Origin of the sequence: Streptomyces sp. NPDC007905 (assembly GCF_042959345.1) — a bacterium.
Classification (GTDB): domain Bacteria; phylum Actinomycetota; class Actinomycetes; order Streptomycetales; family Streptomycetaceae; genus Streptomyces.
The window spans coordinates 57,540-111,062 of sequence record NZ_JBIBKS010000026.1 but is presented as its reverse complement, the minus strand read 5'-3'; the positions used below and the strand labels follow the sequence as shown (position 1 = coordinate 111,062).

The following is a 53,523-nucleotide window of genomic DNA, read 5'->3' as shown; positions in this document are numbered from 1 at the left end:
CGCTGTTGCATGACCCCGAGCCCGGGCAGCGTGGCTCGCGCCCCTGCGTCGACCCCTGGTGAAGAACCGACCCTCGGGCCGAGTTGCCGAGAGCCACGCTGTTGCATGACCCCGAGCCCGGGCAGCGTGGCTCGCGCCCCTGCGTCGACCCCTGGTGAAGAACCGACCCTCGGGCCGAGTTGCCGAGAGCCCACCGCCGGCTGCTGGTAGGTGAACGGAACCGACGTGCCGTGCGACTCCTCGACCGCCAACCGGTAGAACATGCCCAGCACACCATGTGCTGGTTCCAGGTCACCGCCCCGAGGCGCTGCTTGAGATCGCCACTGGCGCGATCCACCGCATACGTGCTGAGCAGGGCCTTCACTCGATCTCGGGTGTCGAAGATCTCCACCCCATGCAGCTGGGCAGACACGAACCAATTCCGCAAGATCCGCGCGTACGTACCCCAAGACGAAGGTGCCGGGCAGTTCTCCGTCGGCCGCAACCGATGCACTCATTCGCGGCCGCGGTGGCCCGCAGCCCATGCCTCGTCTTCGAAGAGCAGGTCGTCATCGACGAGGAAGGCCATTCCCTCGGGGATCACCGGCTTCGCCGGCAGTCCCCAGGACTACAACCAGTTCAGTGGCCTTGGGGGGCTCGCGCCGCCGGCCAGCTCACCGCCGGCCAGGCGCCGGCCCGAATGCCGCGGTCTGCAAGCCGTCTGACGGCGGCCGGGCCCGTCTTTGGCAGGAAGCGGATGGACCGCAGGTCACCGGGTAACCGAGAACACGACGGTGCCTCAGACAAGCAGAGCACCCAGGCGGAAGGAGTGTCGTGGCCGGAGTTGTCGAACGCGTCAAGCAGTTCGTGAGGAGTCCGCAGGGTCGGCGGACGATCGAACAGGTGCGCCGGACCGCGGCCGACCCGCGCCGCCGAGCTCAGGCCCAGGAGCTGGTACGCAAGCTGCGCGGCCGCCGATGAGCCCGGTTTCTCCTGTCGGGGGCCGGGCAGGGCGAGCGCGAGGCCTGGCAGCCCGAGCGGGGCGCCGCGGCCGGCGGGCCGGCCCATACGCCCACGGCCGGCCCGCGACCCATTGTCTCGCCGAGGGTGAAGTCCGCCGTGCACACGACGTCGGACACGGACGGGGTGCGGCGGCCGGCAGCCGGGGTCTCTACGGCGCTCTGCCGGTGGTGCGCACAGGCACCGCCACGCCCCGGGTTGGGGCCGTACCGGTGACAGAGCGTCGCCTGCGAGATATTCGGGCGCTGCCGGTCGCCCCCTCACCTCTCGTGCGGCCTCGCGGCGGATCCCCTCGACCTGGGTGCTGAGTGCGTCGTCGTACAGCTCGAACAGACTCGCAGGTCCTCCGTGTTCGGGGTTCCGGCGGGTCCGATCCTCGCAGAGGCGCTGCTGGCACTCGGCAGCGAGGCGGCTTTCCTTCTACCCCGGACTGTCGAAGGGCGACTCCTCTATCAAGGAGGCGACGTCAGACCCCGGCCGATCGACCCGGTAAAGGTAGTGGGTCCAGTCATCGACCGGGTTGTCCGGCTCCAGGTTGCCGACCCCGACCCGGCGTAGCCCAGCCTTCTCCAGTGCCCTCCACGAAGCGCGGTTGGCTGCGACCACCGGGACGAGAATGCAGGAGAGGACCGGATACTCGGCCCAGGTTCGCTCAATGACCGAGCGGATCATTGCTGTCCCGATGTCCTGGCCGATCTGTTGGGGGTCGCCGATCAGGTAGTCGATGGTCATCGCGCCGGCGGGTACAGGGACGATGGCCGCGAGCTCGGCCAGGTACTCGGGGTAGTCGCACAGGCGTGAACGCTGCATCAGACCGACCGGAGAGCCATCGAGGAATACGAGGAGATCTTCTGATGGCTCCTCCCCTCGGGCGGCGGGGCCGAAGTCGCGCGCCACCGCTTCGGGTGTCGTCTCGTGATTCCACCAACGCTTCACATGGGGCTGCTGCAGCCACGTTTGCAGCAGAGGGAAGTCCTGCTGCTCGACCCGACACCACGTGATCAACACAAGACCCTCCGGGATGCTCCGCCGTACCTGCGCACGCTCCCTGGAGGCTACGTCCCGCGCGGGCCGGCCCCAAGGGCAGTTGATAAAAGCCAGATCAATGGCGTCGAGACGACGACCGCCGCCAGCACGATGACCGTGATCTTCCACCCCTGCGTCATGCCACCCTCCCAAACCCCAACCGCCCGGCCACGCACCACGGGCCGCCACATCCGCGGTGACACGACGTCATCGCTCGTCACGGCACGCATCAACGCGGTCTCATGGGTTCCGGTCTACCGTGACCTGCCGCGGTGCGGCACTGCCGCTTCTCTCCGGACGTCGTGAGCAGGACCTGCTGGCAAGCGTGGCACGCCGCGGTGTCCCCCGCCATGGATGCCGGGCGACGACACCGATCCGGAGCGACCGGAACCACGACTACACCGGCTTGACCGGGCGCATCGCTTCATCCAGCAGAATCGGCGTACCCGTCGGCACCAGACGCCGCGCGAACAGAGCTGAGAGCTCTGCATGACTCAATTCGGCGCCCTGTCCGACCTTCCAGATTTTCCGCTGGTCGGTGAAGAACAGGCTGCACGTGACCCCACAGGCATGCGTCACCACTTCACGCAAAGGGCAGTCCCCCGTTGCCGGCCAGAGGCGTGCTGAGAGATGCCGAGCTGTCACCCGTATGAAACAACTCGAAGTGTCTGGAGAACCCTCCCATTTCGGCTCCGCCGCCCAACCCGGGGGCAGATCAGGGTCGGACACGGGGGCGGCGAGCATCGGCTCCGGCAGCGTCCAGGTCATGAGCCATGCCTTCCACAGCTGTCGACCTGTGTGCTCTGGCGCGTCGACCTGTGTGCTCTGGCGCGTGGTGCGGGTGGCCCTGGAGCGTTCACGGGACTGCGCCACGATCCAGACGAGCGCCGAGGTGCGGATGGCACTGGCCGCCAGGACGCTGCAGGGTTCGTCCGGCTCGTCGTCCGGCACGCCCGGCTGAATGCCCCTGCCCGCAGAAGCACGGGCGGCCTGGCTGTCGGTCTTCTCAGGGATCGTGTGCCGGATGCCCCGGCGCCGCAGATATTCGCGACAGGGCCTGTTGCTGTATGCCCTGTCCGCGGCGAGGCTGTCGGGCTTCTTGCGGGGCCGGCCCAGCCCGATGCGGGGGACGCGGATCTTCTCCAGCACAGGCTTGAAGTGGGTGCAATCCGCCCGCTGCCCTGGCGTGACGATCAAAGACAGATGCGACAGCGGCCGTCCGCGCTCAGGTGAAGCTTGGTGGTGAACCCGCCACGCGAGCGCCCCAGGCCCTCAACTCCTGGACCACCGCACCAAGCGGGCGAGCAGACTCGGCAAGTCTCGCGCTGGTGTTCTGCCGGTGCGTCCCCCTTTGAGGCGGGAGTCGGCGGCGGATCGGTGCGGGCGCCAACAGCATGCTGATGCGCCCGCACGATGGTGGAGTCGATCTCGCCCGCGGCATCGGCCTCGGCCTGGACCCGCTGGAGCAGGCGTTCCCAGGTGCCATGAACGGCACCAGTGCCGTTCATGGACCGTCTTCCACGGGCCGAACCGTTCGGGTAGATCACGCCACTGAACGCCGGTCCGCACCCGGTGCAGGATCCCGTCGATCACCTGCCGGTTGTCTCGCCAGCGGCCACAACGCCTGTTGCTGACCGGGAGGAACGGCCGCAGCCGTTTCCACTCGACATCTGTGAGATCACCCCGCCCTATGCCCACCTCAACGACTTGAGCACACGACGGTCACATGATCGGACGGTTAGTTAGATCGCTCAATAACTCAATACCCGTCTGAATGCAACCACAGTCGGCAATATTCACCCGAGTGGAGCAATCGCGATGATTTTGGGCTAGCCGGACTACGCCGAACGGGGGACGGTTATCCCATCGTCCGGCGCGCCATGTATTCGGCGAACGGAGGTCTCCACGTCGAGCCAGGCTGACGAACGGGCTCAGCTGACGCGCCTGGCGAGGCGTGCGAAGACCGCGCAGTTCCTGGCTCTGCGCGCGAGGATCGTGCTGCGGTGCGCGGAGGGCGGGACGAACAAGCAGGTGGCGGCCGAACTCGGCGTGAGCGAGCAGTCGGTGAACCGCTGGCGGGCCCGGTTCATCAAGCGGCGGCTGGACGGTCTGGTCGACGAGCCGCGGCCCGGTCGGCCGCCGTCCATCCTGCTCGACCAGGTCGAAGACGTCATCGTCGCGACGCTGGATTCCACCCCGGGCCAGGAGACCCACTGGTCGCGGGCCTCCATGGCCGCTCGCACCGGGCTGTCGAAGTCCACCATCGGGCGGATCTGGAAGAAGTTCGACCTCAAGCCGCACCTGCAGGATGCCTTCAAGCTCTCCACCGACCCGCAGTTCGTCGCGAAGGTCGTCGATGTCGTCGGCCTGTATCACAACCCGCCCCAGAAGGCCGTGGTGTTGTGCGTGGATGAGAAGAGCCGGATTCAGGCGCTGGACCGGTCCCAGCCGGTGCTGCCGATGACGCCGGGCATGCCTGAGCGGCGCACCCACGACTACCTGCGGCACGGCATCACCAGCCTGTTCGCCGCCTTCAACATCGCCGACGGCACTGTCATCGGTGAACTGCACCGCCGCCACCGGGCCATCGAGTTCAAGAAGTTCCTGGTCACGATAGACAAGGCGGTCCCCACCGGACTCGACGTGCACCTGGTGTGTGACAACGCCACCCACAACACTCCCGAGATCAAGACCTGGCTCGGCAAGCACCCCCGCTTCCATGTCCACTTCACCCCGACCGGCTCCTCCTGGATCAACCAGGTCGAGCGATGGTTCGGCCTGCCGACCGACAAGCTGATCCGCCGCGGCGTCCACACCTCCGTGAAGGCGCTGGAGGATGACATCAGGGCCTGGATCGACTCATGGAACGAGAACCCCAGGCCCTTCACCTGGACCAAGACCGCCGACGAGATCCTCAAATCCCTCGCCGACTACCTCACCAAAGTCACTCCGCCAGCCACCGAGAATCAGCGAGAGACTTAAGCCCGCGATTTCAGGCGCATCACACTAGCCGATGTCACATAGGGCATCCACAGCCGCCGCCCAGGACCCTCTCACACTCGGTTTGTAGCTTCCATGACATGTCAAACGACAAGCAGGACACACGCTCAGTGGACGATGAAAACGCCCCCGCCGAGGCGGGACCCAGCAGGCGAAAGGTCCTGACCGTACTCGGCGGAGCGGGGCTCGGCGCGGCCGGAGTCGCCGCCTACGCCGCCAACGCCTCAGCTGAGCCCTCGGGTTCCGCCACGGCCGCGACCACCGCTGGCTCTGCCGACACGGGTTCCACGGCCACCCCGCAGTGCGTTCTCACTGCGGAGCAGATGACAGGCCCCTACTATCTGGGGGACGAGAAGGTCCGCAGCAACATCACGGAGGGTAGGCCCGGCGTACCGCTCGCCATGACCTTCCAGGTGGTGGACACGAAAACCTGCAAACCCCTGCCCAACGCGGCGGTGGACATCTGGCACTGCGACGCCGGTGGCGTCTACGCCGGCTACACGGCCATCTCCCCGGACCAGCCCTACGATCCCAGTAAAGCCGACGAGAACGGGCACGTTCCGAACACCGACGAAGCGACGTTCCTGCGCGGAGTGCAGCTCACCGACCGGCATGGCAAGGCGACGTTCGAGACGATCTTCCCCGGCTGGTACTACGGCCGCACCACCCACATCCACCTCAAGGTGCACTACGGCGGCGAGGCCGAAGGCCGGACGTACGAGGACGGCCACGTCGCCCACACCGGTCAGGTCTTCTTCGCCGACGAAGTCGCCGACGCCATCGCCAAGCTGGATCCGTACGCGCAGCACACGGGAAGCCAGCGGGTCAAACTGGCCGAAGACCACGTCGCCCGGTCGGCGGGCGCGGCCTCGCTGGTCACGCTCAAGCAGGTCAAGCCGGGCACTTACAGCAAGGGCCTGACCGGCTCGATCGTGCTGGCCCTCGACCCGGACGCGACACCGCCCGAGGCGGGCGGCCGTCCCCCCGGCGGCGGTCCGGGCGGAGGCCCCAGCCCCAGCCCTTCCTCCTGATCCGCCCCGACCCAAGGCACTGAGCCAAAGCGCTGAGCTCCGCCACCGCCCGATGGGGCAGGAGCGGAGCTCAGTCGCAGTAAGGAGGTCCTGTGCGCACGGTGCCGGGCGCGCGAAGTCGGTCACAACGGGTGCACATATGAGGCATGACATCGGTGTGCATTCCCGTGCTCTGCGTCGCGTGCGCGTCCCGGAGCGCAGACCAAGGAGGAGGGAACAGCTCCGCTCGCAGGTGTGGCCAGGCAGCCGAGGGAGGGCTCGGCGGGTGCGTCGTGCGGTCAAGACCGGGAGCTCAGCCGCTCGATGGCCTCCAAGACACCCTTGCGGTGCCCGTACGTGCGCTCGTACCCCTCGAGAACGTGCAGGGCGGACTCGGACAGAGTAGGGAGGCGCCGTTCGATCTCCTCGACGCTGAGCTGGCTGAAGCCGACGATGGGCAGGCTCCCCTCGCTGCTGACCGCTCCTTGGATCTGTTCGGCCGCGGCAGTCACTCCCGGTTTCTCGGCCACCGGCTCCTCTTCGGCGCCGGGGCGCTCTTCGGGGTGTGCCGCCTGGCGCAGCCGGTCGGCGACGGCCCGCAACGGGCGGGTGGCGTCATGGGCGAGACCGCCGTTCGCCGTCTGTTCCACACGGAAGCCGTCACTCGCGGCGGCCACGGATCGGGCCTGCTGGGCCAGGTTGTCCTCCAGCACGGCCAGCAACTCCTGGTCCCGGCCGCGGAGTTCCTGGAGCAGGTCGAGGGTCGCCTGGTCCTGGGCCTGGTCGGCGAGAACCTCGCCGGCCCAAGTGGTGGCCAGGGCCCGGGCCGCGATGGCGTACTCGTTCTCGGTGTTCCTCAGCAGCTGCCGCCCGTCGGCCGGCCCCCGGCCGCGCATCACCCCGGCCACGGTCTTCTGCCCGAGGGTCAGCGGGAGCGTGGCCGTTTTCCAGGTGGCGCGGGCGGCGAACCGCGCCATGTCGGCGGCGCCGCCGGTAAGGCTGCGGGGCCGCAGTCCGCGGGCATGGCGTTCGATGCGGTGCACACAGTCCTGCATGTCGTCGGCCTGGCGCTCGAGCACCTGCCGGTGGTGGCCGGGCGGCGCGAGTGCCGCATCCGCCCGCAATCGGTCGCGCGCTGCGGCATGGGCATGGTGGGCATCCTCGAGCGCCAGTACCAAAGTCTGCTTCATCGCCATGTGGAGTTGCTCCCTGCATACGAGATCGGGCGGCGTTGAGCGGCCGCCCAGCCGGCCGTCCTCCTACGGCCGAGCAGCCGGGATCATCCTGCGAGTCCCGTGGAAAGATCACCCGCCGGGGGATGCTCACCCATGGGCAGATGACCTTGCTGGAGCCCGGCTTTCCCCACGCTGTCATCGGCATGGACGGTCCGCCGGTGGTTCGACCATCCGGGTGAGTGAAGGCAGGTGTCACAGAGCAGCAGGAACAGCGCGCTGAGCGCGCCGGTCAGGACCGGCTCGGGCACTCCGGCTCTCCGCCGTCGGCGTCGAACACTTTGGCGAAGGTGGCACTGCACCGGCAGAGCGAGTACGCGACCAGTTCCCCGTCTTCCACACGCTCAGCCCCTGGCTGTCTCGCACATGCACATGATCACCCAAGAGGAGGATTGATGCCCATCGTCCACCTCATCGTGCGGGCCCCGCTGTCACTGGCAATGCCGCAGCTCACACAGTTCACGAGTGCGACAGTGCGACCTTGACGCTTCACACGTGGTGGGATCCGGCCACGCCACGACACATCGCCAATAGGGGGCGGTGGCCTGCAGCGATGCCGCTCTCGAGACCCACGCGTTGGGCGCTCTCAGCGCGAGATTCCGGGCTACGTGCGCCGCCAGCATGATGACGAACTGGCCGCACTGGTCGCCTCCGCCGCGAATGGGCGCAGCAGGATGGCAGTGCTGGTGGGCTCATCCGCGACCTTTTTTTGGAAGGCCACCCACCAGTACATCACCCACGCCGAGGACCTCAGCGTTCTGGCCGACGCGGCCCCAGTGGGCTGAGGGCCGTGGTGTAAGGCAGTTACCCCAGGGGCGCGACCCCATCCCCCTGGAGCGGGGTAGTGTGGGTGCTTCCAAGAGGTCGAAGGCCCCCGTCGAGACGGGGGCCTTCTTCCTTGTCCACTCGGCCAGAGAAGCGATCGACAAAACGGCCGATCGGCCGGCGGCGAGCTGGTGGCATGTAGTCGTCGTCCTCCTGCGGCTCGGCGAACTGAATCCAGCGGCCGTGACCTTCCGGCGGCGCGGCGAACCAGGGGCGCTGTAGGCCAGCGTGCGGAGTCCGCTCCAGCGTGGCGAGAGTCTCTTGTCCGGCTGCCTCGGGCAGGAGGCCCTTGAGAACCAAAGAAATCCCCCTCTGCCTGGCCCTCTCGGTTCGTCTCGCCAGCGAAGTGGCAGGCGGGGCGGACGCGACGAGTGGAGCTGGATCGTGCCAGACGGGTTGTGGGAGATCGCGGACGATACGTCCAACTCACCACGTAGGACACGGTCTTAGTCCCACAGGCATCTCGCCACCACGGATATAAGCTTCTGGCCAATACTGGGGGCATGCTCGCGGAGCTCGTGGACCAGAACGGGGCCTCTCGTCTCCGAGCCGCGCAAGTTTGTGCGCTGCTGGTAGCGTGCAGACCCGTTCAGGGTGGTGTCGCGACTGGCTGATCGAGCCGTCGAGGTGGTAGCCGGTGAAGAACGACAGCGTTTTCGCCGCGTACTTGTCGGACCGTGCACCTGTCCTTCTTCAACGCCGGCCCCGGCCCGGGCGAGCAGCGGGTGTGCGACGCCCTCGAACGCAGTCTGCTGCGGCTGGAGGAGCGGGTGCGGACGCGGGGCGACGATCCGGCCCGCTGAGGCCGGGCGCCGGGCGCCCCGGGCCCAGGTGTCGGAACGGGGTCCGGGGGCATCGGCTGAAGTATGAATGCACAGGCATGGGCAGTGGGTGGGCGGGGCGGGGCGCGCCGGGCTGCGGACAGCCCGGCGATGGCCGCGGCGGCGCGTGCGGGTTTCGCCGCCCGCGGGCTGATCTATCTGCTGGTGGGGGTCATTTCCCTGCAGATCGCCTTCGGTGGTGACAGCGGCGGCAAGCAGGCCGACCGTGGTGGGGCGCTGAGCGAGCTGGCCCAGCGCCCGTTCGGGTCGGCGATGCTGTGGATCGTCGGCATCGCGCTCGCCGGCATGGCGCTGTGGCGGCTGTCGCAGGCCGTTTTCGGCGGCGCGGGCACGGACGGGGGCAAGCCCTCGAAGCGGGTCATGGCCGCGGGCCGGTTCGTCTTCTACGCCGTCGTGTCGTGGTCGGTGCTCTCGTACGCGGCCGGCGATAAGGGCAGCGGGAGCGGCTCCTCCGACCGCCGCACCGACGACCTGACCGCCAAGGTGTTGGGGTGGCCGGGCGGCCAGTGGATCGTCGGGATCGCCGGAGCGGCCGTGGTGGCCGCCGGGCTGTACATAGCGGCCCGGGCCGTGATGAAGAAGTTCCGCAAGCACCTGAACACGGCGGTCATGTCCGCGAAGGCGCGGAAGGTCACCGAGTTCTTCGGTGTCGCGGGTGGCACGGCCCGCGGGATCGTGTTCGCCGTCGCGGGTGTGTTCGCCGTGGTGGCGGCGGTCCGGCACCAGCCCGGCAAGGCGAAGGGCATGGACGACACCCTGCGCGCGTTCCGGGATTTGCCGGCCGGCCCGTGGCTGCTCGCGGTGATCGCGCTCGGTCTGGCGGCGTTCGGCGTCTTCTCCTGGTGCGAGGCCCGCTGGCGCAAGCTCTGACGTGTTGTCAGCTGATGTGCGGTGGCGGGGACATGGCCCAGCGGATGGTCCGGGTGAGCAGGTGACCGGCCGGGCGCACCGTGACGTCCTCGACGAGGGGCAGGCGGGGCAGCCGCAGCAGCGTCCGGGCCCAGGAGGGCAGCAGGGTCACCCCGGCCGCGGCGAGAGCGCCGTACCGGGGAGCGACAGCGGAGGGTCGAGAAGCATGAAGCGGGCCGCGGGCCGGGCTTCGGGAGTGAGCCGGAGCTCGGGCCGGGAGGCGTCGAGCCGTGCCGAGAGGGCCCGCTGGTCACGTGGCGGGTTGGTGACACCGAGGGCCTCAGCGACGCCGCGGTCCCATCCACAGGTCTTGAGCATGGCTCTCCAGCGCCTGCAGGTGTGTCACACGGTTTGGGGCCTCAGCGCCGGAGAAGGCGAAGAGGCTGGTTGTGGAGGCTGCGGTACCTGTTCGCTCCAGGTCTTGTGCGCCTTGCTCACGGCACTGGACGTGACCCAGCCATGCCCGTCCTTCGCATCGAACGCCTTCACCACGGCGCTCGTCTCGTCGTCCGCCCAGGCCCCCGCTGTCGTGGTGTGTGGCTCGATCTCGTTGTGGAGCGTGTTAGCCGCGGCCTTTTTCTCGGCGGGAGAGGACGCGAGGTCCGGCTGCCCACCTCCCGTGGAGCCACCACCGCCCAGGTCGGCCGGCAGCTGGTTCAACCGCATTCCAACGGGCTGCCCCGTTCCAGCGTGGTGCTCGCCTTGAGTACTTCCTGCGTGCTTCCTGCCATGGCCCCTATCCCCATCAGCTCTCTGGCGTACCGCGTCACATTGGCAACGGCATTGCCACATACGGCAGTTGAACTGCATGGCTCGGCATCTTTTCAACGGCCACCGGCCTGCCGGTGGCCCGCCCGAGTAATCGTCATCCTGGAGCGATTGAGGTGGCTGAGGCGGCGCTGAGCAGCGTTCGGCAGAATTCGTTGGCTGTGGCAGCGATGTTGAGTACGTCCGTCAGTGAGCTTCCTCAGCGTTGCCGCTCCAGGGTGAGGACCGCTTCGGCGATTGACGTCATGCCGTTGGGACTTCATCGGGATCTGCGGAAGATCCGCCAGGACTTCAGGCGCGCGACGCCGCGTTCGTCAGATGGACCAGGGCGAGCGAGTGTCATCTTTCCGGCAACACTGCCGAGCCGGTCGAGGCGGTTGTCGAGGATGAACGTGGCTGGCGCGGTGCGTCGCGGCGTGAGCGGTCCCGGTCACCGCGAGGCGGATGCCGAGCTATAGTCACGAGGTCGCGAAAAACGATGTTCCGCGGTCCACCCGCCGGACATCGCTCGTACATCGATGCAGATGGTTCTGATCGGTGAGCGTCTCCTTGCCGAGATCGGGCATCCCGTCCGCTTTTGGCGCTGACCATCGCCGGCACGTGTCGGCGCTACAGAGGAGCGCAGCATGCAGAAGACCATCGCCATTGTCGGAGCGGGACTGGGCGGGCTGACGCTCGCGCGGGTGCTTCAGGCTCACGGCGTCGCCGCGACGATCTACGAGGGTGAGGCTTCGGCGACGACCCGTGCACAGGGCGGCCTGTTTGACATCCATGAAGAGACCGGACAGGTCGCGCTTCGCGCAGCTGGTCTGTACGACGAGTTCCTCACTCTGGTCCGCCCGGGCGAGGACGCCAAGCGTGTGGTCGACCGCCACGGCATGATCCTGTTCGACATGCCTGCGGACCCCGGTTCGGCCCGTCCTGAGGTGGATCGTGGCGAACTCAGGCGCCTGCTCATCGACTCGTTGGCGCCCGGGACGATCAGGTGGGGTCACAAGGTCACCTCGGTCCGATACCTTCCGGAGGGCGGCTACGTCCTCACCTTCGCGGAATGTTCCGCCACGCGCGCCGACATCGTCATCGGCGCGGACGGCGCATGGTCGAAGGTGCGTCCGCTGCTCACCCCCGCCAAGCCTGTCTACAGCGGAACCTGCTTCATCGAGATCGCCCTCGCCTCGGGCGGTCAGGACTGTCGGGCGAGCGTGGCCGCGATCGGCAGCGGCACGCTGATGGCGGTCGCGCCGGGCAAAGGCATCATCGCGCATCGCTACGCCGACGGGCACGTGCGCGGATACGTGGCGCTGAACAAGCCCGAGGTGTGGATGAGGTCGATCGACTTCGGCGACCCGTCCGCTGGCCCCCGTCAACTTGCCGACGAGTTCGATGGCTGGTCGTCGCTGCTCACCGCCTTCGTGACACAGAGCGACGTGGAACCGTGGCTCCGACCCATCTACGGCCTGCCCGTCGGGCTCAAATGGGACAGGGTGCCCGGCGTGACGCTCGTCGGCGACGCCGCGCATCTGATGTCGCCCTTCGCCGGCGAGGGTGCGAACCTCGCCATGTACGACGGCGCAGACCTGGCGAGCAAGCTGGTTGAGCAACCCGACATCGAGGTCGCGCTCACCGCCTACGAAGAGCGGCTGTTCCTGCGTAGTGGCGACGCCGCCAGGCGCTCGGCGCAAAACCTGGAGATCTTCTTCGGACAGGAAGCACCGCAGAGCGTAGTCACTCTGTTCGATCGCTCCTGACACCTGTCTCCGTGACCGCCGTCCACCGCGACGTCCTCGACCGTGCGGCGACCGAGGACCAGGTCGTGGTCGCTGTAAGCGGTGCCGATGGTGGGCTGGCCACGCCGACCACGGGTACGGAAGGCGTACGGGAAGCGCACGCATGCCGTACGGGACGTGCGCTCGGCCCGTAAGCGGGGCCCACGCCAGCTCGGGGATCAGCGCGTCCGCGGGCCGCGCGTCCTGCCGGTGACCTGGTAGGGCGAGGGAACGGTCAGGGCAGGATCGCGTCGACGTACCCGCCGTCGACGCGTAGCGCTCCCCCGGTGGTGGCCGAGGCCTGCTCGGAGCTGAGATAGACGACCATGTTGGCGATCTCCTCCGGCTCGATCAGGCGTTGCAGCAGGGACTGCGGGCGGTGCTCGCGCATGAAGGCGCGCTGGGCCTCGTCCCAGGGCAGGGACCGGTCGACGAGTTCGTACACGAAGTCCTCGACCCCGCCGGTGTGGGTGGGCCCGGCGATGACGGAGTTCACCGTCACGCCGGTGGCCGCCGTCTTCTTGGCGAATCCGCGGCTCACCGCGAGCAGCGCGGTCTTGGACATCCCGTAGTGGATCATCTCGGCGGGGATGACGACGGCGGAGTCGCTGGCGATGTACTGGATCCGCCCCCAGCCGCGCTCGGTCATCCCGGGCAGGTAGGTCCGGGTCAGCCGTACGGCGGCCAGGACGTTGACCTCGAAGTACCGCCGCCATTCGGCGTCAGTGATCTCCAGCGGGTCGGCGGAGCCGAAGATGCCGAGGTTGTTGATGAGGATGTCGACCCGCGGCAGCACCTGGGCCACCCGGCCGGCGCCCTCCTCGCCCGCCACGTCCGCGGCCACCGGCACCAGTTCTGCGCCGGGGACCTCCCGGGCCAGCGTGGCGACCGCGGCCGACACGCTCTCCTCGCTGCGTCCGTTCACCGCCACCCGGGCGCCTGCACGGGCAAGACCGGCGGCGATAGCGGCACCGATGCCCTGCGTCGAACCGGTGACGAGGGCGGTGCGTCCAGTCAGATCGATGTGCATGCGAGGACAGGTTCCCCGCGCGCGGGCCGCCCTACCGGGTTCCGGCCCAGCACGCTCACGCGTCGTCCAGCCGGCGTACGTCCTCCTCGTCCCACGCGCGCGTGTCGCGCGGTTCGACGTACGGCTCCGCGTCCGGCGGGTTCCCGCCGGCGATCGCCCGCTGGCGTGCAGACTCCGCGTCGAACTCCAGGCGCACGGTCGCCGCCGTCCTGGCCGTGAAGACGGCCCTGCACGACGGCGCCAGACCCGCTGGCCTCGCCGTCTGCGCCCTGTGCTGCATGCTCTGGCTGGGCTTTCTGCTCCTGGCCCAGTACCGCATCCGCGTCCTGGCGCAGGAGGGCGTGCCCCCGGCCCACACGCCATGGCTCGCCACGGCGGCGGCTCTGTACGCGGTCGCCCTGGCGGTGTGCGCGGCGGCTCTGGTCGTCTGACCGGGCCAGCCGGGCTAGAGGGCGCCCTCGTAGTCGGGGGCGGGTTCAGGCCAGTCCACCTTCACCACGATCTTGCCCCGGGTCCGCCCCTCCTGGTTCAGCCGCTGCGCTTCCGCCGCCCGCTCCAGCGGGAACGTCTGCGACACGTGCACGGACACCACGCCGTCCTCGGCCAGCTCGGACAGCCGTGTCAGGTCGTCGGTGTCGGGGCGGACGAAGTAGTACAGGCCGCCGTAGCCGACCACCTCCGGGTCGGCGATGGAGACCAGGCGGCCCTCCGGCGTCAGCAGGTCCGCCGAGGTCTTCGTCGTCTGGCCACCGATCGTGTCCAACGCCGCGTCCACGCCCGCGGGCGCGAGCGCCCGCACCCGTTCGGCCAGCCCCTCCCCGTACGTCACCGGTTCGGCGCCGAGCGAGCGCACGTACTCGTGGTTGTACTCGCTCGCCGTACCGATGACCCGGGCGCCCAGGTGCGCGGCGAGCTGGACGGCGATCGAGCCGACCCCGCCCGCGGCGGCGTGCACGAGCACGGTCTCGCCCGCCTTGACCTCCATCACCTTGGTCAGCGCCTGGAAGGCGGTGAGCCCGGCGAGCGGCAGCCCGGCCGCCTCCTCGAAGGGGAGGTTGCGCGGCTTGCGGGCCAGCGTGCGCACGGGGGCGGCCACGTACTCGGCGAAGGTGCCCCGGGAGAGGAAGTCCTCGCGCACGTAGCCGATGACCTCGTCGCCGACGGCGAACTCGGTGACCGAGGCGCCCGGCTGCACCACCACCCCGGAGACGTCCCAGCCCGTGATCACCGGGAAGACGGCGTCGAGGATGCTGTCCAGATGGCCCTCGCGGCACTTCCAGTCGACGGGGTTCACCGCCGCGGCCCGCACCTTCACCAAAACCGTGTCGGGTCCGACCTTGGGATCGCGGACCTCGCCGTACTCCAGCACCTCGGGGCCGCCGTACCGGCTGTAGCTGATCGCCTTCATGGGTTCGACCCTCCGGGGTATGCGAACGCCACGCAAGCCAGATGACCCGATATGAGCTGCATGCGTGGCAGCCTTTCACCAGTCAACACCTCGTACCCCTGAAGGTGGGCACCATCACCCCGCTTCACCAGGAACACGCCTCCCACGACACCCACACCCGACGAGAAGAGCGGTGCCAACGAGCAGCAGCAGTCCGATCGTGATCGCCAATGCCTGCTCGCTGGCTGGGTCGTGATGGCGCATCCCGCCTCGCGGGTAGTGATGATCGTGATCAAAGCGGATCAAGGTAGCGAGTACACCGCAGATACCCGGGAGCCTCCCCCTGAGTGGTGGACACGCTGATACTGGATCTGCTTGATCCGGAGAAAGCGAGACCACCGCCGATGGCGATGAAGTTCAGCCCGCCGGGATACGGGACGCTCTGGATGACCAGCTGATCAGTCAGCTGGTGGGCCGGGCGAAGGCCGTCGGGATCCAGCTGACCGGTGAGGGTGGGCTGCTGCGGCAGCTGACGAAGAGGATCCTCGAGTCCGCCCTCGAAGGCGAGATCACCGGCCACCTCGGGCACGAGAGGCACGAACGGACCGAGAGCGGCAACGTCCGCAACGGCACCCGCTCCAAGACCGTGCTCACCGACGTCGGGCCGGTGGAAATCGAGGTGCCCCGGGACCGGGCGGGCTCGTTCGAGCCACAGATTGTCAAGAAGCGCCGGCGGCGGTTGAACGGCGTCGACGAGATGGTCCTCTCACTGTCCGCCCGAGGTCTGACCCACGGCGAGATCTCGGCCCGCCTCAAAGAGGTCTACGGCGCCGAAGTGTCCAAGACGACCATCTCCACGATCACCGACAAGGTGATCGACGGCATGTACGAGTGGCAGAACCGGCCACTGGACAGCGGGCGGTTTCCATCGGTGGTTGCGACTCCTGGATGGAGTCCGTCTGATGCCGAAGTATCCGCCAGATCGCTTGCCGCTGTCGATGCCCAAGAGGTACTTCGAACTGCGTAGAGGTGGCCTGAAAGGAGCACCCGCTGCCCGCCATGTGGGCGTATCCACCAGCGCGGGCTCGGTGTGGTTCGTCAAGGCCGGACACACGCTGCTGCCCGACAAATGCATCGACGAACGCTATCTGGGTTAGGACGACCGGATCACGATCGCCGAGGGCGTGCTTGCCGGTCACACGGCTTCGGCGATCGCCGGGGAAATTGGCAAACACCGCTCGACCGTCTACCGGGAGATCTCCCGCGGCCGCGGTCCCAACGGCACCCATAACCCCTGGTGGTCGCACAACCAGGCCATCCTGCGCCGACGCCGTCCGAAGCCGGAGAAACTCCGAGCAAGCCCCCCTCAGCTACGTGACATCGTCAACGACAAGCTCAAAGAGCGCTGGTCACCGCAGCAGATCACTCAGTACCTGGCCCGCACTCGCCCTGGACAGCCGGGGATGAACGCCTGCCCGGAGACCATCTACCGCGCCCTCTACAACGGGCTGCTGGAGAAGCGCACTGCCCGGCTGCGGAGCCGACACACCGGCCGCTCCGTTGGGCCGTCCCCGGGCACGCGGGCCGTGCCCGGCCGTCGGGCGTGCCGGTGACACCCCGACGGCCGGCTCCTCATCCCGTGGTGGTCCAGGTGCCCGCGCCACTCGGACCGCTCGTGCCCGAGCTTTGCGGAAGGTCCACGGTTCCGCCGGGGATCTGCCCGGGCAGCCGGTGGCCCGGCCCGGTGGCCGGGCGCGTGGGCCTGCCGGCGTCGGCGAGCTTCTCCACCTCGTACGCCAAAGCCTCGCGGGCGGTCTTGAGTTGTGACTCCACGGACTGGATGGCGTCGAGGAAGGCACGCGCCCACGCCAGGCGGCGCTCCAGTTCCTCGAACTCGGCGGTGTAGTGGGTGCCGGAGCGGGCGCGGTACTCGAGTACGGCGCGCTCCGCCTCCTCCTGGGCCCGGCGCTGCGCCTCGCGCAGCACGTCGTGGTACTGCCTACGGGCCTGGTCGGCGACCTGCCGGGCGTATTCACGGGCCTGGGCGATCAGCGAGTCCGCCTGCTGCTGGGCGCGGGAGAGCAGGTTGACGGCCTCCAAGGTCGGCTGCCGCTGAGGTACGGCCATGCCGGTCTGACCGGCATGGCCCTCCGCCCGCTCGCCACGCTCGCGGTAGAAGTTGCGCAGGCGGTCGTTCTCGGCCCACAGCCCGGCCAGGTCCTGATGGAGCGCCGTCAACTCGTCGGCGACCCTCAGCATGAAACGCCCGACCTCCTCCTCGCTGAGGCCGCGCCGGCCGATCGGGGTGCGGGTGAACTGCTTGGTGCGGATCTGTTCGGGCGTCAGCCGACGCTGGGGTTGGTTGTAGGGCGTGCTCATGACTCCATGTCCTCCCCGTGAGACGCGACGCCGTACTGCTCGCCGCCCAGGCCGGTGAACGACTCGAACCGGATGCGCTCGGCGGGCGTACCGGTCTGCGCGAGGCGCTGCACCGAGTCGCGCACCATGGTGTCCGAGCCGCAGACGTACACCTCGTGGTCGGTGAAGCGGCCGAGGCGCAGCGCCACCTCCACCGCGGTGCCGTTCTCCTCGGGCCGCAGGGAGACCTCGGAGACGGCCGGGATCACGTTCAGCCAGCGGTGGTTGGCCTTGGCGAGGGCTTCCAGCGCCGGCCAGTCGTACAGGTCGTGGTCAGTGTGTGCGCCGACGACGAGTGTCACTCGGCGTTCCGGTCGCCCGGCCCGCTGCCCGGCGACCTGCTCGGCAAGGGCCTTCAGCGGCGCCAGCCCGGTGCCGCCGGCGACCAGCAGCAGCGGCCGGTCTCCGTCCGGGTCCAGCGTCAGCCGGTTGCCGACCGGGGCGCCGAACCTCAGCACGTCCCCGATCTGGACGCCGTGCACCAGCGCCGAGGAGACCGGGCCGCCCGGCACCATGCGGACGTGGAGGTCGAGGGTGCCGTCCGGGCGGGGGGCGTTGGCCGGACTGTAGTAGCGCCACAGCCCGGGACGCAGGTGGGTCTCGACCGCCACGCTCTGGCCGGGCAGGTAGTCCAGGCGATAGTTGGGCTTGACGGTGAGCACGGCCACATCCAGCGTTCGCCGTTCGTGCCCGATCACCTCGGCGTCCCACCAGGGCGGGCTGCTGTTGGTGGCCTCCTCGGCGGCCTGGCGCATGACCTTGGCGACCAACTCGTACGCCGCCTGCCAGTCGGCGGCCAGTTGGCCGGTCCACTGCGGGCCGAGGAAGTGGGCCAGGGTCCCCAGCAGGGCGGACCCCACCGCGGGGTAATGGTCGGCCTGGACGCCGAACTTGCGGTGGTCCCGGCCGAGTTGCTCCAGGAACGGCACCAGGTCGTCCACCTGGTCGACGCGGGACACGATGGTGCCCAGCGCCCCGAACAGCTTGTCGCGCTGACCTGCCATGCCGATCGGGAACATGTCCCGGGTCTCGGGATGGGTGAAGAACAGCGTCGAGTAGAAGAACAGCGGCACCTGGTCGCCGTAACCGGCGACCACGTTCCAGCTCTCCTGCAAACGGCGAGCGTCAACCACAATGTCAGGCTCTCCGCACCAGCTCGTCGCCGGTCTCTCGGACGATCTGCTCCTTGACCGCGGTCAGCACGCCGGAGACGTGCATCAGCACGTCCACCCCGACGCGGTTCTCCCACAGCACCCCGAGCAGGACGTGGCTCACCCGCTCGTAGTGTTCCCCGGTGATGTCCAGGCCCTGGTGCGCCTCGGCCAGACCTCGCCCGGCGTAGTTGTCCGGGCCGCCGAGGACCTTGGTCAGCATCAGCACCATGTGGCGCTTGAGCGTGGGCAGGTCGACGCCGTCGAAGTACGGGGACAGTTGCTCGTCCTTCAACGCGTGGAGATAGAGATCGTCGACGACCTTTCTGACGGCCTGCGCGCCGCCGATCTGCTGGTAGTACACGGGGCTTCCCGGCTGGTCGGCGGCCGGCTCCTTCGCGTGCGTCGCGGCGGCTTCGTCCAGCGTCATGTCTGTCACTTGGGCCTTTCTCATCTGTGGTCGTCAGATGGCGGCACGTCGGTGTGCCTCATCCCCGGGTATGCGCGCCCCCGTCCCCCGTGTGGCGGGTCCGGCCACAGCCGGGATCTCCAGCCACGTGCCTCATACACCGCCGCGCCCGCCGCCGGCGACGATGTCGGTCAGGGCGTCACCGAGCCGGCACCTCGGTGTGTATGCCCGAGGCAAACCCGGTGGTACGTGCACCGCGGCAGGGCTGTGACCCCATTCAGCCGGAAGCGGACGCTCGGGATCCTGTCGTAAGTTGACGGTGCGTCGCAAGCCTGGAACCACGGCCGTCATCCCATGCGGTGGCGTGATTCGATCGGTGCCGACCGGTGGGGCCCTGTTGCCGTAACACGGCTGCTGCCAGCGGGAGTTGGAGTCTGCGCCCGGAGGGGATTCAGGACGCCGACGGCGAGTTTGACTTGATCGCCACTGGTCGGTGTGGCGCATCCAACAAGTGCTGCGTGAGCGACGCCGTGGCGGCGTCAGCCTGTGGTGGCTCCGGGCTCGCGGGCGATCTCGGAGATACAGTGATCTCCCCACCGCTCGCGACGAGTTGACCGAGGGCATTTGCCGAGGGAGTCGGCGCGTATCGACGGCAGCGGCGAACCGCGGATCAGTGTGGGGGGCAACCAGGAATAGAGGAATCCGTCTCCGATTCCGGGTCGGTTTCGTCTTTTCGTGCTCGCGGACCGGAGGAACCGGTCTGGGCCTCCCTTCATGCCGATAGATCTTCGTGCGCGGTGCATTTGTCGTCCTGGAGCTCGTCTCCTCGGGCCGACGCGATTGACGGCGCGCCACTCGGTTCGGACGACGGACGCGCTGCCCGCGACCGGACGGATACCGCCGATATACCGCCGCTCTCCCCCGGTCGTGCAGGGTGAAGCTCGGACAAGCCGCGGGGGAGCCGCTGCCTCGGTGAACGGCTGTCGGGAGGGCATCGATGCCTGGAAACGCAGGGAGCGAACGTCCCTCGCCCGGGATACCGGGTGTCGACGACGGCGGGCCCCCGGTCAGCGCGCTCCGCGTCGACGCCGTGCCAGGGCGCCGAAGCGCCGATCGCACCATTGCCCGCAGATCCCGAGCGGCAGCGGCCCCCACGCCCGCCCACTGCGGCAGAGGGGCGTGTCATGACCTATCTTCATGATCCGCATCACCGTGCGGTGCCTCATGAACAGTCGCACGGCGGGCAGGTGCCTCGGCAGCGGTCGGCCACGCCGTACCCCCGTGACGACCGCGAGGCGGCGGACGTCCGGATGCGGATCGACACCGGCGCCGAGGCAGGGACGACCGGCTTCCACAGCTTCGTGTGCTCCGACTGCAACCTCGGCTTCGGCCGGCATGTGCACCTCCACCTCCGGTCGGCGGCGTCCGAGGTCGGCAAGGCGCGCGCGGCGGTGGGCGAGGCCCTCCTCTCCTGGGGGTGCCCGTCCGGAGTCGTCGACGACAGCCGGTTACTCGTCAGCGAGTTGCTCGCGAACGCGATCAAGTACGCACCCGACACTTGGACCACCCTGGACCTGATGCAGATCGGTGACCGCCTGTTGGTGGAGGTCACCGACGGGTCCGCGGCACAGCCCGTCGTCCACCAGGCGGGTCCCCAGGAGGAGCAGGGCCGAGGGATGTTCCTCGTGCAGGCGATCGCGTCCGCCTGGGGTGCGCGCCGGGACCGCCGTGGCCGTAAGACCACCTGGTGCACCGTCGCCATCGACGGGAGCGGCGGGACGCCGCCTCGATGACCCGCGTGGGCCGGCCGGGGGCCGCGTCGCGGCTCCGTACCGATCGCCGTACCCCGGGCGGCGACCTGCGACGCACACGGCGGAAGACGCGAACGGCGCAAGACGCGAACAGCAGAAGACGAATACACCTCCAAACACCCGGCATCGGCCCGAGCCGGCACCGGTGGTCGGGTAGGCCGCAGTTCCTGAGGGAGGACCAGTGAACGGCGTGACCGGAAGCATGGGCCGGAGTTCATCCGCGCTGGAACACAGCCACCTCTACGCGTGGGAGGTGCACCAGGTCTGCGACAGCAGACACCAGCAGGGTCCGTGCGGTACGTGTGCGACGGAGCAGAGCGCACGGGCCTGTATCGAGGCGGCCCTGTCCGCCGCGGCCCGCCCGGGCGTGCATTCCTGGGGGCTGCTCAGCCGCGTTCCGGCGGCGCCGCGGCAGCCGAAGCCGTCCTGGCTGCCTACGCCGATCGCTCGGGCCGCGCTCGGGCCGGACGGGACGGTGGCCTGGCAACCGCCGGCCGGCCGGGGCCTGGTACCGGTGAGGGCGCCGGAGGCCGGCCCGACGCAGTCTCGCGGTGAGAACCTGCCCTCCGCACTGGCCCGCTTCGGGGGCACGGTGCAGCGGTACCGGTTGGCGGCCGGACTCGCCCGCCGGGAGGTCGCCGAGCGGTTGCGGTGCGCCGAGGCGGAGGTCGAGCGGGTGGAGAACGCCGAGGGGATGCCCTCCCGCAGCTTCGCCGTCGAGGCCGACCGGCTGCTCGGCGCGGACGGCGCCTTGGCAGCTCTGTGGCCCTCCCTCGTCAAGTCCGCCTATCCGGACTGGTTCTGGCAGGTCATCGAGTTGGAGCAGCAGGCGAGTTTCGTCCAGGAATTCGAGACTGTCGCCGTTCCCGGTCTGCTGCAGACCGAGGCCTACGCCCGGGCCGTCTTCACCACCGCCCATCCGGTGGCCCCGGCGCTGCAGATCGAGCAGTACGTGACCGCCCGCTTGGACCGGCAGCGCATTCTGGAGAGACGCGACCCACCGCAGATCATGATCACCCTCGACGAGGCGGTGCTCCGTCGGCGCGTCGGCGGGAGCCGGACCATGAGCGAGCAGCTCGGACACCTGGTGACCCTGGCCGAGCTGCCCAAGGTGCACCTTCAGGTCATCCCGTTCAGTGTGCGCGAGCACCCCGGGGGCATGACCCCGTTCCGCATCATGGGCTTCCGGGAGGGCCCGGACGTCCTCTACGGGGAGTCGTTCATCGGCGGCCAGGTGACCAACGACGCCCATCAACTCCGGCAGCATCAGCTCGCCTTCAACCTCATCCAGGCCAACGCACTGTCCCCCCCAGGACTCGCGCACCCTCATAAGTCGGCTGCGAAAGGAAATCGATGGTGGACCCGACTGAACTGCACTGGCGCAAGAGCAGCTACAGCATGGGAAACGGAGGGAACTGTGTGGAGGTCGCCGATGCCGGACACGCCGTCTACGTCCGGGACAGCAAGGACCCCGATGGCCCGGCGTTCGGGTTAGGTCGGGAACAGTGGCAGGCATTTCTTACGGCCCTGGGAGACGGCGGGGGTTGGGCACTTACCCGCCCCGTGGCACCGTCCACCGCCGGACGCACCCGAACGGCCGCGCCGCGGCTCCTCCTGCAGCGGCAGGACGTTTCGTCAGGGGCCGCGACCCCACGTCCGTGCCCCCGCCATGCGCCTGACGGGCACTGGGAGGTCGTTCCCCTGGGCCGCTCGTACGGGCCGGCGGCACAGGTCGGCGTCCCTGAAGTGGCGCATGCCACACCGCACTTCTAGACTGCCCCGGTGCCGTGAACTGTCGCGGCACCACTTTCACCGGGGTTGTGGAGGCTCCGTGAGGCGACCCACGCACGCACGTGGATGTACGGCGCGCCCTCGAGCCGCCGACGCCGGATCCCGGCGCGGGACCCGGCCGCCCTCCGCGCCGCGGCCCGATGCGTCTTCGTCCCGGCGCCGGGCACGCCAAGGATTCGATTCTCCCACTGGCTGAGGCCGGTGGTTCCCTCGAAGGGAGGTCCGACCATGGGTTGGGTCGGTGCACAGGCAGTGGTCATCGGCGGGTCGATGGCCGGACTTGTCGCGGCGCGTGCGCTGGCCGACCGGTTCACCCGGGTGACCGTCGTGGACCGGGACGCTCTGCCCGGGGACGCGCGAGACCGGCGAGGCGTGCCGCAGAGTGGCCATGCGCACGCGTTGCTGGTCAGCGGGCAGAGCACGCTCGAAGAGCTGTTTCCCGGTCTCACCGACGAGTTCGTCGCGGGCGGGGCGGTGCCCTTCGATCCCGGCTCGGACCTGCTCTTCCACCAGATGGGGGGCCATCGGATCCGCTGTGCCACCGGACTGCAGGGGATCAGCCTCAGCCGCGCCTTCCTGGAGCACGCGGTACGGGCCCGCGTGGCCGCGTTGCCCACCGTGGAGGTCCGCGACCTCCTCGCGGTGTGCGGGCTGACCGGGTCCGCCGGCAGGGTGACCGGGGTCGAACTGGACGGGGGCGAGGTCCTCGCCGCGGATCTGGTGGTGGACGCGACAGGACAGAGCGGTACGCGGTCCGACCGGTGGCTGCACGCCCTGGGCTGTTCGACCCCCGAGGTGGCCACCGTCAAGGTGGACGTCGGATACGCCACCCGCCTGCTGCGGCGCGGTGCCGACGACCGGTTGCTCGACGACGTACTGCTCTACCTGATAGCCGGCGTTCCCCCGCACGACAAGCGGGCGGCCGCCGTCTTCCCCGTCGAGGGCGACCGGTGGATGGTCACCCTGGCCGGCTGGCACGGGACCCACGCGCCCGTCGATCCGCAGGGGTTCGCGACGTTCGCCGCCGAGCTGCCGACCCCCCACGTCGGAGAACTGGTCGCCCGCGCCGAGCCGGTGGGTGAGGAGGATGCGCGACGGTTCACCTATCCGCAGGCCCGGCGGCGTCTCTTCGAGCGGCTGCGGCAGCCTCCCTCGGGCTATGTGGCGATCGGTGACGCCCTGTGCAGTTTCAATCCGGTGTACGGGCAGGGCATGAGCGTCGCCGCCCTGGAAGCGGTGGAACTCGGCCGCTGCCTGGACCGGTTCGACACCACGTCCTCAAGGATGGCCCGCGCCTACTACCGTGCGGCGGCCAAGGTGATCGCCGGCCCGTGGCAGGTAGCGACGGGCCGTGATTTCATGTACCCGGAGACGGTGGGCCGCCGGCCGCCGGGCACCGACCTGGTGAACCGCTATGTCCGCCAGGTGCTGCTGGCCAGCCACGTCTCGGTGGACGCGCACCGCGTCGTCCTCGACATGCAGCACCTGCTGGCTCCGCCGGGCGCGGCCCTGCGGCCCGCCACGGTCGTCCGCAGCCTGCTGGCCGCCCGCCGGTCGCCGGCCCGCGGGTGACGTACGCTCTCCGGCTCTGAAGCGCGGCGCACCGGCGCCGCGCTCGGAGCGTGGAGGGAACAAAAGGGAATGCATCCCACCGGTCGCACGCGAGTCGGCAAGTTCCTTGCCGCCCGCGGAGATTGCGCCCGGGATGTTCGAACCCCGCGCTGGCGCTTTCGAGGTACCGCTGGAGGTCATATGGTGGCTGTCCGTGGCCGGTTCCGCGGCTTCCGCACGTGTCCGGCTCCGGAACCGGCCTGCGTCAGGCCTGCCTTGCACGGGTGACGACTGACGGAGCGTGGCATGCGGTATCAGGTCCTCGGTCCTCTCGGGCTGTGGCGCGGCAGCGACGAGATCCCCCTCGCCCCTGCGAAGTGGCGGATGCTGCTGGCGGTGCTGCTGTGTGACGCCAACCAGGTGGTCTCCACCGACCGGCTGGTCGCGGAACTCTGGGGCGCCGACCCTCCGCAGAGCGTGGACAAGCTCCTGCAGGGCTATGTGTCGCGGGTGCGGCGGGCGCTGGGGGATGAGTCGGGCCGACTGCTGGTGACCCACGCGCAGGGGTACCGGGCCCACGGCTACCGGCTCGTCGTGGCACCGGGCGAGGTCGACGCCCACTGGTTCGTGGAGCTGATCGAGCAGGGCGGGCGGGAGCTCGACGGCGGTGCGCCCGAGACCGCCGCGGAGCGGCTCGAAGAGGCCCTGGGACTGTGGCGCGACGCCCCCTTCGCCGACGTACCGCCGACGCCCGCCCTGGAGGCCGAGGCGATGCGCTTTGCGGGGTACCGCACGCAGGCGCGGGAGTCGCGCATCGAGGCCCGGCTGAGGCTGGGCCGCCACGATGCCGTCCTCGACGAACTCGACGCACTGGTGGCCGAGCACCCGCTGCGCGAGGGGCTGCGGGGCCGGCTCATGTTGGCCCTGTACCGGGCGGGCCGGCAGGCCGACGCGCTGGCCGCCTACCAGGACCTGCGGCACCAGCTGGCCGAGGAACTGGGAATCGAGCCGGGCCCGCCCCTGCAACAGCTGCGCCAGCAGATCCTGCGGGCCGACGCGTCGTTGCTGCTCGGGGCCCGGCCGCCCGCCGAACCCGCGAGGGCCGCCGAGCGCAGGCCCGTCGTGGTGCCCAGGGAGCTTCCCCACCTCAGCGCCACCTTCGTCGGCCGCGCGGGCGAGAGCTCGGTGCTGCACCAACTGCTGCAGGACGGCGACGAGGGCCGGGTGGCGATGGCCGTGATCGACGATGCCGGCGGGGTGGGCAAGTCGGCTCTGGCCATCCACACCGCCCACCAGCTCGCCGAACGCTTCCCGGACGGCCAGTTCTACGTCGACCTGCACGGGGCCACCGCCGGGCTGACGCCCCTCGAACCCGGTGAGGTGCTCGGACGGTTCCTCGCGACGCTCGGCGTTCCGGAGGTGGCCATTCCCTCCAACACGGAGGAGGCCGCTGCCACGTTCCGCTCGCTGGTGGCCGACCGGCGGCTGCTGGTGGTGCTCGACAACGCGGCCGGCGTCGAGCAGGTCCGGCCGCTGCTCCCCGCCGGTCCGGGCTGCGCGGTGGTGATCACCAGCCGCGAGATCCTGACCTCCCTGGAAGGCGCCACCCATCTCCATCTCGGCGTCATGTTCCACGACCAGGCGACCGCTCTGCTGGAGCGGCTCGTCGGCAAGGAGCGGGTGGCCGCGGAACCCGAGGCGACCGACGCGATCGTGCAGATGTGCGGCCGTCTCCCGCTCGCCCTGCGCATCGTCGGCGCCCGCATGGCAGCCCGCCCCAGCTGGCCCCTGAGCGCCTTCGTCGAACGGCTGACCGACGCTCAGAACCGCCTCGACGAGATCCCGGGTGGGCGATGTCGGTGCGCGCCAGCTGGTTCCAGACCATCGACACCCGGACTATCACGGTGCCCACCATGAACGGTCACGAGTCGACCGGGATCCAGATCCTCGCCCGCAAGCCCACATCGCCATGAGCGCAGCTCAGATCCACGGGTATTGACAATTACTCTCCCGCACTGGCGGCTCCTCTCTCTGGGGCCGCTTATGAGCTAACGCATTGCGGCCTCCAGGGGGCGAAGATCCGGAAACGGCATGACGGCAAACGCCGGGCTGAAGCGCTCGCTGCAGCGCCCCAGGGGCATACTCGGTGTCGCGTCTTCACAGCGCCCGGCGTCCGTCAGCGCCCCGCGGCGCGCCAGGCCGGATGCAGGTGCAGCAGGCTGTGGTGCAGCGTCGGCACCACAGCCCGTTGTGCGTGAGCGACACAACGACGGCCGGCACGGGGCGGTACCTGCCGGACTTCTCCGGCAGATACCGTCCCCCGAGCGAGAGGGCAGGAAGTCCGGCCGTAGGCCTTACGGACAGAACCCGCTGATGGCGCGTTAGCATGTGCCCATCACCCTCTCGTGAGCCCCCGCTTCACACCGAGGACCATAGGCCCCTCGAACGCCAGGTTGCAACATGTTGCCGCGATGGAGCAATATGGCGCACCAAGGAGGTGGGCGGTGGAGGAGCAGCACGCACCCGATACATCCGGGTCGCGGACCTTGGACGACCACGTTCACGCGACGAAGGCCGATATCGCCGCGCGACTTCGTTACATCCGCAGGAGCCACCCCGAAGGACCGTTCAGCCTGGCCAAACTCGCCGAGCTCGCCGGGGTGTCAAAACGCACCCTGGCGTCAGTCGAGTCCGCCGAGGGTGCCAACCTGACCATCGAGACGCTGGTGAAAGTCGCTCACAGCCTCGGCATCCAGCGCTGTGCCTACTTCCTCGATGACGAGGTCTTTCAGCAGGTCAACAAAGAGCTGGAATTCCTCAAGGAGTTGCGGGACAGCAAGGCTGCGGGCCTTGCCCTGCGAACGTCGCACGCGCAGCCCGTCGCCACGACCACCGACCAGGTCTCGCGGCTCCTGTCCGGGATCATCGACGCTGCGGCGCAGGCCCGCGATTCGCTGCGCGGCGTGCTGCCGACCGGAGACGAGGTGCGGCACACGTCCGGTCAACAACCCCCCACCAACACGTGACACCGAAACCGCACCCGATGCCGTGCTCCGCTCGGGCAGGCCGCTGCCGAAGCCGCTGCCAGAAGCAGACCGGCTCGGGGCCGCAAGGTGTGGCCATATGCCACGCATGTGACGGCAGTTTCCATCGGTGTCCGATCGCAGAGCAGGGCGACACCATGACCACACGGAAGGTCCGCAAACGGTGCGAGGCGCTCGTCAGCGCGCTCGACATCCCAAGCCCGTTCTCCGCCGACGCTTTCGTGGACGAGCTGTCGGTGCGGCGGGGCCGGCCGATCCGGATCCACACTGTGCCGATCGGCTCTGCCATCAGCGCCTGCGGGCTGTGGATCGCCGCCGATACCCACGACACGATCTACGTCGAGGAAAAGGCCACGAAGTTCCATCAGGAACACATCGTTCTCCATGAAGTCGGGCACATCCTGTGGGATCACCGCATCACTGACCAGGAGACACGCGGCGCGCTCTCCACGCTGTTGCCGAGCATCAGCCCCGACATGATCAGCCGACTCCTGGCCCGCACCAACTACTCCACTGAGCAGGAGCAGGAAGCCGAACTTCTCGCCAGCCTGATCCATTCCACCGCAAGTATGCGCGCTCCCTCGCCGTCGGCAGGTGTGCGCGGCGCGCTCGAGGCCGCCCTCGGGATCCGCAGGTAGAGGCCATGGACTTACAAGTGATCCACGACCTGGGGTACCGGGCAGAACTCCTGGGCGCACTGGCACTGTGGCTGGTGATCCTCCTCCGGCTGCCCACCGCCCGCCGCTCTCATCAGCAGAAAATGCTGCTGATGGCCGTAATCGGCATGGCGGGGTCGATCACCGTCTATCTGGACCCTGTCTCCGCCGCGCTGAACCACACTTTCACCTTCGCCCAAAGCTGCGGCCTGTTCATGAACGCGTGGGGTGTCCTCAGCTCGGCCCTCATACTCGACTTCGTCCTCGCAGCCATGGCACGGCGCCGTCCCTGGCTGATCTACGGACCGATGATCGTGACAATCGCCGCACTGATCGTGCTCGACTACACCATCGACCCGCATGCCGGCTGCGTCAATGCAGAGGCCGTCCCCTGGTACAGCCCCTTCTGGTGGCTGCTCGTCAGCGCTCACCTCGTCGGCACAGTCCCGTGCGCTGTGCTGTGTGTGCGCTACGGCCGCCAGGCCCGTGACGACCGGCCCCTGCGCACCGGCCTGCTCCTGCTCGCCGCAGGCTTCCTCTCCTCCAGCGTGTTCTGGTGCGTCGTTCTGGCCTTCCTCCTGACTCGACCGGCCTGGCTGGGCGAGCTGTTCCCCGACAACATCGGGCTCACGGCTTGGCTGATGACCACCGGGGTCGGTCTGCCACTGGCTCTTACCGCCCATCGCACGGTCCGCGACGCGCAAGCCATGTGGCGCTTGTACCCCCTATGGCACGACCTCGTCGAAACCGTCCCACACATCGCCCTCGACAAACCGCGCAGCCGGATCCGCCAAGTGCTCGGCAGCCCGCACACGATCCATCTCCGGCTCTACCGCCAGGTCATCGAGATCCGCGACGCCCTGCTCATCCTGCAGGACTACGTGACCCCCGAGACGATGGAACACGCCCGCCGCCACGTCACCACCCAGGACCTTCCCCAAGAGCACGTCGAGGCGGCGGTCACCGCCGGCTGGCTGCACGCCGCGCTTCAGGCCAAAGCCGCCGCAAGCGCGCCCCGGCCGAACCCGCTCGCCACCGCACACCCCAGCGAAGACTGCCTGCACAGCGAGGCCACATTCCTGCTCGCCGTTCTTCGAGCCCGCACCCTTCCCGCCGTACGCTCCTTCGCCGCACAGCCCACCGCCCATTCCGCCCAGACGAACCGCAGCGATCAGCAAGTCCCGACCATCTCCCACGACTTGCCCGACTCCCACGATTAGGCGACACCCTTGACACAGCGCCCCGCCACCACCCCCTACAGCACTGGCATGCTGAGCAACGACGCCCCCCGCGAACGTGACCGCTTGGAGTCCATCCAAGGCAGCGTCGACACCTTCACCACCGGCATCCTCGATCGCCTTGGCATCCAGCCAACCTGGAATTGCCTGGAACTTGGTGCAGGCGCCGGCTCCATCGCCTACTGGCTCGCCGCGCGCTGCCCGGACGGCCGAGTCGTCGCGGTCGACCTGGACACCCGCCACCTCGATGCCGACCGCGCCACGAACCTGGAAATCCAGGAAGCGGATATCACGCACGAGGATTACACGCCCGGCACCTTCGATCTCATCCATGCCCGCTATCTGTTCTGTCACCTGCCCAACCGTGACGACATGCTCACACAGGCCGCCAGTTGGCTCTCTCCCGGTGGCTGGCTCATCATCGAGGAGCCCTACGACCTGCCGGCCGATCACTCCCCCTTCCCCCTTATCCAACGCATCCTCTCCGCCTACCAGCACACCTACCGAGAACACGGCGCCGACATGTCCTGGGCCCGCAGCCTGCCCTCCCTCCTCGCCCGCAATGCACTCAACGAGGTGAGCTACTCCGGAAACCTGGGCTGCATGGGTGGGCTCGAAAAGGACCGCTGGGCTCCACTCATCGACCGGGCTGCCCCCGCTCTCCTGGCCAGTGGCCTCGTCACCGACACTGACCTCACCGAATTCGCCAGCCTATTGAAGGATCCGGGGTTCATCGACATTCCTCAAATGACCATCTCGGCATGGGGCCGTCGCCCGGCCGACGCCCGATCCCGCAGGTGATCGTGCGGTGGCAGGTGAGGGTGCAGGACGCCTATCGGGGCGACATCGAGGGTCAGTTGCTGTCCACCGGACAGCAACTCGCCATCCTCTCCGCTGGAAAGGGGGCTTCCGTAAGAACCAGCCGAACGGAGTGATCCCCTCGATCCGTACGTACGACAGCAATGAGAGGACCTGGAACGATCCCATGCCGGTCCTCTTTCAATGGGCGGTCAGCGGAGAAACCCGCCGCGTCTCGGAACAAACGGCCCTGACGGAGACGCTCGACGCATCCGGACTGGTCGACAGCACCGGTGCCCCCCTGCACTTCGCACCGCATGACTTCAGAAGGGATCTTCATCACCGACGCCGTCCTCAACGGCCTGCCCCCACACATCGCCCAGGTCATCGCCGGCCACGACAGCCTCAACACCACCATGGGCTACGCGGCGATCTACCCCGCCGACGCGATCGAAGCGCACCGTGCCTTCATCGCCCGCGGCCGCGCGACCAGGCCGGCCGATGAGTACCGTGCTGCCCCCCGGGGAGAATGGGACGAGTTCCTCAGCCACTTCGAACGCAGGAAGCTCGCACTCGGAGAATGCGGACGGGCCTACGGAACGGATTGCAGTCACGAACACGCTTGCGTGCGCTGTCCGGTCCTCATCGTGAACCCCGTTGAGCGGTCTCGCCTCGAAGAAATCCGAAACAACCTGCACGCGCGAATCATCGAAGCCGAGCGCGAAGGGTGGCTCGGCGAAGCCGAAGGGCTCCGTTGGAAGTCCTCCAGGACGCGGACGAACCGCACCTCAGCATGCTGCACCCCGCCGTGGTGCAGCGCAGGGCCGCGGCATCCCGCAAGGTGACCGAAGTCCGCGGCTTCGACGTCCAAGAGGCATTTCAGCAGGCCAAGCGACTGCTCCGGGCAAAAGCCGATCGTCATCAGGTCAAGCAGGCCGTGGCCGAACTGCGTCACGCCACTGCGGCTCTCGCACGAGCGGAGGAGCGCAACGCCGAGGCGCTCGTGCTGTATCAGGACCTCAAAGCGCAGTTCGACGAGTCCGGCATCATGCCGTCGACTCCGTACCAGCAAGCCTGGCACGCTTGCGGCTGCCACAGTCCCGGTTCACGGCTGGTGGCTCGGGCGACGGCCCTGGGCACTCAACGCCGGCTCTCACATCGACGCTCAGATCCTGGCCATAGTCGAGGTCATGACAGTCCTGGCGTCCGAAGGGCCGTTGTTCATCGCAAGCGGCGAGCCACTCGCCGTTCGTACCGTTGGACTGGTCCTGAGGTCCGGCCGTCTGCCCATGGACAAGCCCTACCGGAATGCCTCCTCTGTCGCCCGTCAGCGGGCTGGCCGGCCTCGCCGGGTCGACAGCCGAGGTCCGCGTTGCGCACACCGGCTCCCGATGGAAGCCGGAACGAAAGGCAGCCGGCCGTTCCGCACGGGCCGTCCTCCCGCCCCTGCCCACGGCCAAGAACAACAAGACAGCCCCGCCTGCCGAGGTCCATGCCTCAGACCCGACGATACTGCTCGGCGCCGACGCGGACCTCGGACAGCCCTACGGCCTGAACGTCAAAGAGGATCAGATCACCCTGGTCCCAACCAGTGACAGCACAGCACCTCGCCGAAGGCTGGGTGCCGATGCCCGGGCATGCCGGCGGCGTGTTCGACGACCTGACGCGGTTCGCAGACAAGATCAAGCTGCGTGTCCACCACGACGGCCTTGCGCTGAGGACCATCCCCGGGCAGCAGCAAGTCCTTGCAGACCGCCCCGAGGGGCCGGCGCCTGACCGACATCTCCTGGCCGAGCAACCTCAGCCCCGGGACACTCCTGCACTGCACGTGGCGCCGGTACACCCAGGAGCTGAAACGCCACCAAGCCGTTGAAGCTCCCGATCAGTGCGGACGGGAACTGGCTCACCCACGAGTACGACCTTCGGGTACTCACCCGAGACGGCCTCAGCGTCACCGCTCCGGACGGCCTGTCCCAGCGGCAGTTGGTGATACGCACGCTGCGAGGGCTCGGTTACCTCGATGAACATGGCCGAGCACTCCTGACGAAGGAAGACCTGGTCCGAAACGTCCTGAACGACGTCATGGCACACCATCAGAAAATGACGGTGCAGGGGGTGGAGGGGGCCATACGGGACCTTCTCGGCAGCGGTCGACTGGCCAAGGTCCAGGGCAGCCGGAACCGCATCGGACACCTCACGTATCCACCGCGCGCCGGCGAACCCAAGGTAGACCTGCTGTGTTGGACCCCGTCAGCGCCACGGCCGCATCACGACGAGCCGAAGGGCGAGGGAGGACTCCCGGAGCACCTGCTTGTCAGACACGAAGTTCGGGGACACCTGAGGAAGATCGACGGTGATGCGTCCCCAAGACGCAGCCGATGCCTTCCGACGCGACTACGACCTCACCCGTCTCGTCGGCAGCAATGTCCTGCCCGCTGGAACGACCTACGTCCGCCGGCACGAACGGGGCAAGTGAGGGCCGCATCCGGATCTCTCCGAGTTACCCCGTGAGCTCGCGTCGCCACAGATGACCGCGTACGAGCTGGAGGAGAAACTCGTGAATCTCCATCGCTCCACGCGTCCCAAGCCCCGGTTCGTCTGGGGCCCCGCCGCGTGTGCCACGCGCTGCGCGGCCTGCCGTGCCTGGTCCTCGTCGTAGATGGTCTTGAGATAGAGCTGCTGACGAGAGTTCAGCGCGTGGATCGCGGCGTAGTCGACGGCCATGGTTGCCGCCTGCTGCGGCACGTACCCGACGAAATCAACTTCGCCACCAAACCGCAGCCGGCCGCCGCCATCCTCACCCGCGCCCGCAAACTGGGCATACGCCCCCGCTGGTTCCCCCGGGACGAGGTCTACGGCGGCAACCCAAAGCTGCGCTCCGCGCTCGAAGAGCGCCAGGTCGGCTACGTGCTCGCCGTCGCCTGCTCACATGAAGTCACCACGGCGCGGGGACGTTCCGCGCGGATACCCTGGCCGCGAAAGTGCCCAAACGGGTCTGTCCAGTGAACGGGTCTGTTCCGTAGTCGGTGGTGACGGTGAGTGCTCGCCTGTGATCATTGAGCGTGCATGATGCGAACGCGCTTGTAGGGACGGACCGGAAGATCGCACGTGCTGGATTAGAGGTGTCGCAGTGGCGGCGGTGGATTGCGTGCGGGCCGCTCTGACAGCGGTCCGTTCGGTCTGGGCTATGAAGGTTGCCCATGTGAGCGAACGTTGTCGGTCAACGTGGGCGGGGACCATTGGCCCAGTCCATTGTCTTTCCGTCTACTGCATTGACGTTTCCCCCACCACCGGAATGCCCCATATGTGTGGAGCTCTGGCCTGGTGAGTACCGGTCAGGCGCTCACTACATGTGGCGGATACCGGAGTGTCGACGCGAAGAGGTGATAGTCGCCTAACCCGGCCACCGGATAAGTTTCCGGACGGCTGGCCAGCCACCGCAGCTCCTGTTCGACTGTTCGGAAGGGACAACGCTCATGCTCAAGGTGAAGAAGGCCATCGCCGCCGCCGTGCTGGCGGGCGCCGCGATCACCGGTTCGGCCGCGGCCCCGGCACTGGCGACGCCGGCCCACGGCAGCCTGGTCAACGTCGAGGCCAACAACCTGCTCAACGGCAACCAGGTGGTGCTGCTGCAGAACGTGTCCGTGCCGGTGGCCGCCGCGTTCTGCGGCGTCGACGTCAACGTCTTCTCCGCCCAGCTCGACAAGGGCAAGGCGTCCTGCCCCGCCCAGACCAACTCCAAGCAACTGGCCTGGGCCGTCTACAACTGACGGACACAGCGGCAGACAGACCCCGCTTACGGGGCCTGTGAGCACCGGCGGGGTGGCAGCAACCAGCTGCCACCCCGCGCCCGTGACCGTCGACCGAGACGACGAGCTTGGGGCGCGACCCGGTTGTGTGCACGCAGAAACTGCCTTCCTGCTGTGGTGACAGAAGCCCCGGCAACAGCATCCGCAGCAGTTCAAGCGACGGCAGCAACGGCTCATCGCCGAGCTGAGCGCCCTCGGGGTCGACACCTCCGGCCTCGCACCCGCTTGATTTCCCGTACTCCAGCCGTACTGCCGGGGCAATCAGCCCTGCCCTCGTGTGTTTCGAGTCAGCTCCTCCGCGACTGCCGCCTGAAAGGCGACGGCGTCCACCACGCCATGCTCGCCATCACCCGTCTGCACAACCTGACCCTCGCCGGCTGACGAAGAAGGCACATGTCATCGAGCACGCCGTAGATCATCTACGGGACAGCCCTAGACAAGCCTCACCATCCCTGCTCAGAGGGAACTTTCGCGTTTCTGAAAGATCCGGACACAGCGGTAAATGAAACGCGCGGGTTAGGGACCGCGGCGTACCCGTCCCTGAGATCGCGGGCAAGCTCACCATCAAGACCGGCAAGAACGCGGGCAAGAACCCCCCGGTCGCCTCGCTGTACCGCGCACTCGCCGAAGCCGAGCAGGCCGAGGCACCGGCCGGGCCGGAGATCATCGCCCCGCGCCGGCCGGTGCGGGTGGACCTCACCGGCCCCGGCAGCGGCACCGACCCCGAGCTGATGGAACGCCTCCAGCGCCAAGTCCTCGATCCCGCCGACGACGTGCTGCACACGCTCGTTGAACAGGCCGAGGCCCCAGACGAACGACGTCGTGGCGGCGCTTCTGGTGCAGGCCCGGGGTAAAAGGGAGGACGCGTGATCCGGGGGCCTCTCGGGTCACCCGGCGCGCTGGGTTGTCTCTCCGGCCTGAGCGGGTACGGCGGGCAGGGAGACGGTGCAGGAGGCGCAGCGTCGGGCCTGGGCGGGTACGGGGCTGAGGCATTCGGGGCAGTCCCGTTTGGGGGCCTGGACGTCTTGGTGCGGGGCGAGGTGTTCGTGGAGCTTGTTGATCGGGAGCACGACCAGGAAGTACAGGGCGCTGGCGAGGAGGAGGAAGCTGATCGCCGCGTTGATGAAGGCGCCGTACGGGAACTTGGTGGCGCCTACGGTGAAGGTCTTGCGGCTCATGTCGCCGGTGGCGCCGGTGGCCAGCCCGACGAGTGGTGTCAGGAAGGCGCTGACGAAGCCGTTCACCACGGCGGTGAACGCCGCCCCGATGACGATGCCGACGGCCAGATCGACCACGTTGCCGCGCAGAATGAAGCTGCGGAAGCCCTTCACTTTCTCACCCCTAAGAGACTCTTGACGTCGACGGGCGGCACCGAAAGCGCGGTCAGCCCACCGCCTTCACCTCGGATGCCCTGCCACCCCTCACCCATGCCGGCTCCGCTCAGCGTTGAGGTCAGCCGCTGACGAGTATCGGGCCGGCCGGGGCAGAGAGTGTCTGGTGAGCGTGGGGGCAGGGCGTGGCAGACGTGGTTGTGGGAATGCGCATGCGGCGCAGGAGATCACGGGTGGTGCGCTTGTGCAGCGTGCTGCGCCAGGTCAGTCCCGGGTGGCGGGACCGTAGGTGTGACAGCGCACGGGTGCCCAGGCCGGTGCTGTGGAAGCGTTCGTCGATGACGACGGCGGTGATGACACCCTGGGCGCAGTCAGTGCAGACCCGGTACCGGACCTGGCCGACGACCTGGCGGGTGTGCACGAGGAGCAGGCATTCGTCGCCCGGGCCGGGGTCGTCCGGGATGTGCGCGGACAAGAAGTCGATTGCCCGGTAGGCGAGGACGCGGCGGCGCAGGCGGCCGGTGCGCCGGCCTCGGCGTGAGTGCTTGGCGCGGTTGTGACCGGGCGGCGATGTCTCGGCTGTGGAGGCCTGGCCGATGAGACTGCTGCTGGTGGGACGCGCATGTAGTCCGTGCATGACGTCTCATGTGCCCGAACAGCCGACGGATACCCGTTCCAGCGCACGGGGCACCCCGTTCCGCCGCGGGCCGGTGCTCCGGCCGGGCCCCGGTAAGCAGCGCGGGCCGCAAGCCGACGGCGGCGACGATTCACGGCTACCGGTGGCACGTCCTTCTGATGCAGGCGGTGCAGGAAGAGGACGGGATGGGGATGTCCTCGAACGGGGTAGGCGAGCGGGACGACGCGGGGCGGTCCGGCGCGCTGCTTGAGGGAGGGCCAACGTATGCAATTCGACGACGATGCTGCTCTGGACACGTCCGAGGTCGAAGACGGGCGGGGAGGTGCGCTGGGCGGGATCCCGGGCGGCGGGAAGACCATCGGCGGGGGACTGGTCGGGCTCGTGGTGCTGGTCGCGTCCGTGCTCTTGGGTGTCGACCCCGGCATGTTCGGCTCGGGCAGCAGCGACACGTCCTCGTCCGGCAAGTCAGCTGCGGACCTCGCGGCGGACTGCCGGACCGGTGCCGACGCCAACCGCAAGGAGGAGTGCCGGATCGTCGCCGTGGTCGACAGCGTGCAGGCATTCTGGAAGCAGACGGAGACAGCCGCCGGCAAGCCCTACCAGCAGGCGCCGACGTTCCTGTTCACCGGCAGTGTGAACACCGGCTGCGGGAACGCGACTTCCGACGTCGGCCCCTTCTACTGCTCAGCCGATGACAAGGTCTATCTCGACCTCGGCTTCTTCAACGACCTGAGCAGCAAGTTCGGCGCCAAGGGCGGCCCGTTCGCCGAGGCCTACGTCATCGCACACGAATACGGCCACCACTTCCAGGACCTCAGCGGAACGATCTCCCGCGGCAGCGGAAAGGGCCAGAACAGCGGCTCGGTGAAACTCGAGTTGCAGGCGGACTGCTACGCCGGAGTGTGGGCCCACCACGCCACCACCACCCCCGACCCCAAGAGCGGTAAGCCACTGATCACCGACTTGACGAAGGACGACATCAACCGCGGGCTGGACGCGGCCGCCGCCGTCGGAGACGACCGTATCCAGCAGCGCTACCAGGGCAGGGTCACACCCGACACCTGGACCCACGGCTCCGCGAGCCAGCGCCAGCAATGGTTCTCCACCGGCTACCGCTCCGGCCGCGTCGCCAGCTGCAACACGTTCAGCTGACCACGCTGACAACCACGGTGCGACGCCCGGCTGTGGGCCGCCGCTGGTGGGACAGCCAGGCGTCGAGCGCCGCCACGGACCTTCCACCTGCGGCCAGGTCTCCTTCACCCAGCCCGCCACGGCCTCCTCGTCGCGCTCGATGGCTCGGCGGGCCGGGACCTGGTGGCCGAAGCCGTGCCGGTGCAGCATCCGCGCGATCGCCGACAGCGTCATGGTCTTGTGGAACCGGCGCCCGATCAGCGTCTTGATCCGCGCCGGCGTCCACGTCTGGTCCGGCCAGCCATGCGCGACCGGCCCCTTGGCAAGCTCCTGCTCGAGCACGGTGAACAGGGCCTCACTCAGCCTGGGCCGTGAGACGGGCCCGGCAGAGCGCAGCCCCTCGGTGCCGGCGTCGTACCAGGCCCGGCGCCAGCGCTACACCGAGCGCACACTCACCCGTAAGTCCTTGGCGACCTCGGCGTTGCAGGCACCGGCAGCGAATCGCTCCGCGGCCTCCAGCCGGATCCGCTCGCGAAACGCCTGCCGTTCCGGCGTCAGCCCACCACCCTGCGGATATCTCACACAACAGGCATACCGCGACGATCACACATCGTCAGCCCCCAACGACACCACACCGCAAAGGTCAGTAACTGCCCCCTGGGCCGCGGCATCGCCCAACAGCCCGCAGCGACGCCAGCCCGGAGAGCAGCCACGCCCTGGTGCCCGTGCCGAAACGCCGGGCACCACACAGCCGCGGGCTCGGCGCCCCTCCTGCGAGCCGGGCCCGGCCCCTTCTCGCGCTCGGGGCCGCCCGGGACGCCTACGCGGTCGGGTGACTCAAAACCCGCGATCAGGGAACCGGAAGAGATGCCCTGCCCCATAAGGGGAGGGCCGGGTCTCCCGACGCCCGGCTCCCTCACCGGAAGAAGGACCATGATGGCGCACGAAGACGACGGTGGGCAGGCCGTGCCGAACACCCCGGGCATGCGCTCCGACGGCGACGGCGTCACACGCCGCCGTCCGCTGCGCGAGCGGCACGTCGAGGAGACGGTCGAGGTCGCGGTGCCGGTCCGCACGGCCTACAACCAGTGGACGCAGTTCAAGACGTTCCCGCGCTTCTCCACCGTGGTGCGCGACGTCGAGCAGATCAGGCCTACCGTCACCGCGTGGACCATCGGCTACGGCCCCCTGCGTCACCGTTTCGCGGTCGAGATCGTGGAACAGGACCCTGACGCCTACCTGGCCTGGCGTGGCCTGGAGCAGCACCCCACCCACCAGGGCGAGGTCGAGTTCAGGCCGACGGAGTCCGGTGGCACCGCGATCACGGTCCGGATGCTCCTCCGACCGCAGGGGGCCGCGAAGGTCCTCACCCGCTCGTCCAGGGTCGTGGGGCTGACCGTGCGACTGGTGCGCGGGGAACTGGTGAGCTTCAAGCACTTCATCGAAGGGCTCGGTCAGGAGGGCGGTGCCTGGCGCGGCACCATCCGCAACGGCCGGGTTCAGCACGACACCCCGGAACCGCCCAGGAGCCGTGTCGCCCAGTGGCCCGTCGGCTGACCCACGTCCCGCACACGGCAAGAGAAAGGCCAAGCGATGCAGAACCCGCCCGGTGAGGAGCCGGAGACCTCCCTCTCCGTGACACCGCCGAAGAAGTGGGCGGCTGGGGTTCCCGCCGTCGTGCACGCGCTGGAGTACTCCCTGGAGCAGACCTCGCCCCGCAAGACCGGGGTCGACCTGCTCACCATGAACCAGGTGGGCGGGGTCGACTGCCCCGGCTGCGCGTGGGCGGACCCCGCTCCGGGCCGGCGCCATCGCAATGAGTACTGCGAGAACGGCGCCAAGCACATCAACGACGACGCCACGACGCGCCGGATCACCGCCGACTTCTTCCGCGAGCACAGCGTGTCCGATCTGGCCGCCCGTTCCGACATGTGGCTCAACCAGCAGGGCCGGCTCACCGAGCCGATGATCAAACGGCCCGGGTCGGACCGCTACGAGCCCATCGGCTGGACCGACGCCCTGGGCGTCCTGGCGCAGGAACTCCGGGGTCTGGACTCGCCCGACGAGGCGGTCTTCTACACCTCCGGCCGGGCCAGCAACGAGGCCGCCTTCGTCTTCCAGCTCTTCGCCCGCGCCTACGGCACCAATAACCTGCCCGACTGCAGCAACATGTGCCACGAGTCCAGCGGCTTCGCCCTGAACGAGACGCTGGGCGTCGGCAAGGGCACCGTGAGTCTCGACGACCTCCACCACGCGGACCTGATCTTCCTGGTGGGGCAGAACCCGGGCAGCAATCACCCGCGGCAGCTTTCGGCCCTGGAGGAGGCCAAGCGCAACGGCGGCCGCATCGTGGCGGTGAACCCGTTGCCCGAGGCGGGGCTGCGACGCTTCAAGAACCCGCAGAAGCCGCGTGGGGTCGTGGGGCGGGGCACCCAGATCGCCGACCGCTTCCTGCACATCAAGCCGGGCGGGGACCTCGCCCTGTTCCAGGCACTGAACCGGCTGTTGCTGGAGGCGGAGGACGCGCGTCCCGGCACCGTCCTGGACCACGACTTCATCAACGCCCACACCTCCGGTTTCGAGGAGTTCGCCCGGCACGCCCGCACCGTCGACTGGGACGACGTGCGCGCGGCGACGGGACTGACCCGCGAGGAGATCGAGAAGGTCCGCGACGAGGTCCTGCGGAGCGAACGCGTCATCGTGTGCTGGGCGATGGGCATCACCCAGCACAAGCACGGCGTACCCACCATCCGGGAGATCGTCAACTTCCTGATGCTGCGCGGCAATCTGGGGCGCGCCGGCACGGGCGCCTGCCCGGTGCGCGGCCACAGCAACGTCCAGGGCGACCGCACCATGGGCATCTGGGAGCAAATGCCGGACACCTTCCTCGATGCCCTTCAGGAGGAGTTCGGCTTCGATCCGCCGCGCCCGCACGGCTTGGACTCGGTGAACTCGATCAAGGCGATGCTGGAGGGCCGCGTCAAGGTCTTCCTCGCCCTGGCCGGGAACTTCGTGCGTGCAGCGCCCGACAGCGAGGTCACCGAGAAGGCGATGCGTTCGTGCCGGCTGACCGCCCACATCTCCACCAAGCTCAACCGCTCGCACACCGTCTGCGGCGACACCGCCCTGATCCTGCCGACGCTTGGGCGCACCGAGCGTGATGTCCAGGCCGACGGCGAGCAGTTCGTCACCGTCGAGAACTCCATGAGCGAGGTGCACACCTCCCAGGGACGACTCGAACCGGCCTCGCGCGTGCTGCTGAGCGAGGTCGCCATCCTGTGCCGGCTCGCCCGGCTGAGCCTCGACGGCGAGGGGAACATCCCCTGGGCCAAGTTCGAGGGCGACTACAACACCATCCGCGACAGCATCTCCCGGATCGTGCCGGGCTTCCACGACTTCAACGCCCGGGTGACCCGTCCGGGAGGCTTCCAGCTACCCAACCCGGTCAACGAGGGCGTGTTCCGGACCGAGACCGGCAAGGCCCGGTTCACCTGCAACGAGCGGGTGGTCCCCCGAGCCCCCGAAGGTCACCTGCTGCTGCAGACCCTGCGCTCGCACGACCAGTGGAACACCGTCCCGTACACCAACAACGACCGCTATCGCGGCATCCACGGCAGCCGCCACGTGATCCTCGTCAACCCGGCCGACCTGTCCGAACTCGGCCTCGCCCAAGGCGATCGCGTGGACCTGGTGAGCGTCTGGGAGGACGGCACCGAGCGCCGGGCCGAGAACTTCGAGGTCGTGTCCTACCCCGCGGCCAAGGGTTCGGCCGCCGCCTACTACCCGGAGACGAACGTCCTGGTGCCGCTCGACAGCGTCGCCGACGTAAGCAACCAGCCCACGTCGAAGGGCATCGTCATCCGCCTCGAACCCACGGGCGACCGATCCCGGCCAGCACCCGTCTGACCGAAACCGCCGACGCCGCGGGACCCGTTGACAGCAGCGGGCCCCGCCGTCCGTCCAGAAGGTGTTCCTGGTTGGGATCAGCAGGCACTCGGAGCGTGAGGATCGCATCTTGGGGATGCCTCTCCTTGATGCTCGATGACTCGGTTCGTTGTCGCGGGGTGCTGCGGCGGGTTGTTTTGATCGCCCGGGTTGGGGAGCGGCTCGCGCCTCGTTGAGGCGCGGGCCTGCGCGGCGCAGAAGCACTCATGCAAGGAACGGTGCGGTCAGGTTCGTGGTGAGTGCTGCCAGCCGGGCGCGGGCCTGCGAATCGTATGCCTGTGGGTGTGCGGGCTGGTCGTCGTATCGGTCGGAGTACTGTCCTGTGGTGTTCTCCAGATTTGGGTCAGCGATGAGACGTAGCGTCGGCTGAGCACCGTCGTCGAGGCTTGTGGCCGGGGTGAAGCCGCTCTGCCGGACCATGGAGGTATCCATCAGGTGTGCTGGGTGCAGTGCATTGACGGTGACCTGGTGGGGCGCCGACTCGGCTGCCAGGTCGAAGGTGGCCATGATCAGGGCTAGTTTGCTGCGGCAGTAGGCGTGCACTCCGTCGTAGTCGCGTTCCATCATCACGTCGTCGAAATGGATGGGCATCTGCCCAGCCGAGGTGACGTTGACCACCCGCGAGGGCGCCGAGGCGGCCAGAAGCGGGAGGAGTCGGCGGGTGAGAACGTACGGCGCCAGGTGGTTGACGGCGAACCGTAGTTCGTGGCCCTGGCGGCTTGTCTGCCGAACGGTCGGGTCGAAGCCACCGCCCACGGCGGCGTTGTTGACCAGTACGTCGAGCCGCGGCTCGGCGGCGAGGACGGCGTCGGCCAGCGTGCTCACCTGCTCAAGGTCGGCCAGGTCGGCCCGGTAGGTACGCACCGAGACTTCAGGGGCCTGCGCCCGTATCTCGTCGGTGGCCGTTGCAAGCCGCTGCCGGTCGCGTCCGTGGAGCAGCAGTGTGGCGCCGCGAGCTGCCAGGAGCAGGGCGAGGCGGAGCCCCATCCCCTGGGTGGCCCCGGTCAGCAGGACCGTCCTTCCGCGCAGGTCGCGCGGAGTAGCTGCGTGTTTATGCATGCTTCCAGAGATACCAACGTCTTTATATATATTCCAGCCTTGATTCATCTCAAGGGTAGGTAAGCTGAGCGCATGGAGATGCCGCCGCAGGTCCGGCTCGGCCTGGACATCAAACGGGCCGAGCAGGCGCTGATGGCCGCCAAGAGCAGCGCCGTGCGCACGGCCGACCTGACCGTCGCTCAGTACGCCGCCCTGTTGGCCATCGCCCAGCACCCCGGGATCTCCGCTGCCGCGCTGGCCCGCGACTGCTTGGTCACCCCGCAGGCCATGACCGGGGTGCTCAAGACCCTGCAGACACGCGGCCTTATCGAGCGGATGGTGCACCCCTGGCACCAGAGGGTCCTCGAGACCCGGCTCACCGAGGCCGGCCAGCATGCCCTTACTGCCGCCGATACCGAGGCGGTGCGCATCGAACGCCGCCTTGCGGACGAGTTCACCGCCGAGGAACAAGACATTCTCCGGGCCCTGCTGGCCCGCTGCGTCCAGGCGATCGAGCGAGACCACTGAGCTCGCGATACAACGCCTCTGCATGGCCCTGCTTCGGATCATGTCGCGGAACGGAGGCTTCGAGGCCAGATGAGCGCGCCGCGTAAGTGGAGTCCGGCCAGGTAGCTCTCGGGTGTCTTGTCGTATCGAGTGGCCAGTCCGCGCCACGCTTGATCTTGTTGATGGAGCGTTCCACCGTGTTGCGGTCGCGGTAGAGCTCGGTGTCGTGGGAGACCGGCCGCCCGCCCCGACGGCCCCTGTTCTTGCGGTGGGCGGCCTGGTCGGCCTTCTCCGGGATGACCGCTCGAATGCGGCGCCTGCGCAGGTAAGCACGGTTGGCGCGAGAGGAATACGCCTTGTCGCCGGCTACGGCATCGGGCCGGGTTCGCGGACGGCCGACCGGGCCATGGACCTTGACCTTCTCCAGCACCGGGATAAAGCGGGGGCTGTCGGCCGCCTGCCCCTCGGACAGCTCGAAGGACAGCGGACGGCAGCGGCGTTCGGCGGCGAGGTGGACCTTGCTGGTCAGCCCACCGCGCGAGCGGCCCAGCCGAGCGGCCTTCAGTCGGGCCCGGCGCCTACGCCGCAGCAGCCGCCGCTCGTCCCGCCGAGGGTCGCCGGGCTCGCCGTCGCCTGAGGCGTCCTGCGCCTTTTGCCCCTGCGCCCGGCCCCTTTTTCATCGGCAACGGCCTCTTCGAGGGCAGCCAGTACCTCCACGCTCACCACCATCCCGGCCGCGTGGTGGTGGGCGCGGGCCACTGTGGAGTCCACGCTGACCAGCGACAGGTCCACCTGTCCCCGTCGTGCCGCTCGCTGATCATCTCGTCCATCAGCTGTTCGAAGACGCCGGTGTCCCGCCACTGCAGAAACCGGTGGTAAACGGTCTGCCAGGCGCCGTGCTCGGTCGGCATGTCCCGCCAGGGGCTGCCGGTGCGGATCCGCCAGATCACGCCTTCAAACTGCGGCCGCAGCCGCTCGGGGTATGGGACGAACCCGCCTATCGGCAGGAACGGTTCGACCAACTCCCATTCATCATCAGTGAGTTCTGCACGAGCCACGCAGGCGCACTACGTGGCCGTGGTGAAGAAGAACCGGCCGCTGCTGCACCGCCAGCTGCGCCGTCTGCCGTGGCGTCAGGTCCCGCTCGCGGACCGGCTGCCCGGCCGTGACCGCGGCCGGGCCGAGGTCCGTCGCCTGTAGGCCCTGACGGTGAACACGCTGCGCTACCCGCACGCGGTGCAGGCCCTGCGGATCATCCGGCGCCGCCGCGATCTGAAGACCGGCAAGACCGCCCTGGAGACCGTCTACGTCGTCACCGACCAGGCGGCCGAGCAGGCCGGTCCCGCCCAACTCGCCGATCTCGTGCGTCGCCACTGGCACGTGGAGAACAAGATCCACTGCGTGCGGGACCGCACCTTCCGCGAGGACGACTCCCAGGTGCGCACCGGTGCCGCACCGGCCAACCTCGCCACGCTCCGCCACCTCGTCATCGGCGCCTTCCACCGGGCCGGCTACGCCAACATCGCTCACGCGCGGCGCGATCACACCGCCCCGGAGGCCGCGCTACGGCTGTTCGGACTGCGCTGAGCCGGACAGAACCGGACGATCCTCAAACACGCCGGGGCCCTGCGGGTGTCGGCACGCCATCTCGACAAGGCGATGTCGAGGGACACCATCCCGGCGCACACCTTCGACCGCGTCGAGAAGCTGGCACCCGGCGAGATCGCGGACGTCGAGATCGACATGCTTCCCGTCGGCCTGGTCTTCTACCCCGGCCAGCAGCTCCGGCTCGTCATCAGCGCGCACAACCCCTTGGGACCGATGATGCCGACAACGCGCCAATACGTCCCCGGAACAGCGGACAGCACGTCATCCACTTCGCGGGCCCCCGCGCCTCCTACCTCCAGCTCCCGGTCATGATGCCCGGTCGCGGAGGTTCAGCAACCTGATGCGGTGCCTGCGCCGTCCGCGCGCATCCGCGGACGGCGCGGGCGCCCCGCTGACGTCCACTCTCGGATGCCGGGATCAGCCTGCGTGCTGTGCTGGTGGTTCACGGAAGCTTGGCCGGCTCCGGATCCGGGAGCCGATGGAGGTCGAAGTGACTGAGCCTGGCGGTCAGTCGATGCCTTCGATGATGCGGAAGTCGCGCTCGACGCCATCGGAGAGGGCGACCAGCGCCTCCTGGTAGGCCTCACTCTCGTGTGCCGCGAGAGCCTGTTCGAAGCTGTCGAACTCGATCAGGACGGTGCGCTCGGCGATTCCGGCGTCGTGGGCGGCGACCCGACCGCCACGGGCGAGGATCCGCCCGCCCCCGAGCTGGACGGCCGGACCGGCCAGCTTGTTGTAGGCAGCCAGCTTTTCAGGGTCTGAAATGGTGCGGTAGGCGCTGACCCAGTAGCCCTTGGGCACGGAACCTCCAGTGTTCGTAAGTGCACATCTGACTTCGAATATACAATTCAGATCAATCGCACCCAACGACGGGTTGCCGGGGCGATTCGGAGCACGCGCAGGTCAGGTCGAACCCGTACACCATCTCCATGGACGCAACCGTGGCGCGCCCGGTTCGCGGCTGACCGGCTGGCGGGCCTGGCCGACGAGCCGCGGCCGGGCCGGCGCAAGACGGAATTGGTCCTGACCGAGGCCGAGCGCGCGCAGTTGACGCGCTGGGCCAAGCGGGCGAGGGCCGCACAGTTCCTCGCCTTGCGTGCCAAGATCGTGCTGCGCTGTGCCGAGGGCGGGACGAACAATCAGGTCGCCGCCGAACTCGGCATCGCACCGGGAACGGTCAACCGCTGGCGGGCGAGGTTCATCGCCCAGCGCCTGGACGGCCTGCAGGACGAGCCGCGCCCGGGCCGTCCGCCCTCGATCCTGCTCGACCAGGTCGAGGACGTGGTCGTGGCGACGCTGGATTCCACTCCGAGCCAGGACACGCACTGGTCTCGGGCCTCCATGGCTGCTCGCACCGGGCTGTCGAAGTCCACCATCGGGCGGATCTGGAAGAAGTTCGACCTCAAGCCGCACCTGCAGGATGCCTTCAAGCTCTCCACCGACCCGCAGTTCGTCGCGAAGGTCGTCGATGTCGTCGTCCTGTATCACAACCCGCCTGAGAAGGCAGTGGTGTTGTGCGTGGACGAGAAGAGCCGGATTCAGGCGCTGGACCGCTCTCAGCCGGTGCTGCCGGGCATGCCTGAGCGGCGTACCCACGACTACCTGCGGCACGGCATCACCAGCCTGTTCGCCGCGTTCAACATCCCCGACGGCACTGTCATCGGTGAACTCCACCGCCGCCACCGGGCCATCGAGTTCAAGAAGTTCCTGGTCACGCTAGACAAGGCGGTCCCCGCCGGACTCGATGTGCACCTGGTGTGTGACAACTGTGAGCCACCCACAACACCCCCGAGATCAAGACCTGGCTCGGCCGACACCCCCGCTTCCATGTCCACTTCACCCCGACCGGCTCCTCCTGGATCAACCAAGTCGAGAGATGGTTCGGCCTGCCGACCGACAAGCTGATCCGCCGCGGAGTCCATACCTCGATGAAGGCGCTGGAGGACGACATCAGGGCCTGGATCGACTCATGGAACGACAACCTCAGGCCCTTCACCTGGACCAAGACCGCCGACAACCTCACCAAAGTCACTCCGCCCACCACCAAAAACCAGCGAGAGACTTAAGCCCGAGATTTCCGGCGCACCACACCAACGTCACTGGACGATCCGTCGCCGGGGGCTGGGTGAGGGTGCACTTTTTTCGGCGCTGTCACCGGTTCCCGGCCCGCCTGCCGTCCAGCAGTCCGTGCAGGTGCGCGGCGGCATTTTGGATATCCGCGTATTTCTGCTGTCCGGCGCGTACCTCGGCGGAGAGCACACCGCAGCGGTGGACACGATCGAAATCGCCGTATGGGAACTTGTACCGGCCCTTGGTCTCGTTTCCCATCTCGTCGTCGATGCCCAGGTACCACCTGGCGTACTCGGCGAATCCATGCTCCTCGAGGTAGGCATTCTCGTCCGCTGCCGAAGGCCGGTGCTCGCTCCACTCGTCCCGGTCGTCCAGGACGATCCGGCCCTCTTCGGTCAGTTTCTTTGCGTGGCCGAACGCCATCGCGTTCAGTTTCACCGTCATGCCGTTTACCGCCCTATCGACTGTCGTGTTCAGATGTCGGCTGCTGCAGACGGGATGTCCTGCCGCGCCTGCCCCATCAGCTCGTCCAAGTCGCCGACCTCTTGAGCGAGTTCCCGCGCGCGCGGCGCGATCTGCTGCAGCCATGTCGCAGTGGCCAGGGCCAGTTCGACGGCCTCCCGGGTCCGCTCCTCGCCGAGCAGTTTCTCGATCTTGAAAGCAATGCTCGCGAGCGTGTCGTCATCGGTGGCAGGCACCAGGTAGGACTCCAGGCCCGGCGGATACGGTGTCCGCTCCCGGTACTCACGCATCGCGGTCACGACCGCGGGCACCGCGCTGTACCGGTCGAGGAGGCCCATGAAGACGTACAGGCGGGCCACCAGCCGTGGCAGGCCGGGGTGCCGATCCAGCCAGGCCATCAGCTCGCGCTGATCACCGAAGTGGTCCATGATCTGCGACATCGCCTCCGCGACCCGGTTGGGCCAGGTCCAGTGGAAGGGCAGCAGCCGCGCCACCTGATGGGCGAGCGCCGCCTCGCCCTCCGCGTCCAGCGTGCCGGCGACGAATTCGGCGACCTGCCTGTGGTCCAGTCCGTAGTCGGCCGGCGCCGCCCGGTCCTGTGAGCTCTGCGACGAGTTGTGGCGCAGACGCAACAGCTGTGTGCCGATCTTGCTCAATGTCCGGTTTCGCATTGTTCCTCCCAGCTCACGATGTGTTCTTCATCGTCCGGAGCGGTCGAACGGCCAGCTCCTGCTCGGATCCATGCGACCGCCCTACCACCCCCGCAGCTCGCCGGACCGCAGCGAACGCAGCAGACCTCCCAGCGTGGTCCGGTCGCGCCGGCGCCGGGCTTCCGGGCGGTCCTCGGTGTGCGAGGCGCGCAGGCGTCTGAGTTCGTTCATGAGTCGTAGGTCGGCGAAGGTCCGGCACAGGGAACGCGGGCCGACGGCGCCGTGCTCTACGGCGTCCAGACCGCTGCGCAGGACCAGCCTGGCGCCGGGTGCCGGACGTCCCCGCGGATTCACGCGCAGGCTCTCCGCGGCCCTGGCCAGGGCCGCGTCCACATCGGCGGTCTGGTGATCAAGTCGCCGCGCGGCCGTGCGGTCGTCGGCGATCCGCTGGTCCCGCCCGCGCGCGGCCTGCCGTACGTCCGCGGGGCGGAGGCGGACCGGTTCGTCCTGGGGCGCCCACTCGCCCCGCCAGGCCGCGTCGGCTTCCTCGGCGGTCAGCGGCCTGGCGATGTTCTCCAGGGACTGCTGTTCGGCCTTCACCCCGAAGACGACCTCGGCCACCCCGCCGAGGGCCATGGCCGCCGCTCCGATGAAGAAGCCGATGGCCACGAGGGTGGTGTTGCCACTGTGAATGAAGTGTCCGAACAGCAGCGGCCCGGTGATGCCGCCCACGGCGGTGCCAACGGCGAAGAACATGGAGATGGACAGGGCTCGGGTCTCCATGGGAAGACCTCGCTGACGATCAGGTAGGCGGAGCTCGCTCCGGCGGACGCGACGAAGAAGGTCAACGAGATCAGAAGGAAGAACGACCAGACCGTCAGCGAGCCGTTGACCAATAGGACGGCGAGGACCACCGCAACGGCGGCCGAGCCGAAGTAGGTCCCCGCGATCATCGGCTTGCGGCCCACGGTGTTGAACAGCGGGCCGAGGACGTTGGCGATCGCGAAGATGGCGAGGAAGTACGGCACCGAGCTGGAGCCCACGCCGAAGAACCCGCTCCTGTCCGTGGGCCCTTCGAACGAAGTCCGAAGCTCCGCCGTCCTCGTACCAGTGGAACAGGTGAATGGGCTTGCCTCCATTACTGGGGTGCACCACGGCGCGCCCGCCCGTTGACAGGGTCTGCAGGAAACGCGGCCGCATCGCCACGCCGCGACGGCCTCGGCCGGGTCAATCCGCGCCGGCATGCCCAGCACGCCCGCCCTGGTCGTCGGCGTCCTGACGGCGGCCCTGCTGCTCGACTTCGCCTCGCCGGAGGCGTTCCTGGCCATCGGCACCACCTGCATCGTAACGCTGTATCTCGCCTATGCGATGGTGACCGGCCCGCTGCTGGTGCGCCGCCTGCGCGGGCAGTTCACCCTCGACGGCACCGACGAGACGGGGGCGCCGCTGTTCTCGCTCGGTCGTTGGGGAGTCCCGGTCAACGCCCTCGTCCTGCTGTATCGCCTGCTCATGACCGCCAACCTGGCCACGCGCCGCGGTGTACGACCCGGCGGGCGGGCACTGGTACTTCCGGTGGTTCACCGTGCTGTTCCTGCTGTTCCTGCGGGTCACGGTGGTCCGCGGGGGCGCGTGGCGGCTCACGTGGGTCCGGCAGGCCGTGGCCGCCCCCGCTCCGCCCGTACCGGAGCCCGCCCCGTGGGGCTTCGGCCCGGACTCGTCCAGGCAGGTCCACCAGGGCCGGACGGCTCGCCCTGTCAGGCCGAGGCAGTCGCTCAGGGCTGCGGCTACCGTCGTGAGGAGAGCAGATTGCCACCGGATCCGTGGGGAGAGCAGATTGCCACCGGAGGAGGAACGACGATGGCCGGTACCGAAACGCTCGACCGCAGCACCTGGGAGACCGCCCTCAACCGGATGACCGAGGAACACCAGGGGGAGTTCGTCACCATCGAGGTACTGGACCCCGAGGTCGGGCACCAGTACGAAGCCAACCGGCTGCCCTTCGCCGCCATCGTGTACGACCCGAAGGACGACGTAGTGGCCGTCTCCGTCGGCGGACGGTCGCCGCGCTACCCCGTCGTCCTGCGGCACCTGGTGTGGCACCCCAGGGAGATCGACGTCGCCACGCGGGACATTCCCGAGCCGGCGGTCCGGACAGTCGACAAGGACGGCACCGCCACGCTGATCACCTTCTTCCCCCAGGAGTCCGGCACGGAGTCCTGACCCCTGACCCCTGAGGCGCGCCCGCCGCCGGCAGCCGTCGCGGCACCTCGTGCGCTGGGCCGTGATGCGACGCAAGACCCGGGTCCTTCCTCCTCCCCTGCCCCAGCGCCACGGGGTGGACCCGGTGCCGGTGCGCCCGCCTGCGGGCCGTGGGCCACCCTGCGCGAACACCGGGTGGAGCGGTCGTCGGGGGCGGCGCCCGGGATGGTCGAGGAAATGTTCCGGGCGGCTCTGCCCGTCGGCGCCGACGGGCAAGGGGTGGCCTCGGACGCCTCGTTCGTGGCGGGCATGGTCGTATGGTTCCACCTGGAGCTGCCGTGCCGTTCCCGCTGGTGGTCGAGCGAGTGACGGGAGTTGTCCTGTCGCGGGCGTCGGTCTGGCGTCTGCTGACCAGTCGGCTGGGATGGAGTCTGCAGCGGCCGGAGCGCCGGGCGGTGGAGCGGGACGAGTCCGAAATCGCCCGCCGGAACGCACCTCAAGCCCGGCAGCTATGACATCGCCGCCCTCATCGGGGTCCTTGAGCAGCTCAAGGTGTTCTACAGCGGAGAGCGGGTGGTGCTGGTCCGGGACGGGCTGTCCACCCACCGGAGCCGGGCCATGCGGGCCCTGGGGCGCCGAACAGGACTGGCTGACCCTGGAGCGATTACCTGCCTACGCGCCCGAGCTCAACCCGGTGGAACTGCTGTGGTCGTCGCTCAAGAACCGCGAACTCGCCAACCTCGCCGGCGACCACCTCGCCGATGTCGCCGACGCCACTGAGCAGGCCATCCACCGCATCAACCAGAACCAGCAGCTGCCCTGGCGCGTCCTCACCCACACCGGCCTGACCATCCACCCACCAACCCCCCGAACTAACGAAAAGGTCAGTAACTGATCATTTCAGAATGAGGAAATGATCAGTAAGGTGGGAACGCCCTGCTACGACAGGACTGCGTGGCCCCGGACGGCCCTTCGCCGTGCGCCCTGGTCAAGGGCCGCCTCCCGCTCCGTCCCCGATCCTGCAAGGTCGAGTTCGGCCTGCGTCCCGGGCGGGGCACGGCCGGATCAGCGGTAGGGGGCTGCGGCCGACGGACGCCGCAGTGCGTGGTGCCCGTCGGCGGGTCCCCGCGCAGTGGCCGGACGCGGCCATCGGCGGGCCACGGCCGCCAGTGTACGAAGGAACAGCCACCGTCGGCTCCGGATACGCAGGATCCGCCGGCACTGTTCCGCCGTACACGCGTGGCGGACCGCACGGCGCCCGGCAGCGCTCCGTCACCGGGTGTCGCGCGGGCGAGGGGCCTACCGTGGGAGATGGTCCCGGCGTCGGCCCCGCCGACCGGCCGGTCGTTCACGCCGGGGGCGGAAGGAGGCACGAGATGTCCGATGCGATACGGGACACCACGGCCCGGCGCGTACGACATTTCGTCGACGCCGGATATCCCGACGCCAGGCCCGGCGAGGCGGCGGTGGAGGGAGCCGTCTACCGACTCGGGGACGGAACGGTGGCCAAGGTGTGGGAGCGCCGACGGGGATCCGAACTGCGGCGGATGCAGCGTTTCTACGCCGATGCCGCGGCGCACCTGCCGTTCGGCGCCCCGGAGATCCTCGCCGTCGAGGACATCGACGGTGTCCCGATGACCGTGGAGCGGGAGCTGACCGGCGAGCCCTTGGCGGGCAGGATCCGCACCGACGACCCGGACGAGGTGCTGCCCGAAGCGGTCGACTGCCTGGTCGGCGTGCTGCGTGCCCTCGCGGACGCCCATGACGTCGACGAGGTCAAGCACCTTCCTGTGCTGGACGAGGAACGCCCGCTGTGGGAAGGCCACACCACTTTCGGATCCGCCCTGGCGGACCTGGTGGACCGGCGGGTCAGCCGGTGCGCGGACCGGCTCTCCACGCATGTCCGCGACTTCGACCACACGCGCGCCCGGCTGCTTCGGAAGCTGCGCTCGCTGCCCCGTACCGACGAGGCGGTCGTCCACGGTGACGTCTTCCCGGAGACCGTGCTGGTGGACGACGACCTGCGGCCGCTCGCCCTGGTGGACTACGGCTTCCTGTCCACGGGCGGGGACCCCCGGTTCGACGCCGCCGTGGCCGCGGCCATCTTCCCGGCGGGCACCGAGCACGCCCCGGAGATCACCCGGCAGCTCACCACGCGGTTCGCCGACGAGTTCGGTTACGCGGTCGACGACCTCCTGCTGTACCGGGCCGCCTATGCGATGGCCACGAGCGACGCCTTCGCGCCGGGCGGCGGTGACGAGCACTTCGCCTGGTGCGTCACCGTGCTCGAGGACCCGGCCGTCGCCGAGTCCGTGTACCGGTGACGCACCGCGGGCAGCCGGGCGGCCGGGAAGTTCCGGTGACGGTGTGTGCGGTGCCCTACGATCCCGAGCGGATCCAGGGGCACATGGCCCTGGGTGTCGAGCAGCCGTTCTCTGTGCCGACGACGTCCGAGGAGGCCACGAAGACAGCGGGTGGATGGTCGAGCGGAAGGTCGGGGTTCCAAGCAGTCAGGCACTGCGCGCTTGGTACAAACAGCGGCTGGGGTAGCGCCCTCAAGGGCCAGAACCGCCAGGACCCTATGTGGCGGCCGCGGCCATGACAGCGGCGTGCGCGGCCGGCGAGATGACCAGGACCTCGGCGTTGTCGAGGAGCTGGAGAACCTGCCGAATCTGCCACTGACCGACCAGACGAAGAAACCGGCAACAGCACCTCCGGCCGGGGTTGCCGCGCCCGGCGAAACACGCCTCGAAGGCCTGGACAGCGAGCGGCACCAGGAACCACCCGCTCGTCGATGCCGCCCCTCACCACCCGGCCGGCGTTGCCGCGCTGGCGAGACGCGATGTGGTTCCACCGGCCGTTCCGAGCCGACGAGTGGCTGCTGTACGACCAGAAGTCCCCGTCGGCATACGGCGGCCGCGGCCTCAATCAGGCCCGCATCTACACGCAGGACCGGCGCCTGGCCCTCTCGGTCATCCAGGAGGGCGTGGTACGGGTTCCGCGGGAACACTGAGGGACATGGCGAAAGCTCTGCACCCGGACCGGCGGGACACCGACGTCGGAAGTACCCTCACGGTCGTCGTCGCCGCCCTCGCCAACCTCGGCATCGCGATGGCCAAGGTGGCGGCCGGCCTCCTCAGCGGCTCCAGCGCCATGCTCTCCGAGGCCGCGCACTCGGTCGCCGACACGGTCACCGAGGTATTGCTGCTGACGGCGCTCAAGCGCAGCCGGAAACCCCCCGACGAGGACCATCCCCTCGGATACGGCCCCGAACGCTACGTCTGGGCGCTGCTCGCCGCAGTCGCCACCTTCGTCGGCGGCGCGGTCTTCTCCCTCTACGACGGCATCCACACCCTGACGAGGGGCGAGACGCTCGGTGACCCGCGGGTGTCGTACATCGTCCTCGCGGTCGCCTTCGTGCTGGAGGGCTTCTCGCTGCGGACCGGGGTGCGCCAGGCGCGCGGTGACGCGGACCGCCGCGGGATGCCCTTCCGGCTCTATCTGCGGCACACGCCCGACACCGCCGTGAAGGCGGTGGTTCTGGAGGACTCGGCTGCGCTGGTCGGCCTGGTGCTGGCGGCGGGCGGCCTGCTGGGCGGGCAGCTCACGGGATCCGGGGTCTGGGACGGCATAGCCTCCCTGTCCATCGGCGTGCTGCTGCTGTACGTCGCCTGGGTGCTCGGCCGGTCGAACGTGGAGCTTCTCATCGGGCGGCCGCTGCCCCGGCCGGTGCGGGAGCGGATCCGGGCGGAACTCCTGCAGGTGGAGCACATCGAGGCGGTACTGGAGCTGACGACGCTGGTGCAGGCGCCGGGAGAGGCCCTGGTGGCGGCCAAGGTCGACTTCCGTGACCTGTCGACCGCCGCCGAGGTCGAGTGGGCCTGCGAGCGGGCCGAGCAGCGACTGCACGAGGCGTTCCCGGCGGTGTGCCGGGTGTATCTGGACCCGACGCCCGGGCATGCGCAGCGGCGCCCCGAGGGCCTGAACCCCGGTTCGTGAAAACGGCTTGTAAGCGCGAGGCGCGCCCGGTGGGATGAGGCCGTGACCGTCATCGCGGAGCCGTGGAACTGGCGGGGCGGGCGGATTCGGGACGCCTTCCTGGACGCCGTGCGGACGGTCGCCGACCTCGCGGCCGACCCCGCTGTCGCGCCGCGTGGAACGAGCCCGGCGTGCTCAAGGACTTCAGCGTGCGAGCGCTGGTCGGGCGCCTGTTCTGGCAGGAGCTCGGGCTGCCCGGGATGCTTTCGGATCCGGTGCCCGCCGAGCCGGTGGTGTCCTTGCGGGAGTACTACTTCCAGCGGGTGACCTGGCTCGACGCAGGCGCCCACGGCGTCGTGAGCGTCCGGATCCGGCAGGGCGGGGAGGCCACGGCCGCCGACGGCCACGAGGCGCTGCTCGCAGGGGTGCGGGAGGCGGTCGCAGGCGACGTCAGGAGTTCTGTCCGTACACCAGCCACGAATTCGCCCTTCTGGCAG

General features: G+C 68.9%; 52 protein-coding genes and 11 pseudogenes (1 of these 63 cut by a window edge). 40 read left to right on the top strand and 23 right to left on the bottom strand.

The features are described from left to right. Positions 1 to 813: 813 nt before the first annotated feature. Positions 814 to 960 (top strand): hypothetical protein, encoded by a 147-nt coding sequence (locus ACFZDC_RS35025; protein ID WP_391330172.1) that lies wholly within the window; start codon positions 814 to 816, stop codon positions 958 to 960. A gap of 459 nt (positions 961 to 1,419) precedes the next feature. Here the strand turns inward: ACFZDC_RS35025 and ACFZDC_RS35020 are convergent, their stop codons facing one another. From ACFZDC_RS35020 to ACFZDC_RS35010, 3 genes are all read right to left on the bottom strand, one after another. Beyond that, positions 1,420 to 2,007, bottom strand: a complete 588-nt coding sequence (locus ACFZDC_RS35020) for a GNAT family N-acetyltransferase (RefSeq protein ID WP_391330171.1) — start codon at positions 2,005 to 2,007, stop codon at positions 1,420 to 1,422. A 414-nt stretch (positions 2,008 to 2,421) separates the two neighbouring features. Further along, positions 2,422 to 3,222 (bottom strand): transposase, encoded by an 801-nt coding sequence (locus tag ACFZDC_RS35015; RefSeq protein WP_391330169.1) that lies wholly within the window; start codon positions 3,220 to 3,222, stop codon positions 2,422 to 2,424. 75 nt (positions 3,223 to 3,297) lie between these two features. Further along, positions 3,298 to 3,723: a transposase gene (locus ACFZDC_RS35010; RefSeq protein ID WP_391330167.1), complete on the bottom strand. Its 426-nt coding sequence runs from the start codon at positions 3,721 to 3,723 to the stop codon at positions 3,298 to 3,300. Between the two features lie 186 nt (positions 3,724 to 3,909). Here ACFZDC_RS35010 and ACFZDC_RS35005 point away from each other — a divergent pair, with 186 nt between their 5' ends. After that, positions 3,910 to 5,007 carry an IS630 family transposase gene (locus ACFZDC_RS35005; protein ID WP_391330191.1) on the top strand — a complete coding sequence of 366 codons (1,098 nt, stop codon included), beginning with the start codon at positions 3,910 to 3,912 and terminating at the stop codon, positions 5,005 to 5,007. Positions 5,008 to 5,135: 128 nt separating this feature from the next. Beyond that, entirely contained in the window at positions 5,136 to 6,056 is a 921-nt protein-coding gene (locus ACFZDC_RS35000; protein WP_391330166.1) for an intradiol ring-cleavage dioxygenase, read from the top strand. Positions 6,057 to 6,334: 278 nt separating this feature from the next. Here ACFZDC_RS35000 and ACFZDC_RS34995 read toward each other — a convergent pair whose 3' ends face one another. Then, positions 6,335 to 7,231, bottom strand: coding sequence for a hypothetical protein (locus ACFZDC_RS34995; RefSeq protein WP_391330165.1), 897 nt, complete (start codon positions 7,229 to 7,231; stop codon positions 6,335 to 6,337). 644 nt (positions 7,232 to 7,875) lie between these two features. Between ACFZDC_RS34995 and ACFZDC_RS34990 the strand changes: the two genes are divergently transcribed. From ACFZDC_RS34990 to ACFZDC_RS34980, 3 genes are all read left to right on the top strand, one after another. Beyond that, complete coding sequence (locus ACFZDC_RS34990; protein ID WP_391330163.1) at positions 7,876 to 8,052, top strand: hypothetical protein; 177 nt, start codon at positions 7,876 to 7,878, stop codon at positions 8,050 to 8,052. 717 nt (positions 8,053 to 8,769) lie between these two features. After that, entirely contained in the window at positions 8,770 to 8,895 is a 126-nt protein-coding gene (locus ACFZDC_RS34985) for a hypothetical protein (RefSeq protein ID WP_391330161.1), read from the top strand. Positions 8,896 to 9,024: 129 nt separating this feature from the next. Continuing rightward, positions 9,025 to 9,804: a DUF1206 domain-containing protein gene (locus tag ACFZDC_RS34980; RefSeq protein WP_391330159.1), complete on the top strand. Its 780-nt coding sequence runs from the start codon at positions 9,025 to 9,027 to the stop codon at positions 9,802 to 9,804. 7 nt (positions 9,805 to 9,811) lie between these two features. Here ACFZDC_RS34980 and ACFZDC_RS34975 read toward each other — a convergent pair. The 3 genes and pseudogenes from ACFZDC_RS34975 to ACFZDC_RS34965 all read right to left on the bottom strand — a co-directional run. After that, positions 9,812 to 10,131 (bottom strand): annotated as a pseudogene (locus tag ACFZDC_RS34975) (oxygenase MpaB family protein); the annotation flags it as partial. A 54-nt stretch (positions 10,132 to 10,185) separates the two neighbouring features. Next, entirely contained in the window at positions 10,186 to 10,503 is a 318-nt protein-coding gene (locus ACFZDC_RS34970; protein WP_391330157.1) for a hypothetical protein, read from the bottom strand. Between the two features lie 307 nt (positions 10,504 to 10,810). Beyond that, positions 10,811 to 10,924: pseudogene (locus tag ACFZDC_RS34965) on the bottom strand (IS5/IS1182 family transposase); the annotation flags it as partial. A 313-nt stretch (positions 10,925 to 11,237) separates the two neighbouring features. On the opposite strand from ACFZDC_RS34965, the gene ACFZDC_RS34960 reads away from it, so the two are divergent. Beyond that, a complete protein-coding gene (locus tag ACFZDC_RS34960; RefSeq protein WP_391330156.1) occupies positions 11,238 to 12,359 on the top strand; it encodes an FAD-dependent monooxygenase in 1,122 nt (373 codons plus the stop codon). 253 nt (positions 12,360 to 12,612) lie between these two features. Here the strand turns inward: ACFZDC_RS34960 and ACFZDC_RS34955 are convergent, their stop codons facing one another. Then, positions 12,613 to 13,407, bottom strand: coding sequence for an SDR family oxidoreductase (locus ACFZDC_RS34955; protein ID WP_391330154.1), 795 nt, complete (start codon positions 13,405 to 13,407; stop codon positions 12,613 to 12,615). 55 nt (positions 13,408 to 13,462) lie between these two features. Beyond that, positions 13,463 to 13,612: pseudogene (locus ACFZDC_RS34950) on the bottom strand (ribonuclease BN); the annotation flags it as partial. A gap of 10 nt (positions 13,613 to 13,622) precedes the next feature. On the opposite strand from ACFZDC_RS34950, the gene ACFZDC_RS34945 reads away from it, so the two are divergent. Next, positions 13,623 to 13,838, top strand: coding sequence for a hypothetical protein (locus tag ACFZDC_RS34945; protein ID WP_391330202.1), 216 nt, complete (start codon positions 13,623 to 13,625; stop codon positions 13,836 to 13,838). A 14-nt stretch (positions 13,839 to 13,852) separates the two neighbouring features. Here the strand turns inward: ACFZDC_RS34945 and ACFZDC_RS34940 are convergent, their stop codons facing one another. Then, positions 13,853 to 14,815 carry a zinc-binding dehydrogenase gene (locus ACFZDC_RS34940; RefSeq protein ID WP_391330153.1) on the bottom strand — a complete coding sequence of 321 codons (963 nt, stop codon included), beginning with the start codon at positions 14,813 to 14,815 and terminating at the stop codon, positions 13,853 to 13,855. A 409-nt stretch (positions 14,816 to 15,224) separates the two neighbouring features. Between ACFZDC_RS34940 and ACFZDC_RS34935 the strand changes: the two genes are divergently transcribed. Both ACFZDC_RS34935 and ACFZDC_RS34930 read left to right on the top strand, forming a co-directional pair. Next, entirely contained in the window at positions 15,225 to 15,821 is a 597-nt protein-coding gene (locus ACFZDC_RS34935; protein ID WP_391330189.1) for a transposase, read from the top strand. Between the two features lie 139 nt (positions 15,822 to 15,960). After that, on the top strand, positions 15,961 to 16,407 hold the full coding sequence (locus tag ACFZDC_RS34930; protein ID WP_391330187.1) for a helix-turn-helix domain-containing protein: 447 nt from the start codon (positions 15,961 to 15,963) through the stop codon (positions 16,405 to 16,407). Between the two features lie 19 nt (positions 16,408 to 16,426). Here the strand turns inward: ACFZDC_RS34930 and ACFZDC_RS34925 are convergent, their stop codons facing one another. The 3 genes from ACFZDC_RS34925 to ACFZDC_RS34915 are packed head-to-tail and all read right to left on the bottom strand — an operon-like array spanning position 16,427 to position 18,793. Continuing rightward, the gene (locus ACFZDC_RS34925) at positions 16,427 to 17,173 is read right to left on the bottom strand and encodes a DivIVA domain-containing protein (RefSeq protein WP_391330152.1); all 747 of its coding nucleotides are present in this window, start codon (positions 17,171 to 17,173) and stop codon (positions 16,427 to 16,429) included. Beyond that, entirely contained in the window at positions 17,170 to 18,327 is a 1,158-nt protein-coding gene (locus ACFZDC_RS34920) for a globin domain-containing protein (RefSeq protein ID WP_391330150.1), read from the bottom strand. The genes ACFZDC_RS34925 and ACFZDC_RS34920 overlap by 4 nt, the downstream gene beginning before the upstream one ends. A gap of 22 nt (positions 18,328 to 18,349) precedes the next feature. After that, on the bottom strand, positions 18,350 to 18,793 hold the full coding sequence (locus tag ACFZDC_RS34915) for a group 1 truncated hemoglobin (RefSeq protein WP_391330148.1): 444 nt from the start codon (positions 18,791 to 18,793) through the stop codon (positions 18,350 to 18,352). Between the two features lie 1,163 nt (positions 18,794 to 19,956). Here ACFZDC_RS34915 and ACFZDC_RS34910 point away from each other — a divergent pair. From ACFZDC_RS34910 to ACFZDC_RS34850, 13 genes and pseudogenes are all read left to right on the top strand, one after another. Next, a complete protein-coding gene (locus ACFZDC_RS34910; RefSeq protein ID WP_391330147.1) occupies positions 19,957 to 20,565 on the top strand; it encodes an ATP-binding protein in 609 nt (202 codons plus the stop codon). Between the two features lie 208 nt (positions 20,566 to 20,773). Beyond that, positions 20,774 to 22,078, top strand: a complete 1,305-nt coding sequence (locus tag ACFZDC_RS34905) for a Scr1 family TA system antitoxin-like transcriptional regulator (protein ID WP_391330145.1) — start codon at positions 20,774 to 20,776, stop codon at positions 22,076 to 22,078. After that, positions 21,982 to 22,356 (top strand): DUF397 domain-containing protein, encoded by a 375-nt coding sequence (locus ACFZDC_RS34900; protein ID WP_391330143.1) that lies wholly within the window; start codon positions 21,982 to 21,984, stop codon positions 22,354 to 22,356. Before ACFZDC_RS34905 ends, ACFZDC_RS34900 begins: the two co-directional genes overlap by 97 nt. A 246-nt stretch (positions 22,357 to 22,602) precedes the next feature. After that, entirely contained in the window at positions 22,603 to 23,946 is a 1,344-nt protein-coding gene (locus ACFZDC_RS34895; RefSeq protein ID WP_391330142.1) for an FAD-dependent oxidoreductase, read from the top strand. A gap of 285 nt (positions 23,947 to 24,231) precedes the next feature. Next, complete coding sequence (locus tag ACFZDC_RS34890; RefSeq protein WP_391330140.1) at positions 24,232 to 25,842, top strand: BTAD domain-containing putative transcriptional regulator; 1,611 nt, start codon at positions 24,232 to 24,234, stop codon at positions 25,840 to 25,842. A 587-nt stretch (positions 25,843 to 26,429) separates the two neighbouring features. Next, the gene (locus ACFZDC_RS34885; protein WP_391330138.1) at positions 26,430 to 26,951 is read left to right on the top strand and encodes a helix-turn-helix domain-containing protein; all 522 of its coding nucleotides are present in this window, start codon (positions 26,430 to 26,432) and stop codon (positions 26,949 to 26,951) included. A 155-nt stretch (positions 26,952 to 27,106) separates the two neighbouring features. Continuing rightward, positions 27,107 to 27,607 (top strand): hypothetical protein, encoded by a 501-nt coding sequence (locus ACFZDC_RS34880; protein ID WP_391330136.1) that lies wholly within the window; start codon positions 27,107 to 27,109, stop codon positions 27,605 to 27,607. A 5-nt stretch (positions 27,608 to 27,612) separates the two neighbouring features. After that, positions 27,613 to 28,845 (top strand): MAB_1171c family putative transporter, encoded by a 1,233-nt coding sequence (locus ACFZDC_RS34875; RefSeq protein WP_391330135.1) that lies wholly within the window; start codon positions 27,613 to 27,615, stop codon positions 28,843 to 28,845. Between the two features lie 48 nt (positions 28,846 to 28,893). Beyond that, on the top strand, positions 28,894 to 29,664 hold the full coding sequence (locus ACFZDC_RS34870) for a methyltransferase domain-containing protein (RefSeq protein WP_391330133.1): 771 nt from the start codon (positions 28,894 to 28,896) through the stop codon (positions 29,662 to 29,664). Between the two features lie 314 nt (positions 29,665 to 29,978). Further along, positions 29,979 to 30,506, top strand: a complete 528-nt coding sequence (locus ACFZDC_RS34865; RefSeq protein WP_391330132.1) for an integrase — start codon at positions 29,979 to 29,981, stop codon at positions 30,504 to 30,506. A gap of 1,906 nt (positions 30,507 to 32,412) precedes the next feature. Further along, positions 32,413 to 32,651, top strand: a pseudogene (locus ACFZDC_RS34860) (transposase); the annotation flags it as partial. A gap of 486 nt (positions 32,652 to 33,137) precedes the next feature. Continuing rightward, a complete protein-coding gene (locus ACFZDC_RS34855) occupies positions 33,138 to 33,431 on the top strand; it encodes a hypothetical protein (RefSeq protein WP_391330130.1) in 294 nt (97 codons plus the stop codon). Between the two features lie 327 nt (positions 33,432 to 33,758). Further along, positions 33,759 to 33,851: pseudogene (locus ACFZDC_RS34850) on the top strand (IS5/IS1182 family transposase); the annotation flags it as partial. A 506-nt stretch (positions 33,852 to 34,357) separates the two neighbouring features. On the opposite strand, the gene mscL reads toward ACFZDC_RS34850, so the two are convergent. Together mscL and ACFZDC_RS34840 are read right to left on the bottom strand one after the other, a co-directional pair. After that, positions 34,358 to 34,801, bottom strand: coding sequence for a large conductance mechanosensitive channel protein MscL (gene mscL / locus ACFZDC_RS34845; protein WP_391330128.1), 444 nt, complete (start codon positions 34,799 to 34,801; stop codon positions 34,358 to 34,360). A gap of 121 nt (positions 34,802 to 34,922) precedes the next feature. Next, on the bottom strand, positions 34,923 to 35,438 hold the full coding sequence (locus tag ACFZDC_RS34840; protein WP_391330127.1) for a hypothetical protein: 516 nt from the start codon (positions 35,436 to 35,438) through the stop codon (positions 34,923 to 34,925). Between the two features lie 264 nt (positions 35,439 to 35,702). On the opposite strand from ACFZDC_RS34840, the gene ACFZDC_RS34835 reads away from it, so the two are divergent. Next, the gene (locus ACFZDC_RS34835; RefSeq protein ID WP_391330125.1) at positions 35,703 to 36,590 is read left to right on the top strand and encodes a neutral zinc metallopeptidase; all 888 of its coding nucleotides are present in this window, start codon (positions 35,703 to 35,705) and stop codon (positions 36,588 to 36,590) included. Positions 36,591 to 36,623: 33 nt separating this feature from the next. Here ACFZDC_RS34835 and ACFZDC_RS34830 read toward each other — a convergent pair. Then, positions 36,624 to 37,151, bottom strand: a pseudogene (locus ACFZDC_RS34830) (winged helix-turn-helix domain-containing protein); the annotation flags it as partial. 354 nt (positions 37,152 to 37,505) lie between these two features. On the opposite strand from ACFZDC_RS34830, the gene ACFZDC_RS34825 reads away from it, so the two are divergent. After that, positions 37,506 to 38,126, top strand: coding sequence for an SRPBCC family protein (locus ACFZDC_RS34825; protein ID WP_391330185.1), 621 nt, complete (start codon positions 37,506 to 37,508; stop codon positions 38,124 to 38,126). A gap of 36 nt (positions 38,127 to 38,162) precedes the next feature. After that, a complete protein-coding gene (locus tag ACFZDC_RS34820) occupies positions 38,163 to 40,475 on the top strand; it encodes an FdhF/YdeP family oxidoreductase (RefSeq protein ID WP_391330123.1) in 2,313 nt (770 codons plus the stop codon). 243 nt (positions 40,476 to 40,718) lie between these two features. Here the strand turns inward: ACFZDC_RS34820 and ACFZDC_RS34815 are convergent, their stop codons facing one another. Further along, positions 40,719 to 41,573 (bottom strand): SDR family NAD(P)-dependent oxidoreductase, encoded by an 855-nt coding sequence (locus tag ACFZDC_RS34815; RefSeq protein ID WP_391330121.1) that lies wholly within the window; start codon positions 41,571 to 41,573, stop codon positions 40,719 to 40,721. Between the two features lie 72 nt (positions 41,574 to 41,645). Between ACFZDC_RS34815 and ACFZDC_RS34810 the strand changes: the two genes are divergently transcribed. Beyond that, positions 41,646 to 42,080, top strand: coding sequence for a MarR family transcriptional regulator (locus ACFZDC_RS34810; protein WP_391330119.1), 435 nt, complete (start codon positions 41,646 to 41,648; stop codon positions 42,078 to 42,080). A gap of 38 nt (positions 42,081 to 42,118) precedes the next feature. Here ACFZDC_RS34810 and ACFZDC_RS34805 read toward each other — a convergent pair. Beyond that, positions 42,119 to 43,117 (bottom strand): annotated as a pseudogene (locus ACFZDC_RS34805) (IS5 family transposase). Between ACFZDC_RS34805 and ACFZDC_RS34800 the strand changes: the two are divergent. From ACFZDC_RS34800 to ACFZDC_RS34790, 3 genes are read left to right on the top strand one after another with little or no spacing between them, the layout of a single operon-like run. Beyond that, positions 43,098 to 43,259, top strand: coding sequence for a hypothetical protein (locus tag ACFZDC_RS34800; protein WP_391330117.1), 162 nt, complete (start codon positions 43,098 to 43,100; stop codon positions 43,257 to 43,259). The pseudogene ACFZDC_RS34805 and the gene ACFZDC_RS34800 overlap by 20 nt on opposite strands. Before the next feature lie 9 nt (positions 43,260 to 43,268). After that, the gene (locus ACFZDC_RS34795; RefSeq protein ID WP_391330115.1) at positions 43,269 to 43,646 is read left to right on the top strand and encodes a transposase; all 378 of its coding nucleotides are present in this window, start codon (positions 43,269 to 43,271) and stop codon (positions 43,644 to 43,646) included. A gap of 18 nt (positions 43,647 to 43,664) precedes the next feature. Continuing rightward, complete coding sequence (locus ACFZDC_RS34790; protein ID WP_391330184.1) at positions 43,665 to 43,979, top strand: CocE/NonD family hydrolase C-terminal non-catalytic domain-containing protein; 315 nt, start codon at positions 43,665 to 43,667, stop codon at positions 43,977 to 43,979. A gap of 195 nt (positions 43,980 to 44,174) precedes the next feature. Here the strand turns inward: ACFZDC_RS34790 and ACFZDC_RS34785 are convergent, their stop codons facing one another. Continuing rightward, positions 44,175 to 44,468 (bottom strand): DUF1330 domain-containing protein, encoded by a 294-nt coding sequence (locus ACFZDC_RS34785; protein WP_391330113.1) that lies wholly within the window; start codon positions 44,466 to 44,468, stop codon positions 44,175 to 44,177. 177 nt (positions 44,469 to 44,645) lie between these two features. On the opposite strand from ACFZDC_RS34785, the pseudogene ACFZDC_RS34780 reads away from it, so the two are divergent. Beyond that, positions 44,646 to 45,733 (top strand): annotated as a pseudogene (locus tag ACFZDC_RS34780) (IS630 family transposase). Positions 45,734 to 45,818: 85 nt separating this feature from the next. Here the strand turns inward: ACFZDC_RS34780 and ACFZDC_RS34775 are convergent. The 4 genes and pseudogenes from ACFZDC_RS34775 to ACFZDC_RS34760 form a co-directional block, all read right to left on the bottom strand. After that, positions 45,819 to 46,181, bottom strand: a complete 363-nt coding sequence (locus tag ACFZDC_RS34775) for a hypothetical protein (protein ID WP_391330111.1) — start codon at positions 46,179 to 46,181, stop codon at positions 45,819 to 45,821. 29 nt (positions 46,182 to 46,210) lie between these two features. After that, a complete protein-coding gene (locus ACFZDC_RS34770) occupies positions 46,211 to 46,870 on the bottom strand; it encodes a hypothetical protein (RefSeq protein WP_391330109.1) in 660 nt (219 codons plus the stop codon). A gap of 81 nt (positions 46,871 to 46,951) precedes the next feature. Beyond that, entirely contained in the window at positions 46,952 to 47,632 is a 681-nt protein-coding gene (locus ACFZDC_RS34765) for a hypothetical protein (protein ID WP_391330201.1), read from the bottom strand. Positions 47,633 to 47,992: 360 nt separating this feature from the next. Beyond that, a pseudogene (locus tag ACFZDC_RS34760) lies at positions 47,993 to 48,049 on the bottom strand (hypothetical protein); the annotation flags it as partial. Positions 48,050 to 48,091: 42 nt separating this feature from the next. Between ACFZDC_RS34760 and ACFZDC_RS34755 the strand changes: the two are divergent. The 9 genes and pseudogenes from ACFZDC_RS34755 to ACFZDC_RS34715 all read left to right on the top strand — a co-directional run. Continuing rightward, positions 48,092 to 49,069, top strand: a complete 978-nt coding sequence (locus ACFZDC_RS34755) for a DUF5335 family protein (protein ID WP_391330107.1) — start codon at positions 48,092 to 48,094, stop codon at positions 49,067 to 49,069. A gap of 216 nt (positions 49,070 to 49,285) precedes the next feature. After that, positions 49,286 to 49,417, top strand: coding sequence for a hypothetical protein (locus tag ACFZDC_RS34750; protein WP_391330199.1), 132 nt, complete (start codon positions 49,286 to 49,288; stop codon positions 49,415 to 49,417). Next, complete coding sequence (locus ACFZDC_RS34745; protein WP_391330105.1) at positions 49,366 to 49,563, top strand: winged helix-turn-helix domain-containing protein; 198 nt, start codon at positions 49,366 to 49,368, stop codon at positions 49,561 to 49,563. The genes ACFZDC_RS34750 and ACFZDC_RS34745 overlap by 52 nt, the downstream gene beginning before the upstream one ends. After that, positions 49,473 to 49,736: pseudogene (locus ACFZDC_RS34740) on the top strand (hypothetical protein); the annotation flags it as partial. The gene ACFZDC_RS34745 and the pseudogene ACFZDC_RS34740, both read left to right, overlap by 91 nt. A gap of 6 nt (positions 49,737 to 49,742) precedes the next feature. Continuing rightward, positions 49,743 to 49,943, top strand: coding sequence for a hypothetical protein (locus ACFZDC_RS34735; protein WP_391330197.1), 201 nt, complete (start codon positions 49,743 to 49,745; stop codon positions 49,941 to 49,943). A gap of 481 nt (positions 49,944 to 50,424) precedes the next feature. Further along, positions 50,425 to 51,372, top strand: coding sequence for a phosphotransferase (locus ACFZDC_RS34730; protein WP_391330103.1), 948 nt, complete (start codon positions 50,425 to 50,427; stop codon positions 51,370 to 51,372). 515 nt (positions 51,373 to 51,887) lie between these two features. Further along, positions 51,888 to 52,061: pseudogene (locus ACFZDC_RS34725) on the top strand (acyl-CoA thioesterase); the annotation flags it as partial. Between the two features lie 5 nt (positions 52,062 to 52,066). Continuing rightward, a complete protein-coding gene (locus ACFZDC_RS34720) occupies positions 52,067 to 53,047 on the top strand; it encodes a cation diffusion facilitator family transporter (RefSeq protein ID WP_391330102.1) in 981 nt (326 codons plus the stop codon). Between the two features lie 188 nt (positions 53,048 to 53,235). After that, on the top strand, positions 53,236 to 53,523 hold the 5' portion of the coding sequence (locus tag ACFZDC_RS34715; protein ID WP_391330100.1) for a hypothetical protein. Its footprint extends 96 nt past the window's final position; 288 of the gene's 384 nt are visible here — the first part of the coding sequence; it begins with the start codon at positions 53,236 to 53,238; the stop codon falls past the right edge of the window.

Coding starts and splice junctions, on each gene's coding strand:
- ACFZDC_RS34960 (WP_391330156.1), top strand. CDS start 11,238: ATGCAGAAGACCATCGCCATTGTCGGAGCGGGACTGGGCGGGCTGACG.
- ACFZDC_RS34880 (WP_391330136.1), top strand. CDS start 27,107: ATGACCACACGGAAGGTCCGCAAACGGTGCGAGGCGCTCGTCAGCGCG.
- ACFZDC_RS34995 (WP_391330165.1), bottom strand. CDS start 7,231: ATGGCGATGAAGCAGACTTTGGTACTGGCGCTCGAGGATGCCCACCAT.
- ACFZDC_RS34755 (WP_391330107.1), top strand. CDS start 48,092: ATGCCCAGCACGCCCGCCCTGGTCGTCGGCGTCCTGACGGCGGCCCTG.
- ACFZDC_RS34765 (WP_391330201.1), bottom strand. CDS start 47,632: ATGGAGACCCGAGCCCTGTCCATCTCCATGTTCTTCGCCGTTGGCACC.
- ACFZDC_RS34825 (WP_391330185.1), top strand. CDS start 37,506: ATGGCGCACGAAGACGACGGTGGGCAGGCCGTGCCGAACACCCCGGGC.
- ACFZDC_RS34925 (WP_391330152.1), bottom strand. CDS start 17,173: ATGAGCACGCCCTACAACCAACCCCAGCGTCGGCTGACGCCCGAACAG.
- ACFZDC_RS34810 (WP_391330119.1), top strand. CDS start 41,646: ATGGAGATGCCGCCGCAGGTCCGGCTCGGCCTGGACATCAAACGGGCC.
- ACFZDC_RS34815 (WP_391330121.1), bottom strand. CDS start 41,573: ATGCATAAACACGCAGCTACTCCGCGCGACCTGCGCGGAAGGACGGTC.
- ACFZDC_RS34720 (WP_391330102.1), top strand. CDS start 52,067: ATGGCGAAAGCTCTGCACCCGGACCGGCGGGACACCGACGTCGGAAGT.
- ACFZDC_RS34900 (WP_391330143.1), top strand. CDS start 21,982: ATGGGAAACGGAGGGAACTGTGTGGAGGTCGCCGATGCCGGACACGCC.
- ACFZDC_RS34770 (WP_391330109.1), bottom strand. CDS start 46,870: ATGCGAAACCGGACATTGAGCAAGATCGGCACACAGCTGTTGCGTCTG.
- ACFZDC_RS34870 (WP_391330133.1), top strand. CDS start 28,894: ATGCTGAGCAACGACGCCCCCCGCGAACGTGACCGCTTGGAGTCCATC.
- ACFZDC_RS34840 (WP_391330127.1), bottom strand. CDS start 35,438: ATGCACGGACTACATGCGCGTCCCACCAGCAGCAGTCTCATCGGCCAG.
- ACFZDC_RS34895 (WP_391330142.1), top strand. CDS start 22,603: ATGGGTTGGGTCGGTGCACAGGCAGTGGTCATCGGCGGGTCGATGGCC.
- ACFZDC_RS34910 (WP_391330147.1), top strand. CDS start 19,957: ATGACCTATCTTCATGATCCGCATCACCGTGCGGTGCCTCATGAACAG.
- ACFZDC_RS34820 (WP_391330123.1), top strand. CDS start 38,163: ATGCAGAACCCGCCCGGTGAGGAGCCGGAGACCTCCCTCTCCGTGACA.
- ACFZDC_RS34955 (WP_391330154.1), bottom strand. CDS start 13,407: ATGCACATCGATCTGACTGGACGCACCGCCCTCGTCACCGGTTCGACG.
- ACFZDC_RS34940 (WP_391330153.1), bottom strand. CDS start 14,815: ATGAAGGCGATCAGCTACAGCCGGTACGGCGGCCCCGAGGTGCTGGAG.
- ACFZDC_RS34890 (WP_391330140.1), top strand. CDS start 24,232: ATGCGGTATCAGGTCCTCGGTCCTCTCGGGCTGTGGCGCGGCAGCGAC.
- ACFZDC_RS34835 (WP_391330125.1), top strand. CDS start 35,703: ATGCAATTCGACGACGATGCTGCTCTGGACACGTCCGAGGTCGAAGAC.
- ACFZDC_RS34745 (WP_391330105.1), top strand. CDS start 49,366: ATGGTTCCACCTGGAGCTGCCGTGCCGTTCCCGCTGGTGGTCGAGCGA.
- ACFZDC_RS34775 (WP_391330111.1), bottom strand. CDS start 46,181: ATGACGGTGAAACTGAACGCGATGGCGTTCGGCCACGCAAAGAAACTG.
- ACFZDC_RS34980 (WP_391330159.1), top strand. CDS start 9,025: ATGGCCGCGGCGGCGCGTGCGGGTTTCGCCGCCCGCGGGCTGATCTAT.
- ACFZDC_RS34730 (WP_391330103.1), top strand. CDS start 50,425: ATGTCCGATGCGATACGGGACACCACGGCCCGGCGCGTACGACATTTC.
- ACFZDC_RS34855 (WP_391330130.1), top strand. CDS start 33,138: ATGCTCAAGGTGAAGAAGGCCATCGCCGCCGCCGTGCTGGCGGGCGCC.
- ACFZDC_RS34865 (WP_391330132.1), top strand. CDS start 29,979: ATGACTTCAGAAGGGATCTTCATCACCGACGCCGTCCTCAACGGCCTG.
- ACFZDC_RS34875 (WP_391330135.1), top strand. CDS start 27,613: ATGGACTTACAAGTGATCCACGACCTGGGGTACCGGGCAGAACTCCTG.
- ACFZDC_RS34915 (WP_391330148.1), bottom strand. CDS start 18,793: ATGACGCTGGACGAAGCCGCCGCGACGCACGCGAAGGAGCCGGCCGCC.
- ACFZDC_RS34750 (WP_391330199.1), top strand. CDS start 49,286: ATGTTCCGGGCGGCTCTGCCCGTCGGCGCCGACGGGCAAGGGGTGGCC.